This is a genomic window from Guptibacillus hwajinpoensis (assembly GCF_001039475.1).
Lineage (GTDB): Bacteria > Bacillota > Bacilli > Bacillales > Guptibacillaceae > Guptibacillus > Guptibacillus hwajinpoensis.
Genome location: NZ_LELK01000001.1, coordinates 633762 through 691432, shown reverse-complemented (window position 1 = coordinate 691432; position 57671 = coordinate 633762). Strand labels below are relative to the sequence as shown.

Genomic DNA, 57671 nt, shown 5'->3' with positions numbered 1-57671 from the left:
AGGCAAACCTCTCTCTCAAGCTATTAAAACATGGCATGATAAGTCAAAAGATAAATCGGTCATTGACTATAGCTTTCATTTAATGATTAGTGAAATTAACGATCGTGTTTTAGAGCAGCTACCTGAAGTGATAGATCAAGAAGGGATCACATCCTTTAAAGTGTTTATGGCATACAAAAATGTGTTCCAAGCAGACGATGAAACCTTGTATCGAACGCTTCTAGCGGCTAAGGAACTTGGAGCGCTTGTCATGGTGCATGCAGAGAATGGAGATGTTATCGAATACCTAACAAAAGATGCGCTTCAGAAAGGACAAACAGAACCCATATATCATGCATTAACTCGACCACCAGAAGTAGAAGGGGAAGCCACAGGCAGAGCAGCACAGCTAGCAGGACTTGCATCTTCTCAACTTTATGTTGTACATGTTAGTTGTAAGGAAGCGGCAGATAAAATAGCTGAAGCAAGGAGCAAAGGATTCGATATTCATGGTGAAACGTGCCCCCAATATCTTGTGCTAGACCAAACCTATCTTGAAAAACCGAACTTTGAAGGAGCAAAGTATGTTTGGAGTCCGCCTCTTCGAGAAAAATGGAATCAAGATGCTCTCTGGAATGCTTTACGAACAGGACAACTTGAAACAATCGGATCTGATCAATGTTCCTTTGACTTTGTAGGACAAAAAGACCTTGGTAGGGATGATTTCACGAAAATTCCTAATGGGGGGCCGATGATAGAGGATCGGTTTAGTATTCTTTTCTCAGAGGGGGTTCTAAAAGGAAGGATATCGCTTAATCAGTTTGTGGATATTACGTCAACGAAAGCTGCGAAGCTATTTGGACTGTTTCCTAATAAGGGGACGATTTCGGTTGGGGCTGATGCAGATTTAGTGATATTTAATCCTACTAGTAAACGTACGATCTCTGCAGAAACACACCATATGGCAGTAGACTACAATGCATTTGAAGGAATGGAAGTTACAGGAGAAGCAGAGTCTGTTTTCGTTCGAGGTGAATTCGTTATTAAAAATAAGCAATTTGTTGGAACACCTGGTTCAGGAAAATACATGAAACGAGCAAAATACGGCGAAATGATGACTGTTTCTGATCAAGTTGACACAGTAAGAAGTGAATAAAAAAGGAGATAGCTCAATGAAAAAAGAGGAAAGCTATTTAAAATCTCCAGATCTTCTACCCATTGCTCATAGTGAAAAGAAAATTGGAGCAACTGGATTTGCAATGATGTGGGTTGGAATGGCGGTTGTTCTTGCTGCATTTGCAATTGGTGGTGCAGGAGTTCAATCACTTTCTCTTACATGGGTTGTTGTTGCTACAATCATCGGTTCACTAGCAATTGGCTTATTTATCACCATCATCGGAGATATAGGAATTGAACATGGTCTTTCTTTTCCAGTCTATATGCGAGCGCCTTTCGGAACAATCGGAACCCATATTCCATCTGTCGTAAGAGGTCTAGCAGCATCATTTTGGTTCGGAATAAATACGTATTTTGGCGCAACTGCAATGAATGCCATTCTTAACGTTCTCTTTGGGTTTGACAACTGGTTTGTATGTTTTCTCATTTTCGCAACAGTTCAACTCGTGAATACATCACTAGGTATTAAAGCAGTTGAACGATTTGCAGACCTCGCCGCACCCGTAATTATTATCATATCTGTATGGATGTACGCCTCACTTTCAGATCAGGCACTTGCTCAAGGAAGAGAAGTTTAGGGGTGGATTGAAAGCCCTGTAACTGGTGGAGCAGCCGTAACGGCATTCCTTGTAGTCATCTTCAGTAACATGGGGTTTTGGGCAACGATTTCAGCGGATATCCCGTCAATCTCACGCTTTATTAAAGCACCGAAATATGAACGAAACTGGGTTAAACGAAACAAAGGAACACTGATTGGAAGTATGGTTGCCCTACCATTAACGCAAACCTTTATGGTCATCATCGGTGGCGTTTCTTATATTGCAGTTTCAAACTATGATCCAGTTGTAGCTTTACAAGAAGCGGCAACTGGCTTAGTACTCGGTATTCTACTCCTTATGATCGTTCTTGCTCAATGGTCAACGAATGTATCAGCTAACCTTGTTCCTGCAGCTACGATTTTCTCAAATGTAGGCGGTCCTAAAGTTCCGTTCTGGGCAGGAGTATTTATTGCTGGAATCATTGGTTCAGTCGTTCAACCATGGAGTTTGTTCAACATACTCATACCAATACTCCTCGTAGTAGGAGGCATTCTATCAGCTATTGTAGGCATTCTCTTCTGTGATTATTACGTGCTTAGAAAACGTAGAGTGAATGTTCCAGAATTGTATGAGCAATCTGGTCAATACCGTTATGCAAAAGGAATTAATGCTGCAGGGTTTATCGCATGGATTATTGGTGGAACGGCAGCGTATTTTCTTTCTACGTATTCATTTCTTGTAGGCTTCGTTGTGGGAGCAGCTACTTATTATGTATTAGCGAAATATTGGTGGTTCAAAAAGTATGCTCAAGCTGAGATAACAAATCCGAGTGATGAGGAATATTTAGGCATTACGGTAGGTCGCGATTGGGTCATACCTAGTGGAAATGAATCTGAAGCAGTAAAAGAAGTAGGAAGTGCAATTGAGGAGGGAGGTCAATAAAATGAGAGAGCATCAGCATTATTTAATTGAACGTGAAAAAATCGATTATTTTATTGATAGAGGCTATCGCATACATGGTATTACAGAGAATTTGAGCGGTGCATTTATAGAGTTTAGACTAAAAGATAATAAGACTGACGAAGAATCAACCGAAATCCTTCATATTCAAACGCCTGATGGGAGAAAATACTTCTCAGCGCTACTTTTAAAGCAGATCCAAACAGTATCTTAGAGAGGAAGGGTGTTCATGGAGTACAATCTGTATTCGAAAGATAGTGCATATCCATGTGAAGTAACCATCGATGAGGAAAATGGACGTTATATGATTCGAAAAGCAGACACAAGTGGAGAAATATTCAATTCTGCAGCAGAATTGACATCATGGATTCGTTCCAACTGGAAAGAAACAGATTTCCGTAGCAAAAAGCAGTATTATTATTTAATGGAGCTATTAGAAGATTATGAATGGAACATGGAGACCGGGCAATAGTCCGGTTTTTTTATTCTATAATAATTAATTTCAATTACCGTATTAATAAGTGAAAAAAATAGCTAAATAAATGTCTTTATGTCACATAAAAGAGAATGAGTAGAAAAGAAAAGCCTCATGTAGTAAAGTGAATTTAAAATGATAGCGCTATCATGAATATATTGAAAGATTTTCTACCCAATTCCACCTCCAAAATCATGATGCATGATTAAATAATTGTACTTACTATTCCAAAAGAGGGTGTGGTTTGATGCTACGAATGACCAGTTTAACGGTTCATGAAGTATTAGAAAGAGAGCATTTTAGTCATGCTACTGTGATAGCTGGGAAAGGCGGGTTATCTAGGAAAATAAAATGGGTTCATGTGATGGAAGTAACGAGTGTTAAACAGTTATTACATGGGCAAGAATTAATACTATCAACAGGCTTTGTCTGGAAAGATAACGTAAAAGTATTTCGATCCATTGTACAACAACTCATTCAAAGCAAGGCGGCCGGTCTCTGCATTGAAATTGGTACATATATGGATTATATTCCTTCTGAAATCATCGAATTAGCAGATCAGCATCATTTCCCCATCATTGTATTTTCGAAAGAAGTTCGATTTGTAGATATCACACAGGATATACACTCCCTCTTAATAGCACACCATTATCAAATGATTTCGGATCTAGAGAAGTTCGCACAAGAACTCAATAACCTCCTATTAGCACCAGGTTGTCTTTATAAAATTCTATCTTACCTCGCCAAAAAGACGGACATGCAAGTCATATACAAACCTAAAGAAGCAGAACCGATTTTTGCACCTGAAGTAAGCAAAGATAAACAAGAAACGTTTCTACATTTCCTAACATTTCAACCAGACGGTAAAGGACTTGTTGTCCAACACGTCCAAGCAATGGACTATCATTTCGCAAATTTAATTCTTGTCCCTGATCAACATACATCTGTTTCGGATTATGACATGCTTCTTCTTGATCGAAGTGCAACTGCAATTGCTCAGTTCCTTTTACGTGAATTATATATTGAGGAGAAGAAGCGAGCACTTGAAACAGAATGGCTTTACGATTGGCTTGAGGGAAAGCATTCAGAAGAAAGAATCCTTTCATATCTCGTAGACTTCGATGAATCTCTCATACCTAGAGGTCTCCAAGTATGTACATGTAAGTTTACAAAGCAGCTTGATGCATATTCATCATCACAGGTTACCTACTTTATGCTGTTAATGCGGTCTGTCTTCGAACAGGAAGGGTTTTTCCTACTATCCTTAACAACAAGACATAAACTTATTATCATCACCCTTAACAGGCGAGATGAGTTAACCGTTATGGATCGTTTACGAGATGCTTTTGAGCGATTCATGAAAAGCGATATCTTACAAAAGGAAACTGTCCCAGACGTTGAACAAATAGGTGTAGGCAAACACGTTCGACTTCTAAAAGAAATGCATAAAAGCTATGAATCTTCTATCGAAACTTTAGCTATGAACGAAAAGCTATTCACTCAGTCTTCTAAAATTATTTACCACGCTGATTTTCATATTTACCGAATGATTTATCAATTAGCTAAGAGCAAAGAATTAAATGAATTTATGCATGATTATTTAGAACCTGTTTTGCACTATGACCAGAAGAATAATAGCAATCTATTAAACACACTAAGAGTTTATATGTGCTGTAATGGATCCAAAAAAGAAACAGCTGAACGGCTTTTTGTTGTAAGACAAACGCTTTATCATCGTTTAGAAAAACTTGAAGAGCTACTGGGAAGTGATTTCATGAATTCACCGAAGCGTCAAGCAATAGAATTCGCAATACATGCATATGAATATTTGAAAAGAAATGTTTAGATTGTGCAACGTGTATAGTGTCTTCCTAATCCATGTTACGTTGTGTCTAATGAACGACTGCCCTTTCATCGCCTACAATAGTGGTATGAACAACTTTAAGGAGGGGACATGAAATGGCGGTCGTTAAAAAGGAAACAGCTATGTTGAAAAACTTTGTTAATGGAGAGTGGGTAAGCTCTACAAGTAATAACTCTCTTGAGGTACCGAATCCTGCTACAGAAGAAAACATGGCGTATGTGCCGTTGTCATCTAAAGAAGATGTTTCTCTTGCTGTCAGTGCTGCAGAGAAAGCTTTTCAAACTTGGAGCAAGGTGCCTGTTCCAAAACGTGCGAGAATATTGTTTGCTTATCATGCCTTGCTTGTTAAGCATCATGACGATCTTGCCGAGCTAGTTGTAAAAGAAAACGGAAAAAGCTATAAAGAAGCTTACGGGGAAGTGCTTAGAGGAATTGAATGTGTTGAATTTGCAACTGGTGCACCTACGTTAATGATGGGTGACAATTTGTCTACGATTGCAGAATCGATTGATTCTGAAATGTATCGCTATCCTGTAGGAGTGGTGGGGGGGATTACACCTTTCAATTTCCCAATGATGGTACCTCATTGGATGTTTCCACTAGCCATCGCCTGTGGTAATACTTTCGTTCTAAAACCGTCTGAACGAACGCCTATTCTTGCAAATCGTATGGCTGAATTGTTAACAGAAGCAGGTTTGCCAAACGGTGTTTTTAACATTGTTCATGGAGCACATGATGTTGTTAACGGATTAATTGAACACGAAGAAGTGAAAGCGATTTCCTTTGTAGGCTCCCAGCCTGTAGCGAAATACGTTTATGAGCAGTCAGCATCTAGAGGGAAAAGAGTGCAAGCTCTTTCCGGAGCAAAGAATCATCATATTGTTATGCCAGATGCTGATCTTGACAAAGCGGTTCAGCAAGTTATTAGCTCAACGTTTGGCAGTGCTGGTCAGCGGTGCATGGCATGTAGCGCTGTAGTCATTATTGGGTCAGGCGAGAAGTTTATTTCTAAGTTAAAAGAAAAGGCTGATGAACTAAAGCTTGGAAATGGATTGGATGAAGAAGTTTTATTAACACCTGTTATTCGGAACTCCCATAGGGAAAAAGTACTTGAGTATATCCAGAAAGGCATTGAAGAAGGAGCATCCTTAATTCGAGATGGACGTATGGAAATGGAGTCTCAAGAAAAAGGACACTTCCTTGGACCTACTATCTTCGATGAAGTAACACCTGATATGACAATTGCAAAGGAAGAAATATTTGCACCTGTATTGAGTTTATTACATGCTGATACGCTTAATGAAGCGCTAGGTATACTTAAGAAGTCGAGATATGGAAATGGTGCGACAATTTATACGAAAGATGCAGGTGCGATACGTAAATTTCGTGAAGAAGCAGATGCTGGAATGCTTGGAGTGAATGTTGGTGTCCCGGCTCCTATGGCATTCTTCCCATTCTCTGGGTGGAAAGATTCTTTCTATGGTGATCTTCATGCCAATGGTAAAGATGGTGTGAACTTCTATACGCGTAGGAAAATGATCACAACGCGATTCGACTATTAATGAGGGAGTGAAAGATTTGCATACAGCTCACGAGAACCTTGCTGGTAAGGACGAGAAGTATGTTTGGCACGCTATGCGTCCTTTCGATCCAAAATCTACAATGGTGATTGAAAAGGCAAAAGGTGCATGGCTTACTGACTATAACGGCAATCAGTTTCTAGATGCAATGGCTGGACTGTGGTGTGTCAATGTAGGCTATGGTCGTGAGGAGCTTGCAGAAGCTGCCTACAACCAGCTAAAAACGCTTTCTTACTATCCTTTAACCCATACTCACGCTCCTGCAATCAAGCTAGCTGAAAAGTTAAACGAAATGCTAGGCGGAGGTTACGTTATTTTTTTCTCAAATAGTGGTTCGGAAGCGAATGAAACTGCTTTTAAAATTGCGAGACAATACCACGAACAAAATGGTGATGTGCATCGTAATAAAATTGTTTCTCGCTATCGTGCTTATCATGGGAACACAATGGGATCTCTTGCAGCAACTGGGCAGGCACAGCGAAAATATAAATACGAACCGCTAGGACAGGGGTTTTTACATGTTCAGCCACCTGATATGTACCGTGATGGAACAATCGTTGCCGATCAACTTCCTTCTGTAAAAGCAGTTGATGATATAATGACTTGGGAATTAAGTGAGACAATTGCTGCAATGATTATGGAGCCAATCATAACTGGTGGTGGAATCATCATGCCACAGCAGGGGTATATGAAGGCTGTTAAAGAAGTGTGTGAAAAGCATGGTGCTCTTCTTATTTGTGATGAAGTAATCAGTGGGTTTGGAAGAACAGGTAAGTCATTTGGATTCATGAACTATGATGTAATGCCAGATATAGTAACAATGGCAAAAGGTCTTACGAGCGGATATTTGCCATTATCTGCAACTGCTGTGAAAGAAGAAGTTTATGAAGCTTTTAAAGGAACGCAACAATACGATCATTTTCGTCACATTAATACATTCGGGGGTAATCCAGCTTCGTGTGCATTGGCACTAAAAAACTTAGAAATTATGGAAACAGAACAGCTCTTCGATCGATCAAAAGAGTTAGGAGAGAAGTTAAAGAATGAGCTACAGAGTCGTCTTTCAAACCACCCTTACGTAGGTGATGTGCGAGGCAAAGGATTACTAGTTGGTATCGAACTTGTTGAAGATCGTGCAACTAAAAAACCACTAGGAGTTCCTGAATTAAATAAAGTGATTGGTTATTGTAAATCACAGGGCGTCATAATAGGCAAGAATGGTGATACTGTCGCTGGGTACAATAATGTTCTAACGATGGCACCACCGCTATCAATTGAAGAGAAAGATGTTGATTTATTAATTCAGACAGTAGTGGAAGGAATATTGCAGCTGTGAAGTGCGCTACAAAGCGCACTTTTTTTAATTGAATAGTTTGATAACTTGTATTATAGTATAACTAAGTAGTTACATACTGACTGGTTAGTTAAAAGGAGGAAGAAAAATGAGAGCGATTCAATTAACGGAATTTGGTGGTCCAGAAGTTTTGAAAGTGGTTGAAATGGATGTTCCTAAACCGAACGGGCATGACGTATTAATTGAGATTAAGGCGATTGGAGTTAACTATGCAGATACAGCTAGAAGAGAGGGACAATACGTTGTAGACACACCACTTCCATATGTCCCAGGATCAGAAGTTGCTGGCGTTGTAAAAGCTGTAGGAGACAAGGTTACGTCAGTTAAACCAGGGTCATCAGTTGTAACTTTGCTTGGCACTAAAAATGCAACGGGATATGCTGAATATACACTTGCAGATGAACGAGGATTGATTCCTATTCCAGATGGCATGGATCTCCACCATGCAGTCGCTTTACCTCTACAAGGGTTAAGCGCTTACCACACTTTGAAAACAATGGGACGATTTGAGAACGGTGAAACCGTTCTAATACATGCAGCAGCTGGTGGACTTGGAACAATTGCAGTTCAACTTGCCCGGCTTTGGGGGGCAAAGACAATTATTGGAACAGCTAGTACTGAAGAAAAACGTCAGCTTGCTTCAGATATGGGAGTAGACGTTGCGGTGGACTATACTAAGGATGGCTGGGAGCAAGAGGTATTAGCTGCAACAGATGGAAATGGGGTTGATGTTATTCTTGAGATGGCTGGTGGAGATGTTTTTCGCAAGTCGCTAAAGTGTCTTGCTCCATTTGGTAGACTTGTCATTTATGGAGTGGCTAGTGGAGAGCAAAGTCGCTTTTACCCATCTTCATTAATGGAGAAGAATCAATCTGTTGTTGGTTTTTTTCTTCCACAAATGATGAGAAAACCTTCTCTTTATCAAAAGAGTCTCGAAGAACTATTAAATTATATGAAAAATGGCGAGCTGCAATTAACAATAGGTGGGGTGTTTGACCTAGAAAAAGCAGCCGAAGTTCATACATTGCTTCAAGGTAGAAAAACAAAAGGGAAGCTTATTCTAACCCCTTAATCTTTTAAGGCGACCGCGCTTAGGTCGCCTTTTTTGTGGTTAGAATCAATATTTCATATTCATTGTAAGAAAATCTCTAATTTGTATTCACTATGGATACACTTTGTGGTAATTTAGTATTGCACTGTGTTAATATTCGAAAAATTTTTCAAGTCCACTTTTTGTCACAGAAATTTTTTTCGAGAATTTGCATGAAAGTTTTGTAGGCATCCCAACACTGTGCTAAAATGCCAATGTAAGCGTTTTTTTAAATCGAGGTTTTCAATTCATTAAAAGAGTGAAAAGAACTAGTAAGAAATCATGCTTTAGATTGCGTTCAAATTTCCTATTTGCGCATGAATTTAGTAAAACCCAGCAGGGAGGTAGCATGCTTTGAATACCAAACAGTCCAGAGTGGAACATCCATGGCAAGAATTTTATGGACCAAACCTTGGCTATGCCATTGAACTATATGAAATGTACCAAGAAGATCCGGAATCAGTTGATCCCGACATGCGCCAAAAGTTTGAACAGTGGGGACCACCACCATCTTCTACAGATGAAATTGAAACATCTGCTAAACCAGGTAATCTTAAAAAGGTCATATCAGCAGTTAAACTAGCTGATAATATTCGTACATATGGCCATTTAGCTGCAGCAATTAATCCACTAAATAATGAGAAATCTGATCAGAAATTTATGAATCCAGAGAAATACGGTCTTTCTAGTGAAGACTTGAAAGCGATTCCTGCTGAAGTAGTTTGGGAAAATGCGCCTGCAGATATTAACAACGGCTTGCAGGCTATTAAGCGATTGCAGGATCTATATACAAAGTCTTTATCATATGAATTCACTCACGTACACGCTGAAGATGAACGTAAATGGCTTGATGAAATGGTGGAGAACGATTCTGTTAGCAGAACGCTAACAGACGATGATCGTAAAGAACTTCTTCGAAGGTTAACAGAAGTTGAAGGATTTGAGAAATTCCTTCATAAAACCTTCGTCGGACAGAAACGATTCTCCATTGAAGGTGTAGACGCAATGGTACCAATGCTTGATGACGTTATTAAGTGTGGTACAAGTGACGGTGCTAAGAATGTAATGATAGGAATGGCTCACCGTGGTCGTTTAAACGTTCTTACACACGTTTTAAACAAACCTTATGAAAAGATTTTCGCTGAATTTCATCATGCGCCAAACAAAGAACTTGTGCCATCTGAAGGCTCAACGGGTATTAACTATGGTTGGACTGGTGATGTGAAATACCACATGGGCGCAGATCGTAAATTTGAGGGGTCTGAAACGGCTGAAGCTACCGTTACGCTTGCCAACAATCCGTCTCACCTTGAATTTGTTGATCCTGTCGTTGAAGGGTATGCAAGAGCGGCACAGGAAACACGTGATAATAAGGGTGAACCAAAACAAGATTTCCGTAAATCATTTGCTATTCTAATTCATGGAGACGCCGCTTTCCCTGGTGAAGGCGTTGTAGCTGAGACGCTTAACTTAAGCCAACTTAAAGGCTATCATACAGGCGGAACCATTCATATTATCGCAAATAATCAGCTTGGATTTACAACCGAAAGTTCCGATTCTCGTTCTACTAAATATGCTAGTGATCTTGCAAAAGGGTATGAGATTCCAATTGTGCATGTGAACGCTGACGACCCTGAAGCATGTTTAGCTGCAATGCACCTTGCATATGAGTATAGAATGAAGTTTAATAAAGATTTCCTAATTGATCTTATCGGATATAGAAGATTTGGTCATAACGAAATGGACGACCCAGCTGTTACACAGCCACATCTATATGAGAAAATTAAAAACCATCCAACAGTAAGGGCAAGTTATGCCAAATACCTTACTGATCAGAATGTGATTGAATCTGGTCACGGCGAAAAGATAGATGAAGAAGTACTCCAAGAGTTGCAAACGGAGTACGATAAAATAGCAAAAGGCGGAGACAATCAGGGAGATGTGCAAGAGCTACAGCCTCCTAAAGAGATTGTTAAAGGAATTCCGTCTATAGATACTTCAGTGCCTCTCGAGACACTAAAAGACATCAATGAGAAGTTACTCATTCGCCCAGATGGCTTTAATGTTTATCCAAAGCTTGAGCGTATTTTGAAACGTAGACTTGATATGCTTGAAGAAGGTGGCAAAGTCGATTGGGCACTTGGTGAAACGCTTGCGTTTGCATCTATTCTTGGTGATGGAACGCCAATACGTATAACAGGACAGGATTCCCAGAGAGGCACATTCGCTCAGCGACACCTTGTACTTCATGATAAAGAAACGGGTGAGAAGTATTGCCCACTTCATGAACTACCTCAAGCTGAATCGTCATTTGCGATTCATAATAGCCCACTTTCAGAAGCTTCTGTTGTTGGTTTCGAATATGGTTATAACGTATTCGCTCCAGAAACATTAGTGATCTGGGAAGCACAATACGGTGACTTTGCTAATGCTGCACAAGTGATCTTTGACCAATTTGTTTCTGCAGGTAGAGCAAAATGGGGACAAAAGTCAGGAATGGTTTTGTTACTTCCACATGGATACGAAGGTCAGGGACCTGAACACTCTAGCGGAAGAGTAGAACGTTTCCTTACACTTGCTGCTGAAAACAACTGGACGGTTGCGAATTTAACGAGCGCAGCACAATACTTCCATATTTTACGTAGACAGGCTGCTATTCTTGAGAAGAAAGAAGTACGACCGCTTGTCATTATGACGCCAAAAAGTCTCCTTCGTAATCAGCGCACGTCTTCACCTGGATTTGAATTCAGCCAGGGGCAATTCCTTAGTGTTGTTGAACAAGCAGGTCTTGGCGAGAGTAAAGAAAAGGTAGAGCGTATCGTACTTTGTACAGGTAAGGTAGCGGTTGATCTATCGGCTGAAATAGAATCTTCTGAAGAGAATTTTGATTGGTTGCATGTGCTTCGAGTAGAGCAATTGTATCCATTCCCTCATGAAGAAGTTAAAAAGATTTTTGAACGGTATTCTAATGTGAAGGAAATTATTTGGTTGCAGGAAGAACCAAAGAATATGGGCTCTTGGAATTACATTTCTCCTCGAATTCATGAGTCAGCTCCAAAAGGTGTTGCTGTGAGCTATGTTGGTCGTCCAGATCGATCAAGTCCAGCTGGCGGAGAGCCTAACGTGCATAAAAAGGATCAAGAACGAATCATACAAGAAGTCTTAGAGCCATCCAAAACTGTTTCCCATCAAGGAGGTAATCGTCGTGATTGAAGTTAAAGTACCAGAACTCGCAGAATCCATTACAGAAGGTACCATTTCTCAATGGTTAATCAAAGTAGGCGACAAAGTAGAAAAAGGTGACAACCTTGTTGAGCTTGAAACAGACAAAGTTAACATCGAAGTTAGTGCTGAAAACGATGGAGTAATTAAAGAACTTTTGAAAGAACCTGGTGATAATGTAGAAGTTGGCGAAATCATTGCTTACCTAGGTGGCGGTGAAAGCAGTTCTTCTCAATCTAAAGATCAACAAGCTAATGAAACCGAACAAGCTGAAGCGAAAAAAGAAGAAACGGAATCTCCTGAAGAAGCGAAATCAGATCAGGAATCAAAAGCTCATGCAGCACCAGAAGCAAATCAACAATCTGAGAATGGACGAACAGTAGCTTCACCTTCTGCTAGAAAACTTGCTCGTGAACTTGGCGTTGATTTGAATGAGGTTAATACGAAAGATCCTCTAGGTCGAGTGCGTCCTGACGATGTGAAAGCCCATGCAGATCAATCAGGGCAAAAAGAAGCACCAAAGCAAGAGAAGAAACAAGAAAAACAAGAAAACAAACAATCACAAGTTAATGAAGGTAAGCCAGTAGAACGAGTGAAAATGTCTCGTCGTCGTCAAACGATTGCAAAGCGTCTTGTTGAAGTTCAACATACTGCAGCAATGCTTACAACATTTAACGAAGTTGATATGACAGCGATTATGGAGCTTCGTAAACGTCGTAAGGACAAGTTTCTTGAAGACAACGATGTAAAACTTGGTTTTATGTCATTCTTCACTAAAGCTGTTGTAGGAGCACTTAAAAAGTACCCGCGTCTAAATGCAGAGATTCAGGATACGGATATCGTTCTTAAGAAGTTCTATGATATTGGTATTGCAGTTGGAGCAGAAGAAGGACTTGTGGTTCCTGTCGTACGTGACGCTGATAAACTTTCATTCGCTGGAATTGAGCAGGAAATTGGTAATCTTGCGAAGAAAGCTCGTGACAACAAATTAAAACTGGATGAGCTACAAGGTGGTTCATTTACAATTACAAATGGTGGTATTTTCGGTTCCATGCTTTCGACTCCAATTCTAAATGCACCTCAAGTAGGTATTCTTGGAATGCACAAGATTCAATGGCGCCCAATGGCTATTGATCAGGAGCGAATGGAAAATCGCCCGATGATGTACATTGCTCTTTCATACGATCACCGCATCGTAGATGGTGGAGAAGCCGTTAGCTTCCTCGCGAAAATCAAAGAGCTTCTCGAAGATCCAGAACAACTTCTTCTTGAAGGTTAGGATAAAGATAGAACCTGAATCCAATAGATTCAGGTTCTTTTTTCTTAGGCTGTTTTCTAAAAATGTTGTTTTGTGAATGGTAATGTAAAAAACCATAATTCAAGGTTGATTGGAGCGGAAGGTGCTCGACTCCTGCGGCTCAAGCGTCCCGTCCCACGGAAAGCGAGCACCTGTAGCGCAAATCAATCACTACCCTTAAAGGGGAACCATGTCATAACAAGTTTTTTATCAACTAATACAAAAGTGGGGAAATGTGATGAGAATAAAAAACTTTCAAGATCCGATTGCATACTTAGATTACGTTCAAATCTTTCTAGAAAAAAACGAAGCAGTGAATAATTTATCGCTAGGTATTTTACATCGTCACGTTATACAGAATGGAAAAATAGATGTTGATAATGAGCCTTATTTAGCAACCATAGAAACAGATGACGGGAAAATAGAACTATGTATGATTCAGACGCCACCTCATAATCTCACTATAGCTGGATGCGCTACTACTTCAAGGGAATCGCTTCTGTATGGAGCGAATCAATTACATAAGCAAAAACAAGTTCCAGGAATACTTGGAGAAAATCGATTTGTGGAAATTTTCTCGGAAGAATATTCTCGTCTAACAAAAGCGAAGCGTACCCTTCATATGAATCAACGAATTTATCGACTTGATCAGGTGAACCCGCCAAAGCAAGTGGATGGATCTATGAGAATGGCAGAGGAATTGGATAGTGAGATGATAACTGAATGGATTCAACGATTCACTCAATCGCTTGGCCAGCCTATACCATACGAAGAAAGTCGTGAGCGTGCTATACAATTAATTGAAGAACAAACGCTTGTCTTATGGCAAGTTGAGAATCAAATTGTTTCTATGGCTAATCAGACGAGACCCACTTCAAATGGAATGACAATTAACTTTGTATATACGCCACCAGAGTTTGAAAGAAATGGCTATGCCTCTGCGTGTGTAGCAGAACTAAGTCAGTCAATACTAAATCGCGGTTATTCGTTTTGCAGCTTATATACAGATTTATCAAATCCTACATCCAACTCGATCTATATGAGAATAGGTTATAAACCTGTTGGAGACTCCATCGTCTATTTATTTGAATCTTAATATCGTATTCTTTATCTAAGAGGCGGTCTCATGTAGAATAGAAGAAAAGAAGAAAGGAGTGGATGTTATGATTCATCACTCATGGAAAGATCAAACAACAGTCAAGAAAGTTAAATGTGTACATACTAACGCTAAGAAGTATATGGTGAACCGAGTATTAACTGAAGGCAAGACATACGATGTAAAGAACGAAACAGAAGAGTTCTTGTTTGTCGTTGATAATAGCGGTAAAGTCGGCGGATTTTATAAAGAATATTTTGAAGAAATTTAATTAGTGATTAAGAGTGAAAAGGCCTGATCGATAATCGATCAGGCCTTTTATGTTTAACAGAATTGATCTTCTTTCTTTGGATTTTTCAATCCAAACAGAGGACGTAAGTAGAGAGCTAAGTATGAGCCTGCAAGTGCAACAATCATCCATACCCAACCATGAAGACTGAATGATGCGATTCCTCCGAAATAAGCACCAATGTTACAACCAAATGCTAACCGAGCACCGTAGCCCATTAGTAAACCACCAATAATAGAGGCTGCGGCTAACTTCAGTGGTACTCTTCTCATAATAAATGCACCGCCTGCGCCAGCAGCAACAAAGGCTCCTAGAATAACACCGAAGTTCATGACGCTAGTCGAATCCGTGAGTATTGATTGTTCAAGTGCAGCAGACTTGGTACCTGACCAATATCCCCACTGTGTAACATCAATTCCTAGAAATAATGCTATTTTTGAACCCCAAAGAGCAAAGGCTGATGTAATGCCCCATGGGTTTCCCCGGGATACTAGCGTTAAAGCATTTAGTACACCTAGCGCAATTGCAGCAGTCCAGATAGGCCATGAGCCACGGAAAAATCGCTTCCAACCATTTGCTGTTGGTAAAGGCTTTATTTGTGGAGGCTGACGCTTTTTGGCTATGAATCTTACTAGAAAGAAGATAAGTGCAAACAAAGAAAGCTGAAGAACCCAAGCTCCGAAAAAGCCTAGCCCTGTATCTGTGGCTAAAGAAATGGCTTGGAATGAAGGCATTTGATTTACCCAGAAGTCAAAATGCCACGCACCAACAACGGATCCAACAATAAATCCGAATAGGGTAAGTAACATTTCGGTTTTCCCCCAACCGACAGTATAGAGTGTTCCTGAAGCACATCCACCCCCGAGTTGCATGCCAATCCCGAATAAGAATGATCCCACAACTACGCTTGTTCCGACTGGGAACACATATCCAGTAGGTGTTGTCCCAAACAAACCGAACCCATTTGATAGAATCGGTGCGAACAATGTACTAGCAACAGCGAGCATCAGCATATGGGATTGAATGGCTGTTCCATTTCCTACGCTTAATAATTGTCTGAACGCCGATGTAAAGCCAAATCTAGCATGAAGCAAGCAATACCCAAGTAATAGTCCTAGTGCAAAGAGAACAACTTGCTGAACTCCTTGATTTAGAAAAAGGATCAAACCGAGTAAGGCAATAAATAAAAAGCCAGCTGTAAGAACAGGCTTTTGTGGCGCTTTAAGGAACGGAAGCTGTAATGAACTTCTTGTTGTATGAACGGGTTGTTCCATTGCCAAGATTAATGCACCTCATTCCGATAGTTTTAATATGAATTAACAAATTTATCCTACAATAGATTTGTTGGTGTGTAAACAATTTAATCTAAGCTTATAAAAACACACTGGTTAGAGTTGTCCATTAGTACTGCAAAAGGTCGTGTGATATAATACGCGTGGACTAGTATTCCGATTATTACAATGATGAGCTTAAGATCAGGTGTTAGAACCGTCTCCGGCTACAGGAGGAAGAGCATATGAATCATAACGAATTAATAGATGAAGCCTTTTCTTTTCTTGATCAGGCATATTATGAATTAGAAAAAGATCCAGCCGCTTTACAGCTACGAAAAAATGAAATTAGAGATGAAATTAACGCTAAAGGAACTTACTCTCATACATACGAGGAACTTGAACAAGGTGCGAAAATGGCGTGGCGAAATAGTAACAAATGCATTGGTAGACTTTTTTGGAACACAATGACAGTAATAGATGCACGATGTGCTTCAACAGTAGAAGAAGTCACAAATGCATTATTACATCACCTAAAGGTAGCAACAAACGGTGGTAAAATTCGTCCAACGATTACTATTTTTGAACCAGGAAAAGTACGGATTTGGAATCATCAGTTAGTCCGTTATGCAGGTTATGAAACTGAAGATGGCATTGTAGGTGATCCTGATTCTGTCGACTTTACGAATCAAGTGATCAAACTCGGTTGGCGAGGAGTAGGGACCTCACATGACGTGTTACCCCTCGTTTTTACAATGAATGATGACAAGCCACTCGTTATTGATCTACCTGAAGATCATGTTCTTCAAGTAGAAGTAGAGCACCCTGAATATGATTTCTCTTCTCTTGGTGCTAAATGGTACGCTGTTCCAATTATTTCAGATATGCGATTAGAAATAGGAGGGATAGATTACGGTGCTGCTCCATTTAATGGCTGGTACATGGGAACAGAGATAGGAGCAAGGAACCTTGCTGATACTGATCGCTATGATTTACTGCCGAAAGTTGCAAGTGTAATGAAAATTGATACGAGTTCGAATGCGACGTTGTGGAAAGATCGTGCTCTTGTTGAATTAAATCGAGCAGTTTTATATTCCTATCAAAAGGCAGGAGTAAGTATTGTAGATCATCACACAGCTGCGAAGCAATTTCAAAAATTCGAGCAAAATGAAGCGAAAGCAGAGCGGGAAGTAACGGGAAATTGGACCTGGCTAATTCCTCCGGTTTCTCCAGCAACAACGCACATCTTCCATAAACCATATAAGAATAAAATTTTATCACCAAATTACTTTTATCAGGAAAAACCATTTTAGATTAGAATAGGAGATTGGCATGATTATCGAAAAGGCTTATTTTGTAATCCATGAAGGACTAGAAACTGAATTCGAAAAAGCATTCTCAGAAGCTGTTGAATTAATTGCTGCAACAAACGGATATCAGCATTATACTCTAACAAAATCAATTGAGGCTGAGCGTAAATATATGATTTTTATTGAGTGGGATTCTCTTGCGGCTCACACCGAAGGATTCATGAATTCACAACGGTTCGAACAGTTTACAAAAAAGATGGATCCATATTTGGAGCATGTAGAAATGGAACACTTAGTTCAAATACATTCAGACAAGTAAACCCACAATAATGTGGGTTTTTTTTGAGCGTTTAGCTGTACAAAATACTTCAAAGCGTATATTCTTTTATATAAGTAAATTCCTATAAGAAAGGTAGGTATTTTAATGCCTTTATCCATTCCTAGACCTCTTGTACGACTAAATCAATCCTTTATCTTTATATTCGCAACGATGTTTATCATTTCATCCAATTGGCTCTTTTTAGCAGTACCACTTTCAGCAGGTTTAATGGGGCTGCTTTTTAAATTCAATCCAGTTATTAAAGCAGGTAAACCATTTTTAAAGAAACCTCTCAATACCTATATTCCTGAAGATGCTGAGCAACAACAGTTCAATCAAAAGATAGCGGTGACCCTTCTAACTATCTCATTACTTGCACACATTTCATCGATCCAATGGCTAGCCAATACGGCGGCTATAATGGTTGCTCTTGCTTCCTTAATCGCGATTCTTGGATTTTGTGTCGGTTGTTTTGTTCGGTATCAATGGAAACAATTTCAATATAGAAGGTCACAGCATTCATCTTAAAAACAGCCTAATGGCTGTTTTTTTTTGCTCTTTTCTAAAAGATTTTTTGTTTTTTACAATTTTTGTCCACACTTCGCTAATTGGAGCGGAAGGATGCTCACCGCCCGCCCCGCGGAAAGCGAGCATCCAGAAGCGGAAATTAACCACTATTCTAATAGGACCAATATCTACGGAAAAGTCTTTTATATAAAGGCTATGTTAGCTCATATTGTTGATTTATCGACTTTTGGCTCATTCGAGTGAAACCTTAATTTCACTCGAATGAGCCAAATATCAACACTGTTCTATTACATAGCCTATATAAAAAACTGAAAATAATAAATCTGATATACTAAGGAGAGATAAGAGAAGATAGATAAGAAAGGATAGGGTAGGATGAGAGACAAACTTTATGACTTAATTGGTGTAGGTGTCGGTCCGTTCAATTTAGGACTAGCAGCATTATTAGATCCAGTAAAAGAAATTGATTCGCTGTTTTTTGAACAGAAAGAAGAATTTGACTGGCATCCTGGTATGTTAATTGAGGGAACAAGACTACAAGTACCATTTATGGCTGACCTTGTTACGATGGCTGATCCAACAAATCCATATAGCTATTTAAATTACTTGAAGCATCAAAATCGCTTGTATAATTTCTATTTCCTTCAACGACTTGAAATGCCGAGAAATGAATATAACCATTACTGTCAGTGGGCTGCAAGTAAATTAGAAAGCTGCAGATTTGGAACTAAGGTTGTAAGTGTAGTACCTATTGGAGATCCTGTTCAACGTTATGAAGTCTCTGTTGAACATGGTGAATCTGGGGAAATCGAAACGTACTTTGCTAAAAACATCATTCTTGGAGTTGGAACAGTTCCTTCGCTTCCATCTCCGTTAAAAGGTATGTCTGAAGAAGACGTTTTCCATTCTTCTACGTTCCTTCAGCATACTGAACGATGTAAAAAAGCGAAAAGTATCACAGTAATTGGATCGGGCCAAAGTTCAGCGGAAATTTTTCGAGAGCTATTGAAAGAGAGACCGGACTATGGTTATTCATTGAATTGGGTGACAAGATCACAGGGTTTCTTCCCTATGGAGGAAACGCGATTAAGCCTCGAGCATTTCTCACCTGAATATATTGATTACTTTTACGACCTCCCACAGGATCAAAAAGATGAGATATTTAGTGGCCAACAGCTTCTATACAAAGGGATTAGTCCACATACAATTACAGACATTTATAATCTTCTTTATGAACAATCTGTAGGTGGAAAAGAAATGGACGTCATGTTGATGCCACTTACTGAAATCAATGGGCTTAAACAAAAAGAAGATGAATCAGGATATGAACTAGAATGTCGACAATGGCAAAAGAATAAATCGTTCCTTCTCGATAGCGAAGTTGTTGTTGCAGGCACTGGATATCGTCCGCTCATTCCAGATTGCTTAAATGATCTTAAAGAGCTAATTAAATGGGACGATAAAGGACGATACCATGTAACAAAAGATTACCAACTAACATTAAGTCGTGAATCAACCTCTACGATCTTTGTTCACAGTGGTATGCAACATACGCATGGAGTAGGTTCAACAAACCTTGGCCTAGCGGTTAATCGAAATAAAATTATTATTAACGAGCTTGCTGGTAAAGATATTTACCCTGTTCTAGAAGGTAATGTGTTTCAACAATTCGAATATAGAGAGTAGTTACTTTTGTTATAACAACAAAGGAGGACTAGCTATGAGTGTGATGAAGTTATGAATCAATTACAACCATTAACAGCCAGTAAGTTTCTTGGAAAGTTAATAATACAATATGCTCATATTCATAAACGAACAATTGGACCTGGAGCACAGGAATATATTACACAATTGGGTATTAGAACAGGAGAATGGCTAGAATCGTATTATCCGGAAAGTGGCTGGACACCTGATGACTATGCGAGAGTGATTGTTGATATTAAGAATTCAATTGGTGGCGAATTTTATATTTCAGAAGTAAATGAACGATATGTTGTTGTTAAATCCAACAGCTGTCCATTCGGTAATCAAGTTAAAGATGCTCCACATCTTTGTAAGATGACTTCAAGTGTTTTTGGTGGAATTGCTTCTAGACATTTCAAGTATGGTGAAGTGAACTTACGGAAACGAATTGCTCTAGGAGATCCAGGATGTGAAGTTTTGATTGCATTCGAGCCAGGTATTGAAGCTGGTGATCGATATGAGAATGTGCCTATTACACCAAAAAACGGAGATCCTTTTTCATGGGAAGAAGATGCGATTGCGCTTTTGAACAAAGAATTGAAACGCAGTGATGATATGGTGATGAAGCTAGTCCAGGAAGTAGAAGACCTTAAGAAACAAGTTGATCAAAATAAGACAATTTAACCAGTTGGTTTACATACCAACTGGTTTTTTGTATGGAATTCATTCATTGTAGGACACTACTAGAAAAGGAGGGATGAACATGGAAAAGAATGCTAGAGGTTACGTTCAAGATAGTTGTCAAGCATTAGAAGAAGCTAGCCGTTGCTTAGAACAAGCTCTTTCAACTGTTGAAAAAGGCCAGAATCATGAGAGAATTCAACAATCGTTAAATGAGTTAACTGCTGTTCAAACTCATTGTGGCGAAACAGCGAATGTACTTGAACAACATTAAAAAATTTTATTAAATTTAATAATTGAAGTTTTAACAAAAATAAAATCGGTAATGGTGGACTAACGTTACTATAAGGAGGTATGAAAATGAGTTTATTATTTGGCAAAGGCATGCAAGCATTCGAACAAGATGCTAAAGCTGAGAAAGAAAAAGTGCAAACTGCACCGGGAGCTCAATTTAACAAAAAATCTCGATTAAAACAAAAACCAACTAAAATATAACCATCCAATTGGATGGTTTTTTTTGTATATACAAATAGTGGTAGTTGCATTTGTATTCAAATTAATAAAAAGAGTTACTTTTTGAAGGAATAAGTGGAGATAAAATCTAATTAAAGTGGAAAAGGGTGAAGTTCATGCTCATTATATAAGCAGGTTGGCAATAAATTTACAATAGAAAATTGTAAAGGTGGGATGTCATGAAGAAAGTTTATACGTTTTGTTTACATCCAGATGTGCTGATTATGATTGTTGTTCTTGCGACAAGTATGATTTACCTTAGTAGTCATTTAACCCTACAACATTTTCCTTTCGTTCTTATCGGTTTTTTCATTTTTAGTGTAAGTGAATACACAACACATCGTTTTTTATTTCATCTTAAAGCTCCAAAAAACCAAATATTTTTGAAATTTCTAAAGCGATTACACTATGATCACCACAAAGATCCGAATGATTTGCACCTTATGTTTTTGCCAATCTGGTATACAGGTCCTCAATTTTTATTTATTACATATGTGATTTTCTTGATTACCAATCAGATAGGAAGTTCTTTGGCTGTGGGAGTAGGATTAATGTCTATGCTTCTTTTTTATGAATGGAAGCATTATATTGCACATCAACCAATTGTTCCAAAAACCAATTTTGGAAAGTGGCTTAAAAAAACGCATTTACTACATCACTATAAAAATGAGAATTACTGGTATGGCGTCACAAATCCATTCGTTGATATGATCTTAGGAACTTTTAAAGATGAGAAAGCTGTTACAAAAAGCAAAACTGCTAAAAATTTGGAGGTGCAAGATTCCACTAGAAAAACAAATTCTCTAGATGTGTAGATATATGAAAAATACCCTAAAAAAGGTTAGATTTGTATGAAAGTGGGAAGAGTTCACTTGTAGATGAAAATTGGAGGAGATTACTAATGGCTAAACAATGGACAACAACAACATTGCATAATGGCGTTGAAATGCCAACGCTAGGACTAGGCGTATGGAAAATGGAAAACAACGATGAAGTGAAGACAGCCGTTCAAGCTGCTATTGATGCAGGTTACAAAGCAATTGATACAGCCGCAGCTTATAAGAACGAAGAGGGCGTAGGTGCTGCAATTAAAGATAGCAGTACACCACGTGAAGATCTATTTATTACATCTAAAGTATGGAACGATGATCAGGGTTATGAGTCAACGTTAAAAGCATTTGAAGATACAGTAACTAAACTGGGAGTCGATACTCTAGACTTGTACCTTATTCATTGGCCAGTAGAAGGCAAGTACAAAGAGACATGGAAAGCGATGGAAAAGTTATATAAAGATGGTCGCATCCGCGCTATTGGAGTAAGTAACTTTCACCCAGCTCATCTAGAAGATTTAATGAAAGATGCAGAAATTAAGCCTATGGTGAATCAGGTAGAGTTTCATCCACTCTTGAACCAACAGGAACTTCGTGATTACTGTAATCAGCATTCTATTCAAATGGAAGCATGGTCGCCACTTGCACAGGGTAAATTGCTCGATAACGATGTTGTGAAACAAATAGCAGATCAGCATGGTAAATCTACGGCACAAGTTATTATTCGCTGGGATCTTGAACACGAAGTTGTAACGATACCAAAATCATCTAATCCAGAAAGAATCAAACAAAACTTTGATGTTTTTGATTTCGAATTAACAAAAGATAATATTAGAGCGATCGATGAACTTAACCAAAATGAGCGTATGGGTCCAGATCCTGATCATTTTGATTTTTAATTTACATGCCGGCTATGAGCCGGCTTTTTAAATGAAATTTCTTGTAAAATTGAGGCCATTACAATCGCTTATTTTAAAGTAACGAGGAGTAATAATTGACTGAAAATAGTAAATGAGATAGAATCATCTCGAATTCAAGATATTAGAGGGAGTGGTGATACTTTTGAATATAAATCGATATCAAGTAAACCAGCAAGGTGTAGGGCAGTTTGATGGAGGTAGAATCACCGAACAAAAGCCAATTGGATTTCCAGGTGAGGGATCTGAAGTGAAACGAGTAGGACCTCTATTTTATTGGGCTTGGGCAAAATCGGAAAAAGAAGGCTACATTCCATTACATCCTCATCAAGGATTTGAAATTATTACCTACGTAATAAGCGGGAAAGCTGAACATGGAGATACACTCGGTACAAAAAGTACTGTTGGCCCAGGGGGATTACAAGTCATGCAAACTGGATCTGGCGTTTCACACGAAGAAGGATTTGTTGGTCCGGATATGCAGGGATTTCAAATATGGTTTGAGCCTCATTTAACAAAAGCATTGAAAAGAAAACCGTCCTATCAGCAATATCATGATGAAGATTTCCACGTGGTAACGAGTGAAGGAATACGCGTAAAAGAAATATTAGGTTATGAATCGCCAGTTGATTTTGTAACAGATGCTAGCATGTGGGATATAGACGTTAGGAATGGTTATACCTACGAACATCATTTAGCAACAGATCGATCACTTAGTATTCTCGTTCTAAGTGGTGAAGGAAATATAAACGATACTGAATATAAAATGAAGGATTTTTTTGTGATCGAAGCAGATGAAGAGAGTAAGGTATCGATAGCGGTTAGAAAAGATACAAGAATAATAGCTATTGAAGTACCGAGCACTGTTAATTACCCTTTGTTTAGAAAATAAGAATGTGCTTATTCCGATCAGTTTACTGGAGATTTAAGTGGTCAATAGTGTACGATTAATAGTAGATCATGATCGGAAAGGCTGTGTGTTAGAGATGAATTACTTGTATGAACCATTTATTAAATCTGAACGACAGCAACAGCTGTATGAACTAGGCAATAAGCTCTCAGCATCATTTGCCCATAGAGCTGATGAAGTTGATCGTGAAGGGCGTTTTCCTTCTGAGAACTTCGAAGAGTTGAAACAGTCTGGGTACATTTCATTCACGGTACCTGAGAAGTTCGGTGGTAAAGGAATTAACTTATATGAATTCATTATGCTGCAGGAACAGATTGCAACAGGTGATGCTGCAACCGCACTATCGATCGGGTGGCATCTCGGAATCATGCTTGAAATGAGAGACGAACAGACATGGTCAGATGAGGTTTATGAGCGGTTATCCAAGTTGATTGTGAATGAACACGCCTTATTAAATCGCGCCGCTTCTGAACCAGCCACCGGAAGTCCAACTCGTGGAGGAATGCCGCAAACGAATGCAAGTATGAAAGATGGAAAATGGGTAATAAACGGAAGAAAATCATTTACTTCAATGGCACCTGGTCTTCATTATGCTCTTGTGTCTGCACAAATTGACAACACAGGTGTGAAGGGCTTTTTTCTTGTTGATATGAGTCTAGAGGGAGTTAGGATTGAAGAAAAATGGGATACAATTTCTATGAGGGGAACGAGAAGTGATGATCTCGTGCTAAACGATGTGATCCTCTCAAAAGATGCTCTTATTGAAAATTCCGGAAACAATAAGAGCGAACTACCTAAGGCGTGGCTTCTTCACATTCCTGCTTGTTATCTCGGAGTAGCGATTGCAGCAAGAAACGAAGCAATTTCATTTGCATCAGAGTATTCACCTAATAGTTTACCAGGACCGATTAAAGAGGTACCTGAAGTACAAAGGAAAATAGGTGAAATGGAATTAGAGTTAATGAGAGCAAGAGAAATGATGTATTCAATCGCCTTAAGATGGGTGAACGAACCTCATCAAAGAAAGAATATGGGAGCAGAACTTGCAGCCGTTAAGCATGTAGCTACAAACAGTGCAGCTAACGTAGTTGACATTGCCATGAGAATTGTTGGAGCCAGAGCTTTATTTAAAGATAACCCAATGCAGAGGTATTATAGAGATGTGAGGGCAGGGCTTCATAATCCTCCAATGGACGATGCAGTGATTTCAATGCTCGCTAGCAGAGCTCTTACTGAATCGAAGTCTTCCTAATTGGAAGGCTTTTTGTTTGAATAGCAATTATGAGTCAGACTGTTTTACCATGAATCAACATGTTTTTCCTTTTCAGTACAACATTCTAGGTAATTGGATTCAAATTCGCCAGCAAAGAAGGAAAAGTTCATTCGAATGGCGAAATGAATCATTACTAAACGAAAAGGAGGGGAGTATGTTGAAAGAACGAAGGACCGTTTCGTTAAGTGGAAGTTTGTTGCTAACGAATGTCTGGGGATTTGAGAGAAATGAAGTAGATCATATAAAAGATGAAGGCGATTATGTAAGAAAGAACACGAAAGAACAGGGGCTGAAGGAAATCAAATGATGCTATCAGTATCTATACAATTAAAGGAAACTTCATAAAAGGAGCCGTGCGACAGGGTTAAATCGCATCGGCTCCATTTTAGTTTACATAGAAAGCACGAGATAAAGAATGCTATTGAAAAAGGGGGTAATAATTATTTTGAATAAAAAACAGTTGACTGGTGCTGCTATACTTACGACATGCTTACTTCTCATTCCAGTGACTTCTGTAAAGCATTTTGGAAGGTCTGTGAGGGCAGATGATCAAAATACTATAGCAGAACAAATACATACGATTATTAATGATAAACGACTAGAAGGTGCAGTTGCTGGCGTTAGTATACGGTCTGCTTTGACAGGAGAACTGCTTTTTCAACATAATGGAAATACAAGGTTAACACCTGCTTCAAATATGAAGCTACTCACTGCTGCAGCGGCTCTTGAAACCCTCGGTTCAAATTATAGATTCAAAACTGAAGTTTTTGCAGATTATCGTGAGGGAGATCATATTCGAGGAAATCTTTATTTAAAGGGTCGTGGTGATCCAACTTTACTTCCAAAAGACTTCGATTCGCTAGCTAATCAACTGAAAAATCAAGGGATTACCCGGGTCGATGGTGATTTAATCGGTGATGAATCGTGGTATGACAGCGAATATTTGTCAGAGGATATGATTTGGAGCGATGAAGATGAATATTATGGTGCTCAAGTATCTGCGCTTACAGCATCTCCAAATAAGGATTATGACGCAGGAACAGTTATGATAAAAGTGTCACCTAATCCTAATGAAGGATCGCTTAGTAATGTTAAAGTTACACCTGAAACAGATACAATCTCAATTATCAATAATGCAAAGACTGTGCGAGAAAATGAAGAGGCTGAGATAAGAATCAACCGAAAACATGGAACGAACATCATAGTTGTTGATGGTACAATTTCTAAAAACGCTGTACCAGAGAAAATTTGGGTTGCTGTGTGGAGCCCTGCAAACTATGCGCTAAATCTATTTGGACAATCGTTGAAAAAGCATGGGATTGAAATAAAGGGAGAAGAAATACTTGGAGAAACTCCAAATCAAGCTCGGCGCTTAGTTGAAAAGAAGTCGATGCCACTTTCTGACTTACTCATTCCTTTTATGAAACTTAGTAACAATGGACATGCAGAAGTACTAGTAAAAGAAATGGGGAAAGTAGTAAAGGAAGAAGGCAGTTTCCAAGCGGGTTTGGATGTACTACGGTCAGTACTAAGGGATGAGGGTCTTAATCCAGATGATATGTGTTTACGTGATGGATCAGGAATTTCACAAATTAGCCTCATTAAACCTAATCAGCTTTCATTTCTTCTTTACCGCATCCAAGACAAACCGTGGTATGATGTCTATTTGAATTCTCTTCCTATTGCTGGCGTTCCTGAACGAATGCTTGGTGGAACACTCCGAAAACGAATGAGTAACACTGCAGCTGAACGGGTAATTTACGCTAAAACAGGATCATTAATGGGGGTAACGTCTCTGTCTGGATATGTTCGATCCAAACATCCTCTTGTATTTTCAATCATCCTTAATCAGTTTATTGATGAAGAAGAAATGGAAGAGGTAGAAGACCAAATAGCGATCGTACTTGCTAAATATAAAGGAGCAAAACAAAAAGGCTGAATAACAGCCTTTTCGTTTGTTTCTAACGATCAGTTACAATTGATTTTGATTACTTTCGTAAAGGGGGAATTCGATGCTCAAACGTATTTACCAATATCTACTATTTGCATGCGTCATCTTATCTGTTTCAACAATTTGGTATGAGTCCCCTTTCCAAAAGGCAATCCTGATTGGAACATGGGTTGTATTTTTCATTGATTACACGGTATTTCTTTATCTGTCTAAAGACCGCTTTCAGTATATTAAGAAGCACCCTTTTGATCTTATAGCGTTAATACCGCTAGATACGATCTTTCAAAGTGCCAAGCTAGCAAGACTCTATCGCCTCTGGCGTATTAAGACGATAACCAAAAGATTTAGTAATCCAATCATTGGAAAGGCGATGGGGATGTCGCCTGGAACTTGGTTTCTTACAAGCTTTGTATTTGTAATTATTTCGACATTTCCATTTTACTTTTACGAGCCTGTTGTAGACTCTTTCCAAGATGCTGCGATTTGGTCGTTCGGTTCGCTTTTTTTTATTGGTCGTTTTTCAGTTGAACCAACATCATTTATAGGTAAAGTTGTCATTGTTGTGTTAACGATTGTAGGAATTCTTCTACACGCATTAATTGTTCGAACGGTGTTTCACTATGTTGATCGAATTCGAAAAAATTGGACTTCTGGATGACCAATCAATAATAATCTAGTAGAACCACTTAACGATAACAAACGTTAAAATGGAAAGCGTCAATGAGACGATTGTAATGATGATCATAGGTTTTAATGCCTTGTTTTTCAAATCCTTTAGACTTACACTAAGTCCTAGTCCAACCATGGCTGCGGTTAAACACCATGTTGTTATTTCAGTCACTGCTGTCATAGCAGTATCTGAAAATGGAATAACTGGACCAAGTATGTAAGTACCTGCAAGACTCATTAGAATAAATCCTATGAGAAACCATGGGAATGGAATGTGTTGCTTGCTACCAGTACTTTTCCTTTTCACAATGTACATGAATAGAAAACAAACCGGAACGAGTAAGAAGACCCTTCCAAGCTTTGCAAGAAGTCCCATAGCTAGTGCAGTCTCTCCTCCAGGAGCGGCTGCTAGTGCGACGTGTGCTACTTCATGGAGTGAAATACCAGACCAAATACCGTATTCTGAAGCAGTTAAGGGTAGAAATGGACGTATGATTGTATATCCTACCGAGAAAATTGTTCCGAAAAGAGCAATAATCCCAACTCCAATCGCCGTATCTTCTTCCTTAGCCTCTACGATAGGAGCCACGGCAGCAATTGCAGCTGCGCCGCATATTCCTGTTCCTGCACCTACTAACAAAGTAATGGAGCGGTTTGCATTCATTGCTTTTGATAGCCACACAGAAGCAAGTAACGCAAAAGCAATGACGACTGCACCAAGAAGCAGAATAGGCAAACCATCCTGTAAAATCAAACTAACATTCAACTTTATTCCATATAAGATAATAGCAAATCGAAGTAATTTCTTTGAAGAGAATGTTATGCCAGCTCTGAGCCATTCAGGATACCCTGCGATCTGTCTATATAGAATTGAAATGAATATGGCAGAAGCAAGTTGTCCGGTCAATGTGAAACCAGGAACCATTGCTAGATAGTAGCCAAGTAATGCAATGAAAAATGTAAATGCTATACCAAGAATCCACCGTACAGCTGGGGAAAGTGTTTGTTGCTGTCTTATGATGTTAATTATGATCGTGCCTCCGTTTCTCTTATTATAGTGTACCTAGACATTTGGTATAAGTGAAATAACTAAATATAATATTTACCATAAGTAATTACTAATAGTGGGGTGATTTGTATGGATCAACCGTTAAATGTTTTTGTGACAGTTGTTGAGAAGCGGAATTTTTCAAGAGCTGCTGAAGAGCTTCATATGACACAACCGGCTGTCAGTCAATATATTAAAAATCTTGAGGATGCGTTGGGAACAAAATTGTTAGAAAGAAGCAATCGTTCAGTAGAATTAAATAAAGCAGGTGAAATTGTCTATCACCATGCAAAAGAACTCTTGAACTTGTATTCTAAAATGAATTACTTGTTAGATGATTTAACGAATCGCGCAAGCGGTAAAATAACGATTGGCGCAAGTTATACGTACGGAGAATATGTATTACCACATGTGATTGCTAAAATACGACATAACTACCCTCTCATTACACCTTCCATTACCATTGGCAACTCTACTGAAATTGGTGATTTAGTCTATTCACATCAATTAGACGTTGGAATTATTGAAGGAGATTATCCTGCTCGTGATATGAAAGTAGACGATTTCACAGAAGATGAGATGGTAATCGTAGCTGCACCTTCTCATGTACAGGTAGAAAATGGATCAATCCTTGAAAATGAAATGTGGATTGTAAGAGAAGCGGGTTCAGGAACGAGAGAGGCTACAGAGAAAATGTGGAAACAACTAGAAATAACACCACCGAATACAATGGCGTTCGGTAGTACTCAGCTTATTAAAGAGTCTGTGGAAGCAGGGATTGGCATTAGTTTTCTTTCTAGGTGGACGATTCGAAAGGAATTAGAGCTTGGTTCATTGGTAGTTCTCACTATTCCAGATTTTACTTATACACGTACTTTCTCAATCTTAATGCGCTCTCCTTTTCAGACAAAAGTGCTTGAAGTGTTCCTAGAGCATATACATGATCATCACATTCACTAAATGTTCAGTAGAGACTTTAAGGCACGCGTGATATAGTAGAAGAATTGAAAAATAACAAGAACGATCAGGAGCAGTCCTAATGATTAAAGGAAGCGATTGAACATGAAAGAACTCATACAAGAATGGCAATTAGCACTGCGCGCTGAAATTGCACATTTAAAGAAATATGGAAGTAGACCATATAGAATTGTAAATGGGCGTATCTTATCTTCTAAAGAAGACTACCGTTATTACTTTGATACACTTATTCCTGTTCAAATTCCACCTGGCTCGAAGGTTCGAATTGAGATGGGGGATATAAAACGTGAGGGAAGAATCCTCTCTTCAGAAGGGAAGAACATCATTCTTTCCCTAGAAGGTGGGTTTGGTGACCTTATCGGTGAAGCGGATCTTTATCATGACCCTTGGGAGTTACTCGACGAACTCCATGAAAGGCTAGAAGAAATTAAGAAAAGTAAACGAAGATTAGCAAGAATAAACCATTTAATGAATCCACCAGAAGTAACAAAGCATCCTGAGGAAAAAGTGAAAAGTAGACTGCATGAGTTAATACTTAGATCCAAATACAACCCCGTTACGTTTGTATGGGGACCACCAGGAACGGGAAAGACTCATAATCTTGCAAGAGCTGCAGCTAACCATTTCTTCAAAGGTAATAAAGTCCTGATCTTATCTCACAGCAACCAGGCAGTCGACGTTTTAATGCGTGAAACGGCATCATTCATTGAAACAAGAGAGAAGTTTGAAGAGGGCCGAATCATGAGATATGGAATGCAGCGTGATGTCCCTTCTGAGCTACCTTTGTATACCGATCAGCTGATAAAAACAAAACACCCAGATTTAGCTGAAGAGAAGGAACGCATCATCACAGAACGCAAGAATCTAAAAGAAGATCTAACGAAATCATTTAGTAACAGGGATTCTGATCAACTGCTGAAGCTTGAAGCAAAGTTAGGAAATGTTCTTGAACAAATTCGAAGAAAAGAGTCTCAGTTTGTTAAAGAAGCCTCCATTATTGGCACAACATTTACAAAAGCGGCTATCGATGAAACGATCTATCGAAAGCGAGTCGATGTTGTGATTGTGGATGAAGCGAGCATGGCCTATGTGCCCCAAGCAGCGTTTGCAGCATCGCTTGGAAAACGCGTCATTATATGTGGAGATTTCAAGCAGTTACCACCAATAGCATCTGCACGTCACCCACTAGTTTCAAAATGGCTTCGTGAAGATGTTTTTCATTGTAGTGGTATAGTCGATACCGTTAAAGAAGGCAAACTGCATCCACAGCTCTTTTTGCTTAACGAACAGAGAAGAATGCATCCCATTATCTCCGCTTTTACAAACGATAAAATCTATCATTCTCTCGTTAAAGATCATCCGAAAACAACTGAGATGAGACGTTCTATTGCAGAAAGCTCTCCTTTTAAAGGACAAGCATCAACTCTTATCGATACAAGTCATACTGGTCATTTTTGCTTCACTGGACATTCTTCCAAATCGAGAATGAACATGTGGCAGCTTCTCGTATCATTCCAAGCGATTTATGAATCACTTCGTGGGGGAATGACCTCTATTGGGTATGTTACTCCTTACCGTGCTCAAGCAAAGATGATGAATTTACTCCTAGAAGATCTGCTTCAGAACGAGCGGCACGAAGCAGATATACTCTCAGCTACAGTGCATCGGTTTCAAGGTAGTGAACGAGATATGATGGTATTTGATACAGTAGATAGTGAACCAGAATATCGCCCTGGCATGCTTTTGATCGGGCAGAATAGCGAACGCCTCATTAATGTAGCTATGACTAGAACAAAGGGCAAGTTTATAAACGTAAGTAACGTAGACTACATCCAGAAAAAAGTATCGCGAGCTAAAACGTTACATCAATTAGTAGAGCACCAAATAGAACAAGATGAACGTATTTCACCTTCTCAAATTGGAAAGTGGATCAATAATCAGCACCCAAGTTTGCGTTGGAGTCATGCTATGAAGACTGACGCGGTTTTCGATGATTTGAATAAGGCGAGCGAAATTATTATCGCACTACCAAATAGCTCTTCTTTAACAGAGGAATGGAAACATCAGATCAATGCAGCAAAAGGAAAGATTATCATCTTATCACCAACTCCAATCCCTTCATTTCCTTTAGCAAAACACATTGAGGGGACGATTCCATTTCCATTCATCGCGATCGATCAAAAAGTCCTCTGGTTAGGTGTTCCCTTTGAGGCTATGAAAGGAACTCTTCCACCAGCCGTTTCAATAAGACTTCAATCTTCACTCGTAACCGGTGAGTTTCTCAATCAAGTCGTTCCTCGCTAGTCATTGTGGTTTCTTTCTTGCTATGAAATTAAACGATTAGTATGATAGATTTGAGAATCATATTATGTGTTGGGAAAGCTGGTGTATTATGACTATACAGAAACTTGAACATGTTGGAGTACAGGTAAGAAATATTGAAGCTTCAAAAGGTTTTTATCAGGGCATACTTGGACTTGAATTGCTCGATGAATTAGATCTTCCTGAAGGAGATCAAAAGCTTGCATTCCTTGGTTTAAAAGGTGAAGTTATTCTAGAATTAATCGAAGGTTATAACGCTGATTTGCCTGCTGAAGGAAAAGTTCATCATATTGCTTTTACCGTTTCAGATATTGAAGCAGAGCGCACTAGAATTCGAAATCTAGGCGTGACTTTTATTAGTGAAGAAATTAGCGAACTTCCGAACGGTAGCAAGTATTTATTTTTTGCAGGTCCAGACGGTGAATGGATCGAGTTCTTTGAATCTAGTAAATAGTTATTGTGTAGCGGCCTTCTTTATTGGAAGGCCGTTTTACTTTGTACATTTCCTGAGCAGGAAAACACAAGAAGTGAGGATAGTAGTGTAAGATTAAATTGGATAAACATGAGGGAAAGAAGGAATATGTATGCCAGGTAATCAGAACTTGTCGAAAGAGAAAATCTGGACACGTGATTTTATTTTCATTTGTATCTCTAATTTCTTTATTTTCGCAGGATTCCAAATGACACTACCTACATTACCATTGTTTGTTAATGAACTTGGAGGAAGTGATCAGCTTATTGGGTTTGTTGTAGGAATATTTACACTCTCAGCACTATTAATTCGTCCATGGAGTGGACATGTTCTTGAATCTCTGGGTAGAAGAGTTGTATTTTTAATTGGTCTTTTTGTTTTTGTTATATCTGTGGGTTCATATGCATTTACAGGAAGCTTAATTCTCCTTTTTCTTATGCGAGTTGTGCAGGGACTAGGTTGGGGAATGTCTACCACTGCAGTTGGAACGATTGCGACCGATCTTATCCCGCAAAAGCGTAGGGGAGAAGGAATGGGTTACTTCGGCCTAGCTGGGAATTTAGCAATGGCATTTGGACCTGCACTAGGACTATTAATTATTGCTGTTTTTGATTTTTCATCAATGTTTTTAATCGCAGCTTCTGCTGGTTTCATTTCATTTGTTATTGCAGCATTTATTCGGTATAAACCTGCAAATAAAACGCCTGTTCCGAAAAAGAAATGGGATGTGTTTGAAAAATCTGCATTGATGCCGTCGTTATTGCTCTTTTTCATTACAATGGTTTTCGGTGGAATTGCCACATTCCTACCACTTTATGCTGAGCAGCTTGGAATAGATGGGATTGAATGGTATTTTGTCGTTTTTGCCTTTTCATTGATGGCTGTGCGAGCTTTCGCAGGTAGAATTTATGATAGAAAAGGTCATAAAGCTATCTTTCTACCAGGAGCTTTACTTATACTAGCTGCCATGATTGATCTAGTGTTGCTGTCAAATCAATTGATGTTGTTGCTTGCAGCATTCCTGTTCGGTATTGGTTTCGGTTCCGTACAACCTGCCCTTCAGGCATGGGCCGTCAACGAAGCTCCTTTGAATCGAAAAGGGATGGCCAACGCAACGTTTTTCTCTGCATTTGATTTAGGAGTAGGTCTAGGAGCAATGTTTTTTGGATTAATCGCATCAAAGTTTGGCTATGCAGACATCTATTTAACAGCGGGGATATCCGTTATCATTTCTATGGTTATTTATGTGATTTATATAAAAAGAAACTCAACCGTTCATAAACATAGTGAAGCTGTTCAATGGAAATAGCTTGAACTGCTTTTTTATTTCGTACTTCTGTAATTCCTATGGATAGTTGTAATACGTAAATGCGGAATACGATGCATATTATAAAAAGCTTCTGGGATTTAATAAACGTCAAAAAGCCACACAACCATTTGTGTGGCTTTTTGCTGGTCAATATTACTAAATGACGTTTCGATAATCTACTTTCTATTATTTTGCATTTAGCGATCTGCTGGAAGAATCATGCCTTTATTTACTTCATTCAAGTCGCGACAACCTGATAGAGCCATTGTTAAATCAAAGTCTGCAAGTAGGTTGTTCATCACTTGTCTTACCCCTGTTTCACCCGCTACAGCAAGCCCATACATGCATGGTCTTCCGATGAGAACCGCTTTTGCTCCAAGAGCGAGTGCTTTAAAAATATCAGCTCCACGACGAATTCCGCTATCCATTAGAACAGGGACTTGGTTATTCGTGGCTTCAACTATAGCAGGTAATGCATCAAGAGCAGCGATGGCACCATCTACCTGGCGTCCACCATGGTTTGAAACGATGATCCCATCAGCACCATATTTCAAAGCAAGCTTCGCATCTTCCGGATGAAGAATGCCTTTTAAAATAATAGGCAGAGAAGTATAGGTTTTGAGCTCAGCAAGATCTTCCCATGTTAATCCTGCATGACCAAATACTCGTGTCCAGTGCATAATCGCGCCCATTGAATCTTCTTCTGGGGGAACGCGGAGCCCTGCTCGAAATGCAGGATCTGTTAGGTAATTGCCAATACCTTCTCCAATTAGAAATGGCAAATAAACATTTTTAAGATCTAATTCCCTCCATGCCATCATTGGTGTGTCAAGTGTAACAACGATCGCGGTATACCCAGCATGTTCAGCACGTTCTACAAAACTTTTTGCTATAGAAGGTTCACTACTCCAATAAAGTTGGAACCACTTTGGTGCATCTCCCATTACTTCTGCAATTTCTTCCATCGAATACGTTGAAGCAGAGCTCGCAATATAAGGTACTCCCATTGAAGCAGCAGCTCTAGCCGTAGCAAGTTCCCCTTCTTTATGAATAATAGATTGTACCCCAATTGGAGCAATCATAACTGGTGAAGGTAGCATGTCACCAAATAACCCGAGTTTTAAATTGCGATCTTCCACATTTCTAAATACACGGGGTAAGATATTCCATCGCTTAAAAGCCTCTCTATTCGATTGAACGGTATCTTCACCACCAGACCCACCAGCAACATACTCGTACGGTCCATCTTCAAGAATTTCTCTTGCTTGCTTTTGCCATTCTTCAAACTGCGTAGGAAGACGATTTGGATCTGGAGAGTGCATCTGTTTATAAATATTAAATTGAACATCATTTCCGATATTAGTCATGATTCATCCCTCCTTATTTTTATTGATTATAGAAATCTTCTTGATTGTTCGATCATTTCCTTTAATGGACCTTCTTGTAAATAAAAGCAAGTAAAAAGAACTATGTAAAATATGGTGTAAGGCAGGACTTTCTCATCATCTTTCGAAATAAGTAGAAGAGAAATAAAACACACCACGATGGGGGACAGTCATGAAGCTTAACATTATACATACTAACGATATCCATAGTCATTTTGAGAACTTTGCAAGAGTCACATCATTAATTAAGGACTATTCAGATGACCAAACGTTAATTCTAGATGGAGGAGACTTTGCTGATTTTAAAAGTATAGAACTTCAAGGCACTAAAGGATTAGCAGCGGTTAAAATGCTCGAATCTGCAGGGTATGAAGCTCTTACAATCGGAAACAATGAATTGTTTAATGGCACTGAAACGTTAGAATACATGGCAGTGAATTCATCAGTTCCATTTATTAGTTGCAACCTATTAAAATCTAATGGGGATTTGTTCGAAGGCGTTAAGAGCAGTATCATTCTTCATAAAAACGGTTTACGCATCTTACTAACAGGTGCTTCACCTGATCTACAAGAATTTAACGAATTGATGGGTTTTCAAATTAATGATTACAAAGAATCGATACAGAAAGAAATTATGAAACACCAAAACCAATATGACATATGTATTGTGCTGAATCATATAGGAACAGAAGTAGACATTGAATTGGCTGAAGCAATTGATGAAATTGACTTAATTCTTTCCGCTCACGATCATGTCCTCTACGAAGAAGCGAAAGTGGTGAACGGTACAATCTTAAATTCTGCTGGTATGTACGGAGAACATGTTGGCATTGTGGAAATGGAATACACTGATGGATCATTAGAGTTATTAGCTTCATCCACAATTCCAACGTCCAAAGCAATGGAAAACGAAGAAATTAAAGATATCTTAGCATCAAGTAAAGAAGAAGCCATAGCACATTTAAGTAAGCCACTCTACTCTGTTGCGACTCCGCTATGGCACGATGTAATAGAAGAGAACCCATTAACAAATCTAATTGCAGATGGGTTGAAAGAACGATTTCAATGTGAAATAGGTATCATTAATAGCGGTATTGTAAATGGAGGATTGGTTGAATTCGTCTCCAATAAGAAATTGATTGAAATCTGCCCATCTCCTTTAAATCCAACATATTTTGAAATACAGGGGAAGCATCTTATGAATGCTCTTGAAAGTTCACTTGATAGTTCAGTTTGTATGATGGATGGAAGAGGACCTGGTTTTAGAGGTAAGTATGCTGGAAGACTTCATGTTTCAGGAATTGAAGTGTTTCATAATGGAACTAGTATAATTTCTCTTACTGTAAACGGTGAGATGTTTGAGCCTGAAAGGTGGTACAAAGTAGCATCATCTGATTATTTACTAAGAGGATCTGGTTATCCTGATCTTGCACATAATAGAAACTTTTCTTATCAGCCTGATGAAATAAAAGATGTTATTCGAGAGTATGCGAAACAAGATCTCTATGTAAAGACTGCTTTTAAAAATCGCTGGTTTTTAAAAAAATTAGTCGGTTCAAACAATCTTATATAAAACGTAGGAGGTCACAGACAGTTGTCATTTATGTCTGTGATCTTTAGTTTACATAATAATATTATATTTTTAAACACTAAACAAGAGGTGAGCTAATGATTCATCATATTGAGTTGTATGTTCAGATCTTAAAGAGAGTATCGTTTTCTGGGGCTGGTTACTAGAAGAACTTGATTACAAACCATTCCAAAACTGGGATGAAGGAAGAAGCTGGAAGTGGGGAGAAAGCTACATTGTACTTGTGCAAGTAGAAGAAGCATATCTAGATGCTAGTTATCATCGTAAAAGAGTAGGACTAAATCATCTCGCTTTTAACGGGAAATCTAGAGTGCATATTGATCATCTGAAGAATCAACTGGAAAAGAAGGGGATTGAAATTCTTTATAAAGATAAATATCCGTATGCTCGGGGAAAAGGGCATTACGCCATTTATTTTGAAGATCCAGATCGGATCAAGGTAGAAGTGGTTGCACCTAACTAAAAATAAATTTCATTTACCGTACTAGCTTCCCAAAAAATATAAGTTAACAAGAAATTACAAATAATACACTATAAATCAAGAAAAAAGCGGGGAATATGCCTGCTTTTTTTCATTAGGTTCAACATAACAAAGTCAGTATTGCGCTTGATAAATAGAGGGCGAGTAACCGTTAATGACCTTGAATTTTGAACCATTTCATTAGTTCAAGCGAATTTTAAATAAACAAAAACAAATGGTTTTTCTAAACTAGAAACATGTAATAAATGAGAAACCTTCACTCCTTTCATTTTGCAAGCACATATACGGAATTTGGTTTACTAACCAACGACCTTAAATTGAACGAACTAACTGTAATTCTAATTTTCGTGTTATACGAGGCCATTGAATATCCCCCAAATTAAACTTCTAAACTATTCTTACTTTCATAAGTTTCTATCGTATGTTCTTACTTTTTATACAACCAGCTGCCTAAAAAGTAGTTCGTTTTATAATTTTGCTCAAGTGATCATTAATGGATAAACTACCGACTACGTAAAACTAAATGCAATTATTTGTACACAATGATACAAAACATATATTGTGTATCATTATGAAAACGCATGAAAGCTTATTATTCGTGGATTTACTCTTTTCGAACCATGGGAGAAAAGGTATAATGATACATATTGAGTCTTTTTGTGTTATTTATGATACATAACGGATAGTGAAAGGAGGGTGCCTTCATGAACACGGTTCAGCCCATTCGAGACCCTCAGAAGATTAAATTGATTAAACAAAACTTACGAAGACGAAATTCAAGAGATTGGTTTTTATTTATTATGGGAATTAACACTGGTTTGCGAATTAGTGACTTGCTTCCATTAAGAGTGAGAGACGTACGCAATCAAACACATATTGTGATTAAAGAAAAAAAGACAGGGAAAACGAAACGCTTTCCAATTAACTATTCGTTGAAAGAGCTAATCGAATCGTATACGTTCGACATGCAAGACTATGATTACTTATTTCCATCGCATAAGACAGATTTGCCGATTCAAAGAGGACAAGCTTATAAAATACTTAATCAAGCAGCATCAGAAGCTGGGCTAACGGAAATCGGGACTCATACGATGAGAAAAACGTTTGGCTATTTTTATTACAAGCAAACGAAGGATGTTGCCATGCTTCAAAAGATCTTTGGTCACTCCGCACCTTCAATCACCCTAAGGTACATTGGAATTGAGCAGGAGCAAATCGACGAATCTCTCTTTAATTTCAGTTTGTAACAATAAGGTGCTGTTTTTCGTATGAAATCACCCTAATCAGGATTGCGTTCACATCGAAAGACAGCTCTAAAGAAATCAACTATTAATGAAGAAACTCATTAAAAATTAGCGCAATTTTGTATCCGCTTACATGCTTTTCAAGGAGGTAAAAAGAATGAAAAAGAAACCGACTGAGAAAGATTCAATTGAATCGTCAATCCATACGGATTTCAAAAACACGATGACCTACGGGGAATATTTAAATCTTGATCAGATTCTTTCAAGTCAGAACAGGCTTTCAGATCACCATGACGAGATGCTTTTCATCATTATTCACCAGGTCAGTGAACTGTGGATGAAATTGATACTACACGAATTAAAGGGTGCTATAGAAGCCATTAAAGAAAATGAACTATCAACCGCATTCAAAATGCTATCAAGGGTCTCGAGAACCCAAACGCAAATTATTCAAGCATGGGATGTACTATCAACGTTAACACCATCTGAATACATGGAATTTAGAGAGTCGCTCGGACAAGCATCAGGATTTCAATCGTACCAATACCGAATGATTGAATTTGCGCTTGGCTACAAAACGTCGCACGTTCTTACGATTTATGAAAAGGATAAAGCGTTGCATGACAAGTTAAGTGCGGCCTACCATGAACCTGGAATATATGATGTAGCAATTCGAGCACTTGCAAAAGCTGGTCTACCAATTGATGAAGCTGTTCTAAATCGAAACGTAACGGGAACCTATCAACAGAATGAATCTGTGAAGGAAGCATGGTTAACCATTTACCAGGATGTTGAAAAGTACTGGGATCTTTATGAACTAGCTGAAAAACTAGTTGATATTGAAGATTGCTTACAACAGTGGCGTTTTCGACATATGAAAACGGTTGAACGTATTATCGGTTTTAAGCGAGGTACAGGAGGCTCATCTGGAGTAGGGTATTTAAAGAAAGTACTTGATCATCGTTTCTTTCCAGAACTTTGGGATATCCGAACAGAACTTTAGGTGATAATAAAAGATTATGTTAACTATGTATCTAAAATAGTTAAAACAAGGCTTTCACTAAGCAAGTAGTGGAAGCCTTGTTTTGTCTAATTCAGTAAATCCTGAAGAAGGGGGTCCTGATCTAGAAAAACAAGAGCCTTCTCACGGTATTTATCATCATGGAGATATGTATATCGACTAGGTTTAACAGAAGGAGCGAATAAAATGGCGTCTTTCAGATCGTCTTTCTTCAAGTTCTGTTCATTTAAATAGTGGAAGAATCCAGTTCGTTCAAAAACTTTCCTCATTCGATCTGCTCGATGCTCTTGTACATTCGCGATAATATACGTCGCGATCCCAACTTGGATGCCATGCATATGGGGATTTAGTGATCGTTTATCTAATGCGTGTGAAATCAGGTGTTCAGAACCACTGATTGGTGCACTATTACCACTAATCACCGTAGCTACACCGCCCATTGTAAGAGAACTAACAAGTTCTTTAATGAAAATTGGATTGTTAATGTCATTCATTGGAGTTCGAATAAAGCTATTGACCGCTTTCTTACTTAACATGGATGCGAATGCGTTCACGTGACCGACACCATTACGCTCTTCAAACTCCCAGTCATAAAGAGCAGTAATATTACTCATTAAGTCACCCACACCTGCTAGAAGGAAGTGAGGAGGGGCCTGTTGAATAACCTCAAGGTCCGCAATAATGCCATACGGTACTTGAGCTGGTACCGTTGTTTTTTTATTGTTTACGATCAGAGAACAATTGCTACTTGCAAAACCATCATTGGAAGCAGAAGTTGGCATACTAATGAAAGGCATTTTTCTTGAAAAGGCAATATACTTCCCATAATCAATCACCATGCCTCCGCCCATCGCAACAACAACATCGTACGTATCCAGACTAAAAGCAAAGCGAATTAATTCATCGATCGTAAGTCTCGGCTCCATTTTATGAAAAGTTAGCGAAACTTCTTTAAATGTGTCGTGAAATGTTTCAGCATATTCTCGATATGTGAAATCATCGAATAAAAACAAGGCATTGTTAAAATCATGCTTGATCAGGATGGACTCCAATTGATGACGAATGCCAGACCGAATCTCAAGAATAGACGGAATTGGGATATTCGTTAGTGCATGCATTAGCGGATTGTTCCTTTTTCACGAAGTGTCCTTTCAACATCCTTGAACGACTCAACACCGATGAAAGAGACACCATTTTCTTTTAATATATCCTGAAGTGCATCTTTCGCGAAGGTAAGATCCGCCACTTTAGCTGGATGAGAGTCCGGTTCGCTATCGCCTGCAAAATACACAAGGTCGTACTTTTCTTTTAATTCAGAGATGACCTTGGATTTATCAATGCCATATCGTCTAGAATAATGTTTGTGATTTTCATCTATGGATAAATGGACATTTTGGTTTTCATAATAGCCTTTGTTTGAAAAGACCAGTACATCATGAATGCCATAATGATTTAAGATATGGTGAATGTAATAGTCCGTACCCGCACTTAGAATATAAAAGTCACCACCGTTTTCTTGAACCGCTTCAATAAAAGACGGAACATGTTCATCTATCGGTAATGATAGAATATCCTCTATGATTTGTTCCTCATTTTGGTCAATTGATTGGAAGACTTGTTGTAGAAAATCAATATCCTGGTATTCACCAGCTTTCCACTTTTTATAAAGCTCCTGTCCTTCTGGGTAGTAGCTTTCTATGACCAACCAGTAAAAATCTTTTTTTGAAATCGTGCCATCAAAATCGGATACAAATGCCCAATTCTCCATAGTAAAAAGCCTCCTTCATATAAAATTCATTTCCTATTAAAATTGTAGCACTCTTTCTAGGTGAAAAGAAATCAACTTCATTTAGAACAATAACGTACAACCGTGTTAAATTGTGTTAAAATGAATTTTAAAAAGTTAAACTATTCTAATTAATCAGAAGGAGTGCGAGAATGAGTAAAACAATTAGCAAGGTACAGGTAGAAGATGTCATTATCGCAAATCAAGTCCTAAAGGAAGTTGCGGTGCACACTCCACTGCAGCGGAACAAAATCCTTTCTGATCGCTATAACTGCAATGTTTATGTAAAGCGTGAGGATCTTCAGAACGTAAGGTCCTTTAAGATAAGAGGCGCTTATAACCTCATCCAAAGCCTAAGTAAAGCTGAAAAAGAAAACGGCATAGTGTGCGCAAGCGCCGGCAACCACGCTCAAGGTGTTGCGTTTTCTTGCAAAACGCTCGATATTAAAGGTCATATTTTTATGCCGGCGACGACACCTCGCCAAAAAGTAACTCAGGTTGAGCTGTTTGGTGGATCAAATGTAGAGGTCATTCTAACTGGTGATACATTTGATGATTCTTTCCAAACTGCTAAGAAGTTCTGTCACTCGAATGAGAAGACGTTTATTCATCCGTTCGACGATTACAGAACAATCGCTGGTCAAGGAACAGTGGGCCTCGAAATCATGAATGATATAGACGAAGTGGATTATATGATGGTTCCAATCGGAGGGGGAGGGCTTGCTTCTGGTGTTGGTTCTTACGTCAAAAGCATTAGTCCAACTACCCAGATTGTTGGAATTGAACCCCAGGGTGCACCTGGTATGAAGAATTCTCTCGATCACAACGAGTTACTATCACTTGATTACATTGATAAATTTGTTGATGGTGCTGCTGTTAAACAGGTCGGTAAGTTAACGCTCGATATTTGCAAACACATTCTCGACGATATCGTTCTTGTACCTGAAGGAAAGATTTGCACTACGATTCTTGAGTTGTATAATCAAAATGCCATTGTCGCGGAACCTGCAGGTGCTATGTCCATTGCAGCCTTAGACTTCTACCGAGATCAAATTAAAGGCAAAAATGTTGTATGTGTAATTAGTGGTGGAAATAATGATATTAACCGAATGCAAGAAATTCAAGAACGCTCGCTAATCTACGAAGGTTTAAAACATTATTTCATCGTTCATTTTCCACAGCGAGCAGGTGCCTTGAAAGAGTTCATGGCAGATGTACTTGGTCCTACCGATGATATCACCCGCTTTGAATATACCAAGAAAAACAATCGAGACCGCGGCCCTGTACTTGCGGGCATCGAGTTGAAGCAAAAAGAAGATTACGAACCATTAATTGAACGGATGAATCGTAAAGGCTTTTCGTACATCGAAATCAACAAAGACCAAGACCTTTTTAATTTATTAATTTAAAACGCCCGAAATGGGCGTTTTTCTCATAATAAGCGTATAATGTAAGTCTCTTCTTTCGATAGGATAGAAGCAGATTGTTGTAAAAAGAGGTGCCACATGAAATTAAGTATTCTCGATCAATCTCCACTCTTTATCGGTGAAACGGTAACTGATGCACTTCACGCGTCAAAAGACCTTGCGATACTAGCAGACGAGCTAGGCTATACAAGGTACTGGATTACAGAACACCATGACCTTGACCATGTAGCTTGTCCTGCACCAGAAGTTCTCCTAAGCTACCTTGGTGCACATACAAAACGAATTCGAATTGGTGCAGGCGCTATTTTACTTCCTCATTACAAACCCTATAAAGTAGCCGAGATATTCAACACTCTAGCTACTTTATTCCCGGGTCGCATTGACCTCGGTATAGGACGTGCACCTGGAGGCTCAGCTGAGGCAACAACCGCTTTATCAGGAAGGTTTTTGGAGGAAGTGAGACGAATGCCAGAGAAAGTTGAAGAACTGCTTCGGTTCATGAGAAATGGATTCCCTAGTGACCATATGTACCATACGTTAGCCGCTGCTCCAGTCCCTACCCAACGTCCTGAGACTTGGTTGCTTGGTACTGGTAAAAAGAGTGCTCAGCTCGCAGCAACAAATGGAATGTCTTACGCATTCGGATATTTTATGAGTGACAAAGATGGTGGAGAACTATTCCACACTTATAAGAGCGAGTTTAAAGGAGAAAATCCATACACGTTACTTGCGGTATCTGTCATTTGTAGTGATACAAGAGAGCACGCGGAAGCACTTGCACACTGGGTACATGTGTTACATGACTTTCAAATCCGAGGTGATACGAAACTTCCTACGCTAGAAGAATCAAAAAAGATCAAAGTTGAACATAAATCTTCTTCTAAATTGATAGCGGGGACAGTTGAAGACGTCCAACTACAGTTAGAGAAGCTAAAGACAACCTTCAATCCTGATGAGTTAATGATCACTACAATGCTACCGAGCAAAGTTGAGCGATTACGATCTTATCAACTAATCGGCGAGGCGCTACTTAGTGAGTAGATCTTTTTTCACTTATAACACAAAATCTGTTATGATAAAAGGTGGTTTTCTTGTTTTTCATACTGGTTTATTCACACACTGGCAAGATGAACGAAAAAGCCAAGCTGTCGCTAAGATTTCAGACAGAGTTGTTCTACTATAAAAGGACGGATCAAGCTAGAAGAGGAGACCGTACATGACCCAATCATTACCTTTTGAAATTACAAAGGAAGATTCTTTTTTCGAAAAGCTCGGTGACTATATTGGAGATGTTTTCTATGACATACTCCCTGAACACGGTTATGAGCTTCGAGATGAACAAATCTTCATGGCCTTTCAAATTGAACAGGCTTTTAAAAATAAAAGTGTCGTTTTCGCAGAAGCAGGCGTTGGGACAGGGAAAACGTTTGTCTATTTGCTTTACGCCATTTGCTATGCGCGCTACACTCGTAAACCTGCTATTATTTCATGTGCAGATGAAACGCTTATTGAGCAACTCGTTAAAGAAGGCGGAGATATTGAGAAGCTTGAAAAAGCACTTGGTTTGACCGTTGACGTTAGACTCGCGAAAGCAAGAGAGCAGTATGTGTGCGTGAAGAAACTAGATTACCTTGCACACCGAACAGATGATGAAGATATTCTAAGTGTACATGATGAAATTCCTGAATTTGTATACGAGCCTGCTGCCTCCATGAAGTCGTTTGAACGTTATGGGGATCGGAAAGAATACCCATGGGTTCCCAATGAAAAATGGGAGAAAATCGCCTGGGATCCTCTGCAACAGTGCTCAACGTGTGACTGGCGTCATCGCTGTGGTCAAACGCTTAATCGCGAATATTACCGTCATGCAAGTGATCTTATTATTTGTTCTCATGATTTTTACATGGAGCACATTTGGACAAAGGAATCACGTAAACGTGAAGGCCAACTTCCATTGTTACCTGAAGCAAGTACAGTTGTCTTTGATGAAGGCCATCTTCTTGAATTCGCAGCACAAAAAGGGTTAACCTATCGCTTCCATTCAGAAACACTTTCTAGCATTCTAACAGGGTATATGGATCAGGACGTTCGTGAGGAATCTCTTACACTTGTTGAAGATATTCTTGAGTTACACGATGAATGGTTTGCTCACCTTAGTAAGACGTCTAAAGCTGTTGAAGGGTCTGTTCGTAAAGATGTGCCAAGAACGGAGCCGATGCTAACAACCGCCAAAACGATTGCTGAAAAAGTGGATGCCTTGCTAGAACAGCTCGTTTTTGATTCCGAACTTTATGTAATGGAAGATTACCATGTGAAAATCATGGAAGAGTATCTTGAGTTCTTTGCTTATGGGTTAAGAACGTTACTACAGGACGGACAAGGTATTCACTGGTTAGAGGAAACCGAAACCCAGACGTCACTTGTCATCATGCCTAGACTTGTTGAAGATATCCTACGAAAAGAAGTTTTCTCACAGAAGATTCCATTTGTCTTTTCTTCTGCAACACTATCTCAAGCAGGTGACTTCTCTTATACAGCAAGTAGCCTCGGGATTCAAAAGTACGCATCTTTCTCTGTTAATTCACCTTTTGATTATGAAACTCAAATGAAGATGAATGGAACAGTCACAGAAAACGAAAGCGATAAATGGGAAGCAATGGGTAACGCCTTAAATGAAAATAACGGGCATTCCTTGCTGCTATTCTCTTCGCTCGAAGAAATGAATCGTTTCCGTGACTGGACAGCTAATCAGAGTTGGACTTTTGAAATGATCTATGAAGGTGACAGAGAGATAAGTGAAACAGTGAAACAGTTCCAGCGTGATGAATCTGCTGTGCTTTGTTCTTATCATTTATGGGAAGGTCTAGATGTTCCTGGAGAGTCTCTAACTCAGGTATTAATCTCATCTCTTCCGTTCCCTCCAAACGACCCTGTCTTCCAAGCCAAGCGAAGTCACGCAATGGACCCAATTACTGAAGTTGACTTGCCATACATGCTACTCAGACTTAGACAGGGCATTGGACGATTGATAAGAAGTAGTGAAGACAAAGGTTCTGTTCGGATTTGGATGACAAACGACCAGATGACAAAGTATGAAAAACAAGTTCAAGATGTTCTACCTTTACCAATTAACTGGACTTAATGTTAAAGCTCTTTCTCTGTTGAGGAAGAGCTTTTTTGTAATGAAGTTGATATGATAAGAAAGTGGGAGGGGTTACATGAAAACAAACTGGGAACGTCACAATCCTATTATCGAAATTCCTATTGAAGCTATCAAATCAATCATTCGAAGTTATTCTATGAACCATGATGTTCAGCACATCACAATCCTCTCGGGGGGATTAAGTCATACCAATTACAAAGTAATGCTCGATGAAACAATTGTCGTTGTACGTGTAACTAAGAATTACGAAAGTCTAGTAAGAGAACAAACCCTTCACGCTATCCTCCCAGATCATGTTAGAGCACCACGTTTTTTACATCTAACAAAATGGAATGGGTTTGGTATCGGAATACTTGAATGGAAAGAAGGGTCTTTGCTTTATCAGAAGCTAATTGATTCTTCACCAGCCGAGATGAAATGCATGGGAAAATCGATTGGCAAACAACTAGCAGCACATAGAGAAGTAACGTTTGATACGTATGGATTTCTAGACTCGAGATTAAAAGTAATAGAAGAATTCCGTTTAACACCAGAAAAGTTTATCTCAACGATTGATTCTTTCTTTACGGCTGGGTATGCATCAAAGTGGTTACCTAGTAATGTCGTTGATCACATACATAAGTACACGAGGGTAAACGCTCACTTTTTTGAAGAAGATGAAAGTGGACCAAAACTTGTTCATGGCGATTTTAATGGGCTTAACCTCTTAATGAATGGGACAGACGTTAGTGCTGTACTGGACTGGGAGTTTGCTCTATCAGGAAGCATTTATTTTGATATTGGCAACATGCTTCGTTATCAGTATCCTCATATGTCGTCATTTGAAACTGGCCTCATCACTAGTTTAAATGAAAGTGGCATTACCTTGAGTGAAAACTGGAAAAAGCTAGCCAAGCTTGCGGATTTAGTGGCTCTATGCAGTTTATTAAATCGGCAAGTCTGTGGAGAAAATCGTGTTAAAGACATTCAAAGATTGATTGCTAGTACATTAAATGACTCATAACATTAAATATCATTCAATAAGGGGAGAATTGAAATGAGAATAGGGTTTATTCGACATGGTCGTACATCCTGGAATAAGGATAGAAGAGCTCAGGGAAGTTCAGATATTCATCTTGATCAGGATGGACGTAAAGAAGCTGAGAAGCTCGCTCAACATCTTGATCGAAACGAGTGGAGCGTTATTGTTTCTAGTCATTTAGCAAGAGCCAAACAAACAGCTGACATTATTGCAGAGACGCTTGGCATTGAAGTACTGATCGATCAACGGTTACGTGAAGCTAGTGGTGGTATGATCGAAGGAACAACTGAACAAGAGCGGATTGAAAAGTGGGGAGAGAATTGGAGAGCGTTGGACCTTGGTATTGAAGCAGAAGAGATAGTCGTGGCGCGAGCTAGAGAAGCCATCACAGAATTTGAGGAAAACTTTCATGGTAAGAACATCTTAATTGTTAGTCACGGCTCCTTTTTAAGACATTATTTTAAAAGTGCTCTTCCAACTCTCAATCACGACAGTCATCTTTTCAACACATCTCTTACGATAGTGGAAAAACAAAATGATGACTGGGTAAATGTTGTTTATAACTCAACACCTCATTTGAATCAATAATAATTCAAAAAAGGGTTTCCGATTGATAAAGAGAATTCTTTGCAATAAGGTTATGATAACGCTTGGAGGGAAGAAACATGTCTGAAACACTTAGAATTGGAGAAGATTTATCACTTATTGATCTATACGACCTAACATTGGAGAAACGTACTGGAAGCTACATATTACATGAAGAAGAACTTACAATCATAGAAACAAGTGCAAGTCCTTCTGTACCCTATTTAATTCAAGGACTCAAGGAACTTAATATTAATTTAGAGGACGTTAAGAATATCATCGTTACACACATTCATCTTGATCACGCAGGAGGGGCTGGCCTCTTTCTTGAGCAGTGCCCAAATGCTCGCGTTATTGTGCATCCTAAAGGGGCACGTCATCTTGAAACTCCTGAGCGTCTCATTCAAGGTGCCAAAGCCGTATATGGTAATAAGTTTGGTGAACTCTTCGACCCGATTGTACCGATCCCGAAAGAGCGCTTAATTGTCATGAATGACGGTGATACTTTATCGATTGGCTCTAAAAGAACGTTAACGTTTCTTGACACACCGGGACATGCAAAACATCATTTTTCGATACATGATTCAAAGACAAATGGCGTTTTTGTAGGTGATACAGTGGGTGTTTATTATCCTCAGCTAGACTTTGAATTGTATTTGCCCTCCACATCACCAAACCAATTTGATCCTGAGGCAATGCTCGATTCAGAGCGGAAGATCTTTTCTTATCAACCGGATGCAATTTATTTCGGTCACTATGGAAAGTCGAGTAACCCTCCTGAAGTCTCGAGACAGCTAAAGCACTGGTTGTCACTCTTTCTCGAAAAAACAGAAACAGTGCTTAAACGGCCAGAAAAGGACTCGTTTGAGGATAAGAGAGATCTTCTTGCAGATGAACTGTTTCTTCTGGTTCAAACCGAGTTAGGAATGCATGATGTACCAGATAATCATATTGTTTATAACTATATCCGAGTCGATTTAACGGTGTGTGCAATGGGACTAATCGATTACTATACAAAAACAGCAAATAAAACCTCTTAAGAGTCGTCTTAAGAGGTTTTTTCCTGTACGATTAGGAAAAAGATAACAAAAGAATTACCTTCATCAGTACAATTGCTTTCCGTTTAAAAGAGAGTAAAGCAAAGCTTTTTTTTTCATGATATAGTGAATTGATAGGAATAATGTAGATAGAATGTTTGTGGAGAGATGCTATGCTAAAGAATAAATCAACAATTAAATCCTTTCGCTATATTTTTATCATGTATGTGGGAACCATTCTTTTATTTGCGGCTCTTTACTTGCTTCCCTTCTCCCATGTCGGATCGCTTCAAGTGATCGATGCCTTGTTTGTCTCAACAAGCGCACTTAGTGTAACAGGGCTATCGGTCATAAATATTTCTACCGAATTCACAAGAATTGGTCAAGCGTTGTTAATCATTGAAATGCAGCTTGGCGGAATAGGAATCCTTGTACTCGTTAGTTACTTGTTTATGATGATGGGTAAGAAGCTAACGTTGTCAAGCATGCTCTTAATCTCTAAAGACCAAAATCAAACTCAGTTAAAAACGATCCGTTCATTGAGTCTTTCTGTCTTAATGATTGCTCTTTTAGTTGAAGCGATCGGGTTTGGGTTGATGTTTAATGGAATTCATGAACAATCCAGTTCACTTCAAGAAGCGGTATTTGTTACTGTTTTTCACAGTGTAGCTAGCTTTACAAACGCGGGTTTTGACCTTTTTGGAGATAGCTTAATTTCATTTCAAGAAAATTGGTTGCTACTATTAACGTCTGCGACTATGATTTTCCTTGGAAGTCTCGGATTTCCGACGATCGTTGAATACATATTTGCATTTCGAAAGAAGAAAAGCTTATTTACGAAAGTAAACATTAGGCTACACAGCTTTTTATTTCTTTTCGGAACAGTTGTTTACTTTCTGTTAGAGCGTAATGGGGTTTTTGGCGATCTGTCATGGTTCGATAAACTCGTTAACATCATTTTCTTATCCGCTACCTCCAGAAACGGCGGATTAACAACGGTTGATATCTCAACGCTTAACATTACAACTGTTTTACTATTGATGAGTTTGATGTTTATCGGTGGAGCTTCTTCCAGTACTGGTGGAGGTCTACGTTTAACAACCTTTACTGTTCTCGTTGCGAAAATGATTTCTGTTGCACGTTCAGAAGAAAATACAACTCTGTTTAAGAAAACAATTTCCCAGGATTCGATAAACAAATCGTTTCTCATATTGTTAACCTTTATCTTTTTATTCGGTTTCTCAACCATTATTCTTTCCATTTTTGAGACCCAAGAAATTGAAATGATTGCATTCGAAGTTCTTTCAGCACTTACGAATACTGGTCTGTCGATGGGCATAACTGCAGAACTTGCAAGCATTTCTAAACTACTACTCTGCATGTTAATGATTATTGGACGGATTGGAGTATTCAGTTTCATTTATGTTGTATTTAAAATAGAAAAGTCAAGAACTCGTTATCTAAAAGAAGATCTCGCTGTCGGTTAAGGAGTGATCAATGTGCGTAAACAATATCTAGTTATTGGAGCTGGACGATTCGCTAAAGGAATCATACAAGAATTATATGCTCAAAAATGCGATGTCGTTGTTTGTGATAAAGATGAAGGTCCGTTAGAAGACGTTGATGATTATGCAACACATTCTATTGTAGGAGATCTTCGCGAAAATCGTGTGATGGACGATCTAAATGTAGACCAATATGATGCTGTATTTGTTGCAATTGGAACAGATGCCTATTCGGCGATTTTAATCACAAATCGTCTTCGTGATCGTAATGCAAAGAAAATCATTACAAAAGCTGTTAGTCGTGAGATCGGTGAGATTTTGTATAATTTAGGAGCGGATCAGGTTATCTATCCGGAAGAGGAAGCGGGTATGAAAGTTGCCAGGCAAATTACAATGCCTAATGTTCTCGAATACATTGAAATCACAAAAAATGTATCTGCCATCGAAGTGAAAGTACCTGACGAATTAATTGGCCAAACGCTTCTCGATCTCAATTTTTCAAGAAAATATGAATTGAACGTATCGTTGATTCTCCGTAAGGATTCTCCGATTCTAAGTCGTTATGCTGAAGTGGCGTTTGAAAAAGGAGACGTCATTTTGATGGTTGGTGAGAACAAGAAAATCGATCAATTCAAACGAAAATTCTCTATTTAAGAAGAAACAATATCAGGTGATTTTGACTTCCTACCTCGCATATCATGCGAGGTTTTTTAATGAAATAAATGAAAAAATAAATTTTCTTTGAATGCGTTTTCATTCCTTTATTGTAAGTATGTAGAGCCAATAACGAAGGAAAGTGACAGCGTCATAAAAGATGACAAGAATAAATTTTCTTGGTTATAATAAGTTTATTGAAATATTTTTAATATTTGGTAAGATGTCTCTAAACGAAAAAGAAAGGTTGATTGTATATGGCTATGGATACTGATCGTTCTACACAACAAAGTCACCACGTTGCCCTAAGACGTGACATTAGTATGCTTGGAAGTTTATTAGGTGACGTTTTAGTGCAGCATGGCGGCAAAGAACTTCTTGATATGGTTGAATCGATTCGTGAGAAGACGAAATCACTTAGACAGGAAGTAAGCATAGAAACATCACAGGAACTTAAAAGTATGATACATACACTTAAACAACCTATGCGAAAGCAAGTCATTCGGGCGTTTGCATTGTATTTTCACCTGGTTAACATTGCAGAACAGAATCATCGCATAAGAAGAAGACGTGATTATCAAATGCTTGAAGAGGATCAATCGCAACCAGGTTCAATTCCTCATGCAATCGCACTTCTAAAGAAGAATAACGTACCAGGTGAACTGATTGAAGATACGCTTTCATCTCTTTCACTTGAATTGATTTTAACTGCACACCCAACAGAAGCTACAAGACGATCTGTGCTTGAAATTCATAAGAGGATCGCAGTTTCATTACAGCAATTGGACAACCCATTGCTAACAAAGCGCGAACAAAAAGGCCTTAAAGAAGAACTGTTAAATGAGATTACAACTTTATGGCAAACTGATGAACTTCGCCATAAAAAGCCAACCGTTATGGACGAAGTAAACATGGGACTATTTTATTTTGAAGAAACACTATTCGAAGTTCTGCCTCAAATTCATCAAGAACTTGAAGAATGTCTGCACGAACACTATCCAGATGCAGAGTGGCGCATACCTAATATCCTAAAGTTTGGTTCATGGATTGGTGGAGATCGTGATGGCAACCCATTCGTTACACCTCAAGTAACCTGGAATACACTTGAAAGACAGCGCGATGTTGTTCTTTCGAAGTACAAAAAATCCATCAAGGATTTAATGCGCAAGCTTAGTCAATCCACTAATCGCATTCCAATTTGCGGTGAGCTCATTGCCTCAATTGAACGAGATCAAGAAGCTCTTCCAGAAGTGAAGCCATGGGGTGTATCGCATGAAGCGTACCGAGTTAAACTTACTTACGTCTTAGAGAAGCTTAATCGCATCAATACTGACAACGGATACAGCGATGTAGAGAATTTTATAGACGATTTAAAGCTAATCGCTAATAGCCTTCGTCAACACCATCCAGAACGTTATCATTTCGCGGATCTTACAAAGCTGATCCGTCAAGCTTCACTCTTTGGTTTCCACCTTGCTACGTTGGATATCCGTAATCATAGTGGTGAACATGAAGCGGCTATTGCAGAAGTGTTTAAACGAGTAAACGTTGCAGATGACTATGCTTCTCTACCAGAGGAAGAAAAAGTACAATTGCTTAGCAATGTGCTTGAAGACCCAAGGCCAGTGCTTTCTACTTACGAGGATTACTCTGAAAAAACGAGAAAAATTCTTGATATATTCAACATGATTAAGAAAGCACATCTTGAATTTGGTGTAAATTCGATTTCCGTTTACCTAATTAGCATGACTCAATCAGCAAGCGACCTGCTTGAAGTACTTGTGCTCGCTAAAGAAGCAAACATCTATCGCATGCATTCTGATGGCAGTGTCGAAAGTGATTTGAACATCGCTCCACTGCTTGAAACCATTGATGATTTGAAAGCTGGACCTTCGATCATGAAAACATTATTTGATCTTCCGGTTTACAAAAAGCATCTTGAAAAGCTAGGTAACCGACAAGAAATTATGCTTGGCTATTCTGACGGAAGTAAAGACGGTGGAACACTAACCGCAAACTGGAAGCTTTATGAAGCCCAACAAGAAATTAGTGGTCTTGCTTCTGAACGAAATTTACGTCTGAAATTCTTCCACGGACGTGGTGGTGCTCTTGGACGTGGTGGCGGTCCACTTCGTAGAAGTCTGTTATCACAACCACCTGAAACATACACTGCTGGGGTAAAGATAACTGAGCAAGGTGAAGTATTATCTTCCCGTTATCTTTTGTATGATATTGCATATCGAAGCTTAGAACAAGCAACAACAACACTGCTTACATCAGCTGTATCTGGCATTGAAAAAGATAAAAGGCAAGAAAAGTGGCAGAACGCAATGGAACACATTTCGAACGTGTCCCTTAAGACATATCAGTCACTGGTCTTCCAAGATGAAGGTTTTCTAGCTTACTTTAAACAAGGAACACCATTACCAGAATTGAGCGCACTTAATATTGGATCAAGACCAATGAGTCGTAAAGGTACGGATCACTTTGATGATCTCCGTGCAATACCATGGGTATTTGCCTGGACTCAGAGTCGTCAGCTCATGCCAGCATGGTATGCATCAGGAACCGGCCTTACTGAATTTGCATCCACTAAAGACGGGCTACACACACTAAAAGAAATGTATGAAAACTGGCCTTTCTTTGCTTCATTAATTGATAATCTTCAAATGGGCTTAATGAAGGCTGATTTAACAACAGCTGAGAAATATATGGACCTCATTGATGATCAACAATTATCAAGTCGGATTTTCGGTAAAATCGTGGATGAATATCATCAGACAAAAAATGTGATTCTAACGATTACTGGTCAAGAAGAGCTTCTTGATGGTACGCCAAATATTAAAGATTCAATTCGTTTAAGAAATCCTTACGTAGATCCGTTGAGCTCACTTCAAGTTGAACTGATCTCGACTTATCGTGCTGACGGTAGTAAAGATGATGAGCTATTGAAAGAAATACTCCTCACCATAAATGGTATTGCTGCTGGTCTTAGAAATACAGGTTGATATACGAAAGGTTTCTCTCTATTGAGAGGAGCCTTTTTTGTATAACTGGGACCTTTCTTATAATTTCTCGCTTTTTACCACCTATACTTTGCTCTTCTTAAGAAAAACTAAGACAGTAAGAAATTGACCTAAAGGAGGGCAACGAATGTACAAGAAACTAATGCCATTACTGCTGCCGGGTTTGATATTACTTGGGGCATGTAATGCAAATAATAATGATGAAGCACTTGATATTAACAAAACGAGTTCACCTACGGAAGGTGTTCAGCGTATAAACAGTGGACAACTAACCATAGATCCTAACTCGTACAGTACTGATACACCTAGCGTTAAATTCCCACATGGAGAAATCGTTCAGAATGGTCAGTTTGAATTTAGAGATGCGTTACCTGAAGGGGTAGATCCTAGAGAATACTTGCCAGAAGGATTCCCCGAACAATATGGTATCGGCGGGAAAGATGAGCAACAGCGCCAGCAGAAAATGAGACCAGACCAAGGGACAGGTCAAGCAGATGCAGATCGTAACGCTAATCAAAATGGAACCGAGGACAAAAAAGCTCCAAAACAATCAGGAGAGATTAGCGAAGAAGTTCAACAAGTCATTGACCTTACAAATGCTGAGAGAAGAAAGCAAGGTCTTTCGAATCTAAAAGCAATGCCTTCTTTGAGTGACGTCGCTCAGGAAAAATCCCGCGACATGCAACAGGAGAATTACTTCTCCCATACAAGTCCAACATATGGCTCACCTTTCGACATGATGAGAGACTTCGGTGTTGATTTCAACACTGCAGGAGAGAACATTGCACAAGGGCAACAAACACCAGAAGCAGTAGTTGACGCATGGATGAAGAGTGAAGGTCACCGTAAAAATATTATGAATAAGAACTTTACTCATATAGGTGTTGGACTTGCGCAAGATGGTCATTATTGGACACAAATGTTTATAGGAAAATAGCAGAAGAGGGGTCAGACACGTGTCTGACCCCTTTGTTAATTATAACGAATTAAACATTCTCTACGTCGCAAGAAGGAAGAGCATTCACAATGTCGAAGTAAGATACTAACCGGTTAGTAAGTATCATTCTAATTTTCAAATCGATTCTTAAGGAGAGATCTGACATGGATTTACGGTTAACAGATGAGCAAGTTATGGTGCAAAAGACAATTCGCAAGTTTGTTGAAAATGAACTAATCCCTCTAGAAAATGATGTTCTTCGTAATGAAAGAGAAGGAAAGCCAGGCATCTCTGCAGAAAAAATGAATGAACTTCAGCTAAAAGCAAAAAAAGCAGGCTTCTGGGGTATTAATACGCCTGAAGAATACGGCGGCGCTGACCTTGGTCAAATGATGCTCGCTATCGTCATGATGGAAGTATCAAAAACGTTCGTTCCGTTTCGATTCGGAGGCTCGGCTGATAACATTTTGTATTATGCGAACAAAGATCAAAAAGAAAAGTACTTGCTTCCGACCATCAACGGGGAGAAGAAATCTTGTTTTGCTATGACAGAACCAGGTGCTGGTTCTGATACGCGGAACATTAAAATGACTGCCATCCGTGATGGCGATGAATGGGTGCTTAATGGTGAGAAGACGTTTATTACAGGTGGAAATGAAGCTGACTTTGTTATGGTTATCGCTATTACGGATAAAGAAAAACACGCTGCGACTGGGAGAGATGGCGTAACTTGCTTTATTGTCGATCGTGACATGGGGTGGAAGTCAGAATACATTCATACAATGGGAGAATGGGGTCCTGCTGGACTTGTTTTTGATAATGTGCGAGTTCCTCATGAAAACATTCTTGGAGAAGTTAATGGAGGATACAATCTTGGGCTAGAATGGATCGGTTTCGCTCGTTGGATCGTTGGTGCAACAGCAGTGGGAGCTGGTGAACGACTGTTAAAGATGGCAATTGATTATGCAAACGAACGAGAAACGTTTGGTAAACCAATTGCGGAACGACAGGCCATTCAATGGCAAATTGCTGATTCTGCTGTTGAGATTGAAGCAGCTAAGTGGCTCGTTTTAAACGCAGCCTACACGCTTGACGAAGGAAAAGATAATCGCCAGCTGGCATCAATGGCAAAATTGTATGGCTCTAACATGGGGAATCGAGTTGTCGATCGTGTTCTACAAATTCATGGAGGCATGGGCTATACGAGAGAGCTTCCGATTGAACGGTGGTACAGAGAAGCAAGACTTTGGAGAATTTACGATGGTACAGATGAAATTCAACGCCTCATCATTGCAAGAAATTTGTTAAAAGGACATGTAAAAGTAGGTCAATACGCATAGGAGGAGTTGTATGTTTGAAGAAATGATCGGTAAACAATCCATTCCTGTAAAGAATAGGGTGGAACATGGGTCGGTTAAAGCGTTCTCGAACGCAATAGGAGATCCTTCCCCCATTTATACCGATGAAGAAGTAGGTAAACGCTCCAGGTATGGTAAGAATCTCGCACCTCCTACATATCCAAGAGTGTTTGATTATGGCGTTATAGAAGATTTCAACCTCCCTAATGTTGGGTTGATTCATGGCAAGCAAACTTTTCAATACAATCGACCTCTTCTTGTAGGCGAGACCGTCATGTGCTCAACAATATTGGAGGATTATTATGAACGAAAAGGGCAAAGCGGGCTTTTAGGTTTTCTCATTCTTAAGCGTTTTGGTAAAGAGTCAGATGGAGACATTATTTTTACAGAAGAACAGGTCGTAATTATTACAGAAGCTGTTCGAAAGGGGATGACTTCATGAATACAGTGAACGAATTTAATATCGGAACTCCTCTTGAAGTAACCCTTTCGCCGGTTTCTCGTCTAGACTTGATTAAGTATGCTGGAGCATCTGGGGATTTTAATCCCATACACACGATTGATGAAGAAGCTTCTAAGGCAGGGCTACCTGGTATTATTGCTCATGGGATGTGGACAATCGGTAATTTAGCAAAATTGTTCACGCCATATTATCAAGAAGTATTTCTTAAAGAGTATTCTGTCGCGTTTAAAGGAATGGTGTTCTTGGGTGATGTCATCACGCTCCAAGCATCACTTGAATCCATTAAGAATGACAAATATCGATTCAATGTTTTGGCTATGAATCAAAGAAATGAAGTAGTTGTAAAAGGCGATGCTATATTAGAAAGCTTTTAGAAGTTAAGTCTTACCTAAACGAACCTGCTTTCAGGTTCGTTTTTATCTTTCTGCAATTCTTGTTAATTCGATATATTCTGAAACTTTTTCAAATCGGACTCGTAGAAAAGGGGAAGGGCAATTACATAGCAGGAATTGCAAAACACAGAAAGGGTGAGAAACGTTATATGATGGAGTTTATTGGATTAATTATTTCAGGATTAGTCTTATTCTTCTTATTAATTGTAGGGGGAATTGGGTTCTTCATTTTCAAGAAGCGTTATAAAACAGCGAGTTCTAATCAAGCACTGATTATTACTGGACCGAAACTTGGAAATGCAGAAGAGGACAATCGCATTTTCGTAGATGATAATGGTCGAAGCATGAAAATCGTTCGTGGTGGCGGTATTCGACTTAAAATGTTCCAAACGAGCACACCGATTGATCTTACGTCGTTTCAACTAGAAATTGCTTCTCCAAAAGCGTATACATCAGAGGGTGTTCCAATTAAAGCAACAAGTGTTGCTGAGATTAGTATTGGAAGCAAGCTGGAAATTGTTGCGAATTATGCTGAGAAGTTTCTAGGAAAGGAACAAAAGGAAAAAGAACGTGAACTAAAAGAAGTTCTTGAAGGACACCTTCGCGCAATCATTTCGTCTCTTACAGTGGATGAGATCTACAAAGATTTTAATTCTGTTAACAAAAAAGTAAAAAATATAGCAGAAGAAG

General features: G+C 38.9%; 52 protein-coding genes and 2 pseudogenes (2 of these 54 cut by a window edge). 49 read left to right on the top strand and 5 right to left on the bottom strand.

Annotated elements, in window-relative coordinates; all coding sequences use genetic code 11:
• The 12 genes and pseudogenes from hydA to AB986_RS03455 form a co-directional block, all read left to right on the top strand.
• Nucleotides 1–1135, top strand: the 3' portion of a protein-coding gene (hydA, locus tag AB986_RS03510; protein ID WP_048309494.1) for a dihydropyrimidinase. Its footprint begins 290 nt before the window's first position; only the last 1135 of its 1425 coding nucleotides appear in the window; its start codon lies off the left edge, out of view; the stop codon is at nt 1133–1135.
• Nucleotides 1136–1151: 16 nt separating this feature from the next.
• Nucleotides 1152–2636: pseudogene (locus AB986_RS03505) on the top strand (NCS1 family transporter).
• Between the two features lies 1 nt (nt 2637).
• Nucleotides 2638–2868, top strand: a complete 231-nt coding sequence (locus AB986_RS03500; RefSeq protein ID WP_048309493.1) for a hypothetical protein — start codon at nt 2638–2640, stop codon at nt 2866–2868.
• 15 nt (nt 2869–2883) lie between these two features.
• The gene (locus AB986_RS03495) at nt 2884–3126 is read left to right on the top strand and encodes a hypothetical protein (protein WP_048309492.1); all 243 of its coding nucleotides are present in this window, start codon (nt 2884–2886) and stop codon (nt 3124–3126) included.
• Between the two features lie 250 nt (nt 3127–3376).
• Nucleotides 3377–4975, top strand: a complete 1599-nt coding sequence (locus AB986_RS03490) for a PucR family transcriptional regulator (RefSeq protein ID WP_048309491.1) — start codon at nt 3377–3379, stop codon at nt 4973–4975.
• 113 nt (nt 4976–5088) lie between these two features.
• The gene (locus AB986_RS03485; RefSeq protein ID WP_048309490.1) at nt 5089–6555 is read left to right on the top strand and encodes a CoA-acylating methylmalonate-semialdehyde dehydrogenase; all 1467 of its coding nucleotides are present in this window, start codon (nt 5089–5091) and stop codon (nt 6553–6555) included.
• 7 nt (nt 6556–6562) lie between these two features.
• A complete protein-coding gene (locus AB986_RS03480; protein ID WP_152670910.1) occupies nt 6563–7909 on the top strand; it encodes an aspartate aminotransferase family protein in 1347 nt (448 codons plus the stop codon).
• Between the two features lie 106 nt (nt 7910–8015).
• Nucleotides 8016–8999, top strand: coding sequence for a quinone oxidoreductase family protein (locus AB986_RS03475; protein WP_048309488.1), 984 nt, complete (start codon nt 8016–8018; stop codon nt 8997–8999).
• Nucleotides 9000–9371: 372 nt separating this feature from the next.
• Nucleotides 9372–12230: a 2-oxoglutarate dehydrogenase E1 component gene (locus tag AB986_RS03470; RefSeq protein ID WP_048309487.1), complete on the top strand. Its 2859-nt coding sequence runs from the start codon at nt 9372–9374 to the stop codon at nt 12228–12230.
• Nucleotides 12223–13518 carry a 2-oxoglutarate dehydrogenase complex dihydrolipoyllysine-residue succinyltransferase gene (odhB, locus tag AB986_RS03465; RefSeq protein ID WP_048309486.1) on the top strand — a complete coding sequence of 432 codons (1296 nt, stop codon included), beginning with the start codon at nt 12223–12225 and terminating at the stop codon, nt 13516–13518. The genes AB986_RS03470 and odhB overlap by 8 nt, the downstream gene beginning before the upstream one ends.
• 256 nt (nt 13519–13774) lie before the next feature.
• Nucleotides 13775–14632 (top strand): GNAT family N-acetyltransferase, encoded by an 858-nt coding sequence (locus AB986_RS03460; RefSeq protein ID WP_048309485.1) that lies wholly within the window; start codon nt 13775–13777, stop codon nt 14630–14632.
• 67 nt (nt 14633–14699) lie between these two features.
• Nucleotides 14700–14903 (top strand): DUF6501 family protein, encoded by a 204-nt coding sequence (locus tag AB986_RS03455; protein ID WP_048309484.1) that lies wholly within the window; start codon nt 14700–14702, stop codon nt 14901–14903.
• A 53-nt stretch (nt 14904–14956) separates the two neighbouring features.
• On the opposite strand, the gene AB986_RS03450 is transcribed toward AB986_RS03455, so the two are convergent.
• Complete coding sequence (locus AB986_RS03450) at nt 14957–16195, bottom strand: YeeE/YedE family protein (RefSeq protein ID WP_048310833.1); 1239 nt, start codon at nt 16193–16195, stop codon at nt 14957–14959.
• A gap of 242 nt (nt 16196–16437) precedes the next feature.
• On the opposite strand from AB986_RS03450, the gene AB986_RS03445 reads away from it, so the two are divergent.
• From AB986_RS03445 to AB986_RS03390, 14 genes are all read left to right on the top strand, one after another.
• Nucleotides 16438–17505: a nitric oxide synthase oxygenase gene (locus tag AB986_RS03445; RefSeq protein WP_048309483.1), complete on the top strand. Its 1068-nt coding sequence runs from the start codon at nt 16438–16440 to the stop codon at nt 17503–17505.
• A 19-nt stretch (nt 17506–17524) separates the two neighbouring features.
• Nucleotides 17525–17821: an antibiotic biosynthesis monooxygenase family protein gene (locus AB986_RS03440; protein WP_048309482.1), complete on the top strand. Its 297-nt coding sequence runs from the start codon at nt 17525–17527 to the stop codon at nt 17819–17821.
• Between the two features lie 105 nt (nt 17822–17926).
• Nucleotides 17927–18349, top strand: a complete 423-nt coding sequence (locus AB986_RS03435; protein ID WP_048309481.1) for a DUF4395 domain-containing protein — start codon at nt 17927–17929, stop codon at nt 18347–18349.
• Between the two features lie 375 nt (nt 18350–18724).
• Nucleotides 18725–20035, top strand: coding sequence for a lysine N(6)-hydroxylase/L-ornithine N(5)-oxygenase family protein (locus tag AB986_RS03430; RefSeq protein ID WP_048309480.1), 1311 nt, complete (start codon nt 18725–18727; stop codon nt 20033–20035).
• 51 nt (nt 20036–20086) lie between these two features.
• A complete protein-coding gene (locus AB986_RS03425; protein WP_048309479.1) occupies nt 20087–20716 on the top strand; it encodes a methanogen output domain 1-containing protein in 630 nt (209 codons plus the stop codon).
• Nucleotides 20717–20795: 79 nt separating this feature from the next.
• Nucleotides 20796–20987 (top strand): hypothetical protein, encoded by a 192-nt coding sequence (locus AB986_RS22540; RefSeq protein WP_048309478.1) that lies wholly within the window; start codon nt 20796–20798, stop codon nt 20985–20987.
• An 86-nt stretch (nt 20988–21073) separates the two neighbouring features.
• Nucleotides 21074–21208, top strand: coding sequence for a hypothetical protein (locus AB986_RS22825; protein WP_269082686.1), 135 nt, complete (start codon nt 21074–21076; stop codon nt 21206–21208).
• A 197-nt stretch (nt 21209–21405) separates the two neighbouring features.
• Nucleotides 21406–22041, top strand: a complete 636-nt coding sequence (locus AB986_RS03415) for a sterol desaturase family protein (RefSeq protein WP_048309477.1) — start codon at nt 21406–21408, stop codon at nt 22039–22041.
• An 86-nt stretch (nt 22042–22127) separates the two neighbouring features.
• Nucleotides 22128–22955 (top strand): aldo/keto reductase, encoded by an 828-nt coding sequence (locus AB986_RS03410; protein ID WP_048309476.1) that lies wholly within the window; start codon nt 22128–22130, stop codon nt 22953–22955.
• A gap of 163 nt (nt 22956–23118) precedes the next feature.
• Nucleotides 23119–23865 carry a pirin family protein gene (locus AB986_RS03405; protein WP_048309475.1) on the top strand — a complete coding sequence of 249 codons (747 nt, stop codon included), beginning with the start codon at nt 23119–23121 and terminating at the stop codon, nt 23863–23865.
• Nucleotides 23866–23902: 37 nt separating this feature from the next.
• Nucleotides 23903–25135 (top strand): acyl-CoA dehydrogenase family protein, encoded by a 1233-nt coding sequence (locus AB986_RS03400; RefSeq protein WP_407921915.1) that lies wholly within the window; start codon nt 23903–23905, stop codon nt 25133–25135.
• Between the two features lie 175 nt (nt 25136–25310).
• Complete coding sequence (locus AB986_RS22210) at nt 25311–25463, top strand: hypothetical protein (protein ID WP_161797322.1); 153 nt, start codon at nt 25311–25313, stop codon at nt 25461–25463.
• A gap of 138 nt (nt 25464–25601) precedes the next feature.
• The gene (dacB, locus tag AB986_RS03395) at nt 25602–27095 is read left to right on the top strand and encodes a D-alanyl-D-alanine carboxypeptidase/D-alanyl-D-alanine endopeptidase (protein WP_236690301.1); all 1494 of its coding nucleotides are present in this window, start codon (nt 25602–25604) and stop codon (nt 27093–27095) included.
• Between the two features lie 73 nt (nt 27096–27168).
• Entirely contained in the window at nt 27169–27765 is a 597-nt protein-coding gene (locus tag AB986_RS03390) for a hypothetical protein (protein WP_048309474.1), read from the top strand.
• Between the two features lie 15 nt (nt 27766–27780).
• On the opposite strand, the gene AB986_RS03385 is transcribed toward AB986_RS03390, so the two are convergent.
• Nucleotides 27781–28809, bottom strand: coding sequence for a YeiH family protein (locus AB986_RS03385; RefSeq protein WP_407921919.1), 1029 nt, complete (start codon nt 28807–28809; stop codon nt 27781–27783).
• 105 nt (nt 28810–28914) lie between these two features.
• On the opposite strand from AB986_RS03385, the gene AB986_RS03380 reads away from it, so the two are divergent.
• The 4 genes from AB986_RS03380 to AB986_RS03365 all read left to right on the top strand — a co-directional run bounded on the left by AB986_RS03380 (nt 28915) and on the right by AB986_RS03365 (nt 33905).
• Entirely contained in the window at nt 28915–29784 is an 870-nt protein-coding gene (locus AB986_RS03380; RefSeq protein WP_048309472.1) for a LysR substrate-binding domain-containing protein, read from the top strand.
• 102 nt (nt 29785–29886) lie between these two features.
• Nucleotides 29887–32106, top strand: a complete 2220-nt coding sequence (locus AB986_RS03375; RefSeq protein ID WP_048309471.1) for a DEAD/DEAH box helicase — start codon at nt 29887–29889, stop codon at nt 32104–32106.
• 88 nt (nt 32107–32194) lie between these two features.
• Nucleotides 32195–32578 (top strand): VOC family protein, encoded by a 384-nt coding sequence (locus tag AB986_RS03370; protein ID WP_048309470.1) that lies wholly within the window; start codon nt 32195–32197, stop codon nt 32576–32578.
• 130 nt (nt 32579–32708) lie between these two features.
• Nucleotides 32709–33905 carry an MFS transporter gene (locus AB986_RS03365; RefSeq protein WP_048309469.1) on the top strand — a complete coding sequence of 399 codons (1197 nt, stop codon included), beginning with the start codon at nt 32709–32711 and terminating at the stop codon, nt 33903–33905.
• A gap of 197 nt (nt 33906–34102) precedes the next feature.
• On the opposite strand, the gene AB986_RS03360 is transcribed toward AB986_RS03365, so the two are convergent.
• Complete coding sequence (locus AB986_RS03360) at nt 34103–35272, bottom strand: lactate 2-monooxygenase (RefSeq protein WP_053216021.1); 1170 nt, start codon at nt 35270–35272, stop codon at nt 34103–34105.
• A 190-nt stretch (nt 35273–35462) separates the two neighbouring features.
• Between AB986_RS03360 and AB986_RS03355 the strand changes: the two genes are divergently transcribed.
• From AB986_RS03355 to kynA, 4 genes and pseudogenes are all read left to right on the top strand, one after another.
• On the top strand, nt 35463–36863 hold the full coding sequence (locus AB986_RS03355; RefSeq protein WP_048309468.1) for a bifunctional metallophosphatase/5'-nucleotidase: 1401 nt from the start codon (nt 35463–35465) through the stop codon (nt 36861–36863).
• Between the two features lie 95 nt (nt 36864–36958).
• A pseudogene (locus AB986_RS22965) lies at nt 36959–37344 on the top strand (VOC family protein).
• Nucleotides 37345–38066: 722 nt separating this feature from the next.
• A complete protein-coding gene (locus tag AB986_RS03345) occupies nt 38067–38609 on the top strand; it encodes a site-specific integrase (protein ID WP_048309467.1) in 543 nt (180 codons plus the stop codon).
• Between the two features lie 154 nt (nt 38610–38763).
• A complete protein-coding gene (gene kynA, locus AB986_RS03340; protein WP_048309466.1) occupies nt 38764–39609 on the top strand; it encodes a tryptophan 2,3-dioxygenase in 846 nt (281 codons plus the stop codon).
• A gap of 86 nt (nt 39610–39695) precedes the next feature.
• Here the strand turns inward: kynA and AB986_RS03335 are convergent, their stop codons facing one another.
• Both AB986_RS03335 and AB986_RS03330 read right to left on the bottom strand, forming a co-directional pair.
• On the bottom strand, nt 39696–40745 hold the full coding sequence (locus AB986_RS03335) for an iron-containing alcohol dehydrogenase family protein (RefSeq protein WP_048309465.1): 1050 nt from the start codon (nt 40743–40745) through the stop codon (nt 39696–39698).
• Nucleotides 40745–41395 (bottom strand): MtnX-like HAD-IB family phosphatase, encoded by a 651-nt coding sequence (locus tag AB986_RS03330; RefSeq protein ID WP_048309464.1) that lies wholly within the window; start codon nt 41393–41395, stop codon nt 40745–40747. The genes AB986_RS03335 and AB986_RS03330 overlap by 1 nt, the downstream gene beginning before the upstream one ends.
• Before the next feature lie 170 nt (nt 41396–41565).
• On the opposite strand from AB986_RS03330, the gene ilvA reads away from it, so the two are divergent.
• The 15 genes from ilvA to AB986_RS03260 form a co-directional block, all read left to right on the top strand.
• Nucleotides 41566–42822, top strand: a complete 1257-nt coding sequence (gene ilvA, locus AB986_RS03325; protein ID WP_048309463.1) for a threonine ammonia-lyase IlvA — start codon at nt 41566–41568, stop codon at nt 42820–42822.
• 96 nt (nt 42823–42918) lie between these two features.
• Complete coding sequence (locus AB986_RS03320; protein ID WP_048309462.1) at nt 42919–43881, top strand: LLM class flavin-dependent oxidoreductase; 963 nt, start codon at nt 42919–42921, stop codon at nt 43879–43881.
• Nucleotides 43874–44023: a hypothetical protein gene (locus AB986_RS22205; RefSeq protein WP_161797321.1), complete on the top strand. Its 150-nt coding sequence runs from the start codon at nt 43874–43876 to the stop codon at nt 44021–44023. Before AB986_RS03320 ends, AB986_RS22205 begins: the two co-directional genes overlap by 8 nt.
• A 33-nt stretch (nt 44024–44056) precedes the next feature.
• A complete protein-coding gene (locus AB986_RS03315; RefSeq protein WP_048309461.1) occupies nt 44057–45982 on the top strand; it encodes an ATP-dependent DNA helicase in 1926 nt (641 codons plus the stop codon).
• A 76-nt stretch (nt 45983–46058) separates the two neighbouring features.
• Nucleotides 46059–47006 carry a phosphotransferase family protein gene (locus tag AB986_RS03310; protein WP_053216020.1) on the top strand — a complete coding sequence of 316 codons (948 nt, stop codon included), beginning with the start codon at nt 46059–46061 and terminating at the stop codon, nt 47004–47006.
• 33 nt (nt 47007–47039) lie between these two features.
• Nucleotides 47040–47612: a histidine phosphatase family protein gene (locus AB986_RS03305; protein WP_048309460.1), complete on the top strand. Its 573-nt coding sequence runs from the start codon at nt 47040–47042 to the stop codon at nt 47610–47612.
• A gap of 77 nt (nt 47613–47689) precedes the next feature.
• Nucleotides 47690–48649: an MBL fold metallo-hydrolase gene (locus AB986_RS03300; RefSeq protein WP_048309459.1), complete on the top strand. Its 960-nt coding sequence runs from the start codon at nt 47690–47692 to the stop codon at nt 48647–48649.
• Between the two features lie 170 nt (nt 48650–48819).
• Nucleotides 48820–50133 (top strand): TrkH family potassium uptake protein, encoded by a 1314-nt coding sequence (locus AB986_RS03295; RefSeq protein WP_048309458.1) that lies wholly within the window; start codon nt 48820–48822, stop codon nt 50131–50133.
• 12 nt (nt 50134–50145) lie between these two features.
• The gene (locus tag AB986_RS03290; RefSeq protein WP_048309457.1) at nt 50146–50805 is read left to right on the top strand and encodes a potassium channel family protein; all 660 of its coding nucleotides are present in this window, start codon (nt 50146–50148) and stop codon (nt 50803–50805) included.
• A 263-nt stretch (nt 50806–51068) separates the two neighbouring features.
• Nucleotides 51069–53813: a phosphoenolpyruvate carboxylase gene (gene ppc, locus AB986_RS03285; protein ID WP_048310827.1), complete on the top strand. Its 2745-nt coding sequence runs from the start codon at nt 51069–51071 to the stop codon at nt 53811–53813.
• A 145-nt stretch (nt 53814–53958) separates the two neighbouring features.
• A complete protein-coding gene (locus tag AB986_RS21975) occupies nt 53959–54768 on the top strand; it encodes a CAP domain-containing protein (RefSeq protein ID WP_236690300.1) in 810 nt (269 codons plus the stop codon).
• Between the two features lie 164 nt (nt 54769–54932).
• On the top strand, nt 54933–56108 hold the full coding sequence (locus AB986_RS03275; RefSeq protein WP_048309456.1) for an acyl-CoA dehydrogenase family protein: 1176 nt from the start codon (nt 54933–54935) through the stop codon (nt 56106–56108).
• Between the two features lie 10 nt (nt 56109–56118).
• On the top strand, nt 56119–56568 hold the full coding sequence (locus AB986_RS03270) for an FAS1-like dehydratase domain-containing protein (RefSeq protein ID WP_048309455.1): 450 nt from the start codon (nt 56119–56121) through the stop codon (nt 56566–56568).
• Complete coding sequence (locus AB986_RS03265; protein WP_048309454.1) at nt 56565–56963, top strand: MaoC/PaaZ C-terminal domain-containing protein; 399 nt, start codon at nt 56565–56567, stop codon at nt 56961–56963. Before AB986_RS03270 ends, AB986_RS03265 begins: the two co-directional genes overlap by 4 nt.
• A gap of 167 nt (nt 56964–57130) precedes the next feature.
• A protein-coding gene (locus AB986_RS03260) for a flotillin family protein (protein ID WP_053216019.1) crosses the window boundary here: on the top strand, nt 57131–57671 show its 5' end (the start). 989 nt of this gene lie beyond the right edge of the window; the window shows 541 of its 1530 coding nt (coding positions 1–541); the start codon lies at nt 57131–57133; its stop codon lies off the right edge, out of view.

What these genes read in the sequence shown, in the direction of transcription:
- AB986_RS03500 (WP_048309493.1), top strand. Translation starts at nt 2,638, where the DNA reads ATGAGAGAGCATCAGCATTATTTAATTGAACGTGAAAAAATCGATTAT.
- AB986_RS03495 (WP_048309492.1), top strand. Translation starts at nt 2,884, where the DNA reads ATGGAGTACAATCTGTATTCGAAAGATAGTGCATATCCATGTGAAGTA.
- AB986_RS03490 (WP_048309491.1), top strand. Translation starts at nt 3,377, where the DNA reads ATGCTACGAATGACCAGTTTAACGGTTCATGAAGTATTAGAAAGAGAG.
- AB986_RS03485 (WP_048309490.1), top strand. Translation starts at nt 5,089, where the DNA reads ATGGCGGTCGTTAAAAAGGAAACAGCTATGTTGAAAAACTTTGTTAAT.
- AB986_RS03475 (WP_048309488.1), top strand. Translation starts at nt 8,016, where the DNA reads ATGAGAGCGATTCAATTAACGGAATTTGGTGGTCCAGAAGTTTTGAAA.
- AB986_RS03460 (WP_048309485.1), top strand. Translation starts at nt 13,775, where the DNA reads ATGAGAATAAAAAACTTTCAAGATCCGATTGCATACTTAGATTACGTT.
- AB986_RS03455 (WP_048309484.1), top strand. Translation starts at nt 14,700, where the DNA reads ATGATTCATCACTCATGGAAAGATCAAACAACAGTCAAGAAAGTTAAA.
- AB986_RS03450 (WP_048310833.1), bottom strand. Translation starts at nt 16,195, where the DNA reads ATGGAACAACCCGTTCATACAACAAGAAGTTCATTACAGCTTCCGTTC.
- AB986_RS03445 (WP_048309483.1), top strand. Translation starts at nt 16,438, where the DNA reads ATGAATCATAACGAATTAATAGATGAAGCCTTTTCTTTTCTTGATCAG.
- AB986_RS03440 (WP_048309482.1), top strand. Translation starts at nt 17,525, where the DNA reads ATGATTATCGAAAAGGCTTATTTTGTAATCCATGAAGGACTAGAAACT.
- AB986_RS03435 (WP_048309481.1), top strand. Translation starts at nt 17,927, where the DNA reads ATGCCTTTATCCATTCCTAGACCTCTTGTACGACTAAATCAATCCTTT.
- AB986_RS03430 (WP_048309480.1), top strand. Translation starts at nt 18,725, where the DNA reads ATGAGAGACAAACTTTATGACTTAATTGGTGTAGGTGTCGGTCCGTTC.
- AB986_RS03425 (WP_048309479.1), top strand. Translation starts at nt 20,087, where the DNA reads ATGAATCAATTACAACCATTAACAGCCAGTAAGTTTCTTGGAAAGTTA.
- AB986_RS22540 (WP_048309478.1), top strand. Translation starts at nt 20,796, where the DNA reads ATGGAAAAGAATGCTAGAGGTTACGTTCAAGATAGTTGTCAAGCATTA.
- AB986_RS22825 (WP_269082686.1), top strand. Translation starts at nt 21,074, where the DNA reads ATGAGTTTATTATTTGGCAAAGGCATGCAAGCATTCGAACAAGATGCT.
- AB986_RS03415 (WP_048309477.1), top strand. Translation starts at nt 21,406, where the DNA reads ATGAAGAAAGTTTATACGTTTTGTTTACATCCAGATGTGCTGATTATG.
- AB986_RS03410 (WP_048309476.1), top strand. Translation starts at nt 22,128, where the DNA reads ATGGCTAAACAATGGACAACAACAACATTGCATAATGGCGTTGAAATG.
- AB986_RS22210 (WP_161797322.1), top strand. Translation starts at nt 25,311, where the DNA reads ATGTTGAAAGAACGAAGGACCGTTTCGTTAAGTGGAAGTTTGTTGCTA.
- AB986_RS03390 (WP_048309474.1), top strand. Translation starts at nt 27,169, where the DNA reads ATGCTCAAACGTATTTACCAATATCTACTATTTGCATGCGTCATCTTA.
- AB986_RS03380 (WP_048309472.1), top strand. Translation starts at nt 28,915, where the DNA reads ATGGATCAACCGTTAAATGTTTTTGTGACAGTTGTTGAGAAGCGGAAT.
- AB986_RS03375 (WP_048309471.1), top strand. Translation starts at nt 29,887, where the DNA reads ATGAAAGAACTCATACAAGAATGGCAATTAGCACTGCGCGCTGAAATT.
- AB986_RS03370 (WP_048309470.1), top strand. Translation starts at nt 32,195, where the DNA reads ATGACTATACAGAAACTTGAACATGTTGGAGTACAGGTAAGAAATATT.
- AB986_RS03365 (WP_048309469.1), top strand. Translation starts at nt 32,709, where the DNA reads ATGCCAGGTAATCAGAACTTGTCGAAAGAGAAAATCTGGACACGTGAT.
- AB986_RS03360 (WP_053216021.1), bottom strand. Translation starts at nt 35,272, where the DNA reads ATGACTAATATCGGAAATGATGTTCAATTTAATATTTATAAACAGATG.
- AB986_RS03355 (WP_048309468.1), top strand. Translation starts at nt 35,463, where the DNA reads ATGAAGCTTAACATTATACATACTAACGATATCCATAGTCATTTTGAG.
- AB986_RS03345 (WP_048309467.1), top strand. Translation starts at nt 38,067, where the DNA reads ATGAACACGGTTCAGCCCATTCGAGACCCTCAGAAGATTAAATTGATT.
- kynA (WP_048309466.1), top strand. Translation starts at nt 38,764, where the DNA reads ATGAAAAAGAAACCGACTGAGAAAGATTCAATTGAATCGTCAATCCAT.
- AB986_RS03335 (WP_048309465.1), bottom strand. Translation starts at nt 40,745, where the DNA reads ATGCATGCACTAACGAATATCCCAATTCCGTCTATTCTTGAGATTCGG.
- AB986_RS03330 (WP_048309464.1), bottom strand. Translation starts at nt 41,395, where the DNA reads ATGGAGAATTGGGCATTTGTATCCGATTTTGATGGCACGATTTCAAAA.
- ilvA (WP_048309463.1), top strand. Translation starts at nt 41,566, where the DNA reads ATGAGTAAAACAATTAGCAAGGTACAGGTAGAAGATGTCATTATCGCA.
- AB986_RS03320 (WP_048309462.1), top strand. Translation starts at nt 42,919, where the DNA reads ATGAAATTAAGTATTCTCGATCAATCTCCACTCTTTATCGGTGAAACG.
- AB986_RS03315 (WP_048309461.1), top strand. Translation starts at nt 44,057, where the DNA reads ATGACCCAATCATTACCTTTTGAAATTACAAAGGAAGATTCTTTTTTC.
- AB986_RS03310 (WP_053216020.1), top strand. Translation starts at nt 46,059, where the DNA reads ATGAAAACAAACTGGGAACGTCACAATCCTATTATCGAAATTCCTATT.
- AB986_RS03305 (WP_048309460.1), top strand. Translation starts at nt 47,040, where the DNA reads ATGAGAATAGGGTTTATTCGACATGGTCGTACATCCTGGAATAAGGAT.
- AB986_RS03300 (WP_048309459.1), top strand. Translation starts at nt 47,690, where the DNA reads ATGTCTGAAACACTTAGAATTGGAGAAGATTTATCACTTATTGATCTA.
- AB986_RS03295 (WP_048309458.1), top strand. Translation starts at nt 48,820, where the DNA reads ATGCTAAAGAATAAATCAACAATTAAATCCTTTCGCTATATTTTTATC.
- ppc (WP_048310827.1), top strand. Translation starts at nt 51,069, where the DNA reads ATGGATACTGATCGTTCTACACAACAAAGTCACCACGTTGCCCTAAGA.
- AB986_RS21975 (WP_236690300.1), top strand. Translation starts at nt 53,959, where the DNA reads ATGTACAAGAAACTAATGCCATTACTGCTGCCGGGTTTGATATTACTT.
- AB986_RS03275 (WP_048309456.1), top strand. Translation starts at nt 54,933, where the DNA reads ATGGATTTACGGTTAACAGATGAGCAAGTTATGGTGCAAAAGACAATT.
- AB986_RS03270 (WP_048309455.1), top strand. Translation starts at nt 56,119, where the DNA reads ATGTTTGAAGAAATGATCGGTAAACAATCCATTCCTGTAAAGAATAGG.
- AB986_RS03265 (WP_048309454.1), top strand. Translation starts at nt 56,565, where the DNA reads ATGAATACAGTGAACGAATTTAATATCGGAACTCCTCTTGAAGTAACC.